Consider the following 57,671-nt stretch of genomic DNA (forward strand, 5'->3'; position numbering starts at 1 on the left):
TTGAGAATGAAATTAGTGGCAGGATTTATAAATTGGCAAGTTAATCGCTAAATTTACATTTTCGAAAGAGGTCTAATATACTTATGCTAAAGATATTTATATTTGCCAGCTGCTATTTTGGCTTTAGTTTACTATTCCTAAAAAATAAGCAAAAAGCAATCTGATCAACGCTGGTTGCAAGTTTGTTATTTATTGGCTTAAGCTTTTATTTTAACTGATTTTTTAGAACAATTGAATCAAGGTGATTTATGAAAATATTACTAATGGCTATTGCAATTTTATCTCTAACCGCTTGTGCAACTCAAAGCGGTTCTGTACCAGCGTATGCGAATGCTCAAACAAAAATGGAGTGTTCTATGATGGCAGCAGGTAGTACATCAGTAAGCATGGCTACAGGTGTTAATGCTGCCAACAACCCAAAATACGGTGCCGTTGAAAATCAAATTCACAGCGTACAAGCATCGCATTGTCGCTAATTTGACGCAAATAGCTGAAATTGAACAAATAAATCACCACAACTCGGGTGATTTATTTGTTCATATTTGGATTAGTGTGCGTGTTTGATACACATTTTTGCATAAGGCACGGCTTCTAGGCGTTTAGGCTCGATTTCTTCGCCACAGGTTTCGCAATGACCAAACTCTTCACTATCGATTTTCATCAAAGCATGATTGACTAGAGCTAAGTTTTCGACTGCCTCTTGCGATAGAGTCATACGAATTTCGTTATGCGATGCGACCAATGCTTGATCATCCCAGTCGTTACTGGCATCATCATCTTGTGGATGGCGAATATGGTCATTAATCTCGTTCAAACGTTGGTTATACTCTGCTTGTAATGCCAACAGACTTTGTTTGGCTTGGGCTTTATCAATCATTACTGTACTCCACTAAAAAAAGTTATCATTTTCAATATGATAAATAAATTATCATACTCCAAAATCCTTCTTTTTCAATTTCATTATGATACAGTTATAGAACAATAGCAAGCCAAAAAAATGTATTTTCAATCTATATTTTTTTGGCTTTTTTTCGTCCTGCTTGCCAGCTTACACCAATCGATGCAACCATAATACAACCGATGGCAATACATTGTATCCATGATAAATATTCTCGTAATAATAGCATACCCATCAGGGTCGCTACTGCAGGCGACAAGCTGGTCAGCGTACCATAATGTAGCTTGCTTAATGATTTTAGGGCATATAAATCCAAAATATACGGAATCGCCGTAGCAAGAACCGCCAAGCCCAAAGCATGCCTCCAATATTGGGTATTGAGTACATGCTCGGCATTATTCCACAGCCCAATCGGAAAAAATATCATCGTTGCCAGTAACAGACCTAAGCTTAGACCGTGCAAGCCTAAATTTTGCTGTACGATACGTTGCCCAAAATAAATATAAATCCCCCAGCACAGCCCTGCACTCAAAGCAAAACATACCCCTAACCAAGAAATATGATGTTCAGCTGACCACGGCATCAAAAATACAATACCCACAATCGCACACAGCACCCATATCGCATCTTTACGCTGCTGGATAGACAGCATTGCCACGCCCAAAGGCCCGATGAACTCTAAACCTACCGCAACCCCTTGTGGTAAGCGATGCAAAGCATGATAAAACGTCAGATTCATCATACCCAGTGCCAATCCATAGCAAAATACATCTCGCCATACAATACTGCCACGCTGTGCAAAGATTCGCCATGAACGTAAAAAAATCACAATCAAAATCGTGGCAAATAGCAATCTTAATGCAGTAATCGATGTCGGGTCTAACTGCACAAAAAGATATTTGGCAAATGATGCACTGGCTTGATAAGACAGCATTGCACCGAGCATACACAGCATTGCGACTTGTTGTGATGGTGTTTTCATGGTTATATTTCTGTTTAATAAAAATGTTAAAAGTTAAGTCGCTTGTTCACTACGTACTTTGGCACGATGCGTGGTATAAGTACAACCAATCGAAGCAATGACCAACACCAAAATCGCCAAAGACTGTGTCCATAACAATTTTTCTTGTAAAAAAATCAAACCTGATAATGCCGCAAAAGCAGGTTCGGTACTACACAAAATACCGAACAATAATGGCGATAAACTTTTTAAAGCCACAATATCCAAGGCAAAAGGAATCGCACTCGCTAATGCTCCCAGTGCCACAAATAAAGCCAAGAAATGCCAATTCAATAATTCTGTTGGAATACCATGCCATAATGCCACAGGCAACACACAACAAAATGCTACTGCCATACCCAAAGTCACAGTATGCATATTGGATACGCCTGTAGGATTTTTACCGACAATCATATAAATCCCCCAACACGTCCCTGCACCCAAAGCAAAGAACACGCCCCATGGATCTAAACCATGTTGTAATTGGTGTAATTCACCTTGTGGAAATAATAAAATCAAGCCAAGTACCGCACAAATCACCCAGACGATATCAATCTTTTGTCGTGCATGAAATAACGCCACCGACAAAGGACCAATAAATTCTAGTGATACCGCAATCCCCAAAGGCAAACGCTTGATTGCCAAATAAAACATTAAATTCATGCCTGCGATTGATGCACCATACATTAAAATCGCACGCCAACGTACCTTTGACCAATCAATTTGCCACGCCCTAAATACCAATGCCAAAAGCAACGCACCAAAGCACAATCGCATCAATGATACGGTGAATTCTGGAAAATGAGCGAATAGTGTTTTTGCCAATGAGCTGCTGCTCTGCATACTGACCACAGATAAAAAGATAAAAATCACTGCCTGTGTGGTACTGACTGTCTTTGTTTGACTTGTATTCGTCATTGATTTTTATCCCCAATCAACTGCTTTTTAAGGCGAAAAGCATAGCATAAATCTATTGATAAGATAGGAATTTTCGTTAAAAATAATCTACAATTTTACAACTGTTACTTAACAGTGCTTTTGGTTATAGTATTACATCTTTTTTTTACTTTTATGATCTAGATATGAATCGCCCTGCAAATAAATCTAAACGCAAAAAAATAATTATCGCTATTGTTGTTTTATTAATCAGCATCTCAGCAGCCGCTTACTGGTATTACAGCTCAACAAAACAGGATAAGACACAGTATATGACTGCACCAGTCACACAGAGCAACATTGAAGATAGTGTAATTGCTGGTGGTACAGTACAAGCACTTGAAATGGTCGATGTCGGTGCACAAGCTACGGGTCAAGTACAACGACTTTATGTACAACTTGGACAAAAAGTCAAAAAAGGCGACTTGATTGCTGAAATTCATGCTACGCAACAACGCAATACCTTAAAAGACGAAGAGACCAATTATCAAAGCTTACTCGCTCAACATGACACGCGTAAAAGCCATCTTGAACAAGCACGCACTGAATTAGCCAGTCAAAAAATTGCCTATGACGGTGGTGTTTTGCCAAAATTAGAATATCAAAAATTTCAAAATGCCGTCACTACAGCCGAAAATGAGCTCAAAGCCAGTAGCTTACAATTACAACAAGCACGACTAAAAATCGATACTGCAAAAACAAACTTGGGTTATGCACGTATCACCGCACCGATTGACGGCGTGGTCGTATCGGTCGTGACCAAACAGGGACAAACCATTAATGCTTTGCAATCTACACCGACCATCGTTCGCTTAGCACAAATTGACACCGTTCAAATCAAGGCCAAATTCTCCGAAGCTGATGTACCAAAACTCAAATTGGGTATGCCTGCTCATTTCACTATTTTGGGCCTACCAAATAAACAATTTGATGCGGTATTAGACAGTTTAGAACTTTCTCCAAATAGCGGCGGCGACGGCAATACGGGTGCAGTATATTATGCAGGGCTGTTAAACGTTGCCAACCCTGAGCACGAATTATTTATCGGTATGACTGCCAATGTCACGGTAATGATCAATCAACAAAAAAATGTCTTATCCATTCCGACCACGGCTTTGGGTGAAGAAAGTGGTGATGGTGTATATAAAGTGCGTGTCTTGACTGAAAAAGATGGCAAGCAAATCCCCGAAGAACGTGAAGTGAAAATCGGCTTAAATAATCGGGTCAATGCTCAAGTGTTATCAGGCTTAAAAGCAGGTGAACAAGTCATCGTGTCGGAATCTGATGGGCAAGTTAAACCGTTGGATGGGGAAGGGTTGTAGATGAATACTATCAAACAAGCTTATTTAGACCATATCCACACGCAGGATAAAGCCGAATTTCATCGTCAGCTTTTTGCAAAAATTTGGCAAGATACCGACGATTTGCCGACACTTTATGCTCAACTCAGTGATTTAAAAGCGTGTTTTGATAGTTTTCGCCCTTTGTCTGCCAATCAAGTTAAGCATATTGCAGGGGTATTTGACCTTGAATATACTTATGAAAGTAACCGTATCGAAGGCAATACGCTGACCTTAAGCGAAACCAATTTGGTGATTAACAAAGGCATGATGCTCAACGGCAAATCCATGCAAGAGCATTTGGAAGCCATCAATCATCAAGAAGCCATTGGCTATATCAAAGACATGACAAGTCAGTCGATAGTGTTTGATAAGCGGTGTTTGATGGATATTCATAGTCTGATTTTGCATGGTATAGACCGTGACAATGCGGGCAAATATCGTCTTGAAGATGTTTATATTTACGGAAGTCAGAGCGTATTGCCGAGTTTTTTACATGTGCCAAATTTGATGGACAGTTATTTTGATTTTTACCAACAAAATCAAAACACGATGCACCCTGTCGAGCTTGCCAGTGAGATGCACGAGCGATTGGTCAGCATTCATCCTTTTGTTGATGGCAATGGTCGCACGGCTCGTTTGGTGATGAATTTATTGTTATTAAAAGCAGGTTATCCGATTACGATTATCAAAAGTGATGATAGGCTTGCTTATTATGATAGTTTGGAAAAAATTCAAACAGGACAAGATGCGGATAAACATGATTTTAAAGTATTTATCGCCCAAAATGTCAAAATATGGTTACTGAAATATTTGGATATGATTGCGGTAGATATGAATCCAGAACGGCAAAATATGGGGGAGTATTTTTATCAAAAAATCCAACCCTATTTATCCACAAAATAGCACCTGATTGTATACGGAGCAAAACAATGACACAAGTTAAGCAAAATCATCTCAGCGGTATTGTTGGTGGTACATGGGTATGCGTGCCAGATGCACCTTACTGGAAGCCAATTCAAGATATTCAAATTGGCGATATGGTATGGGCTTATCCCGAAAATGGCATTGGTGAGGCAGTGCCTAAACGGGTAACCAATACGTTCAAATATGAAAATAAAGAAATCTGGTATCTTGGCTTATCTTCTTTTGAAGATGGGTTGGGCTATATCGGTATGAATATGGCAGTGACACCAAACCATCCGTTTATGGTATATGGCTTTACAGATGATGTGACCGAAGTGGGTGAATTGGCCAATCCAACCATTTATCAAGAGCCACGTTGGACCAGAGTGGATCAACTCAGAGTGGGTGACCTAGTCAAAAGTGCCTTAAATGGTAGATATTATACAGTCATTGCAGTTAAGCCTTTCTATAAAACATTTAACGAAAAACTTGCTTATTTACAAGGCGGTAAACAAATGGTGGGCTGGCAAGGAGCTGAGATGGGTTATAGAGTTTTTCCTAATAAGGTAGATTTTTATGGTCAAATTGCGATAATAGATGAGGAAGAGTGGGCAAACAGTCTTATAGAACCATTAGAGCCAGAGCATAGCCCCGCATATCCTTATTATGACCGTCAGGGCTATACGGGTGCGGAAGCATCAGGCATTGCTTACCCACTCTATACCACAGATGTGTATAATATTGAGGTTGAAGACTATCACACCTATTGTGTAGGTGGTCCTGGCATTATCGTACATAACCAAAACTGTGGTAAATCCGTTGCTACACGGACTGTCCTATGATGCAATCTCAAGCCATGCCTTTGCTTAAACTTCAAGATATCAGCAAATCTTTTAGCTTTGGCGAGAACCAACTGCAAGTTTTGCAAGACATCAATCTTGAGATTTTTGCAGGGGAAATGGTCGCCATCATCGGGCAATCAGGCTCGGGCAAATCAACCTTGATGAATATCATGGCGTGCCTTGATACACCGACATTGGGCGATTATTTGATTGATGGCAAATCCACTTTGGGCATGGATAGCGACGAATTGGCAAGCTTAAGACGGGATAAATTCGGCTTTATTTTCCAACGTTATCAATTACTTACTGCATTAAATACCAGTGAAAATGTAGCCGTACCAGCCGTGTATGCAGGTACAAGCAAAGCCAAACGTGAACAAAAAGCCCGAGAATTACTCGCCAAACTGGGATTATCGGAACGTAGCGAGCATTTCCCGACCCAACTTTCGGGCGGTCAGCAACAGCGTGTTTCTATCGCTCGGGCGTTAATCAATGGTGGTTCGGTGATTTTTGCTGATGAACCGACAGGGGCATTGGACAGCCAAAGTAGTCGTGATGTGATGGCGATTTTGACCGAACTCAATCGTGAAGGACATACCATTATATTGGTCACGCACGACCCAAAAATTGCCAGCTCAGCCAAACGCGTGATTGAAATCAGTGACGGTAAAATTATTGCCGATCAACAAAATGAATTACTGGACAGAGAAAATCATAACAACCAAAACTCAACTCAACACATTGATTTAAGTGAAAGTTCATCTGAAAAAAAGCCATCTCAAAATGATTTATTCAAAACGCTATCTAGTCTGAAAGAAGCCTTTGTCATGGCAATTCTTACCATGACCATGAACAAAATGCGAACGCTTTTGACCATGCTCGGTATCATTATCGGTATTGCATCAGTGGTACTTATCGTGGCATTGGGCAATGGCTCAAAACAAAAAGTGCTGCAAGATATTAATAGCATTGGTGCACCGACGTTATCCATTTCCGCAGGCAGTAGTGATGGGAATCGGCAGGAAAATGCCGTGGACAGCCTGACACTTGATGATATGTATGCCTTAGAGCAACAGCCTTTCGTAGCAGGTGCATCGCCTGATTTGTCTAGTAATATGACTGCACAAGTTGGCAATATTGAGCGTACAGCACAGGTAGATGGTGTAAATATTTTCCATCATCGCTTACAAAATGTTTCTTTTATCGCAGGTGGAATGTTTACTCAAGCAGATTTGCAAAATCTCACACAAAATGTAGTCATCAGCGAACGCACACAACAGACTTTATTTCCAAAATCATCAGCAATTGGACAAATTATTTTTTTGAATGGTATACCATGTCGGGTTATTGGTGTATTCAAATATAGTGGCTATGAAGCCAATTATGATCGTGGTTTGCGTGTGTGGATGCCTTATAGTACTTTTCAAGCACGCTTTGCAGGGCAGTCACCACATCTCTCAGGTTTAACAGTGATGCTCAAACAAGGGCAGTCATCGAGCCTAGCCGTGGAAAGTGTCACGCAAATTCTTACCGTACGACACGGCAAAAAAGACTTCACGATTTTTAATAGTGATAGCTTAACCAAAACCATAGAAAAAACCGCCCAATCTTTAACGCTATTGGTCTCCGCAATTGCGGTGATTTCGCTGTTGGTCGGTGGTATTGGTGTGATGAATATCATGTTGGTATCGGTCACCGAGCGTACCAGTGAAATCGGTGTACGGATGGCGGTCGGAGCGAGATATATTGACATTGTGCAACAGTTTTTGATTGAAGCAATGGTAGTATGTTGTATCGGTGGAGTAATTGGGGTATTGATGGCGTTTGGATTTGGAGCATTATTGCAAGCCTTCAACATACCCATGATGTTTTCGGCAACATCGATTGTTGGGGCGGTGGTATGTGCCAGTTTGATTGGTTTGATTTTTGGTTTTATGCCTGCCCATCGTGCAGCAAAAATGAATCCAATTGATGCATTAAATAAAGTTTAATTTTGAAAACAAAATGATTCTTGAATTAGAATTACTTAAAACATTAAAGGCTAAGCTGAGTTGTACTACGCCACAGGCAATCAGTTTAGCCAGTCTAAATCTATTGATAATGGTATACGTTACACCATTCTAGTTTAGCTAACTATTTTTTATAGTGAGATTGTCTCAGTCTTGAATATGAAATGTCTTGCTAATTTTGCATAGAGCCTATACTATTTAACAAATTTTTTAATATCTAGGGAAAGTATGAATATTCAACGTATTGTTATTTTATTGGCTATTTTTGGTGCATTATATTATGGTTATCCTAAATATTAAGACAAAAAACTAGCCGAACAAATTCGTACCGAACTAAAAAAGCCATTTAGTCAATCCGAATTTATGGGTGCGGCACCACCAGAGGTCGCTGCCCAATTAGATGCCAGTATGGATAACAAATATCCAGTACTTAATTTCGATGTACGATTCAAGCAAATAAAAAAATCTGACTTTACGGAAGATATGATTGGGCAAATGAAAACAGATAGCTTTGTCGGTGCGTGTGAGGGTTTTTATAAAAATGCTGGTAAGCGAGACGAATATTCCCGAAAAATGCTAGCAAAAATCGTCAAAGAGGACCAAGTAAAAATCCATTATCTTGTTAAAGATAGTATAGGACAGGTGATTTTTGAAGACACTAATTCTATCAGCAATTGCTTTGATTTCGAGAAGTTTGAATTCGGAAATATTCCTTATCGCATAAAGATTAATTGATGTGAGTTCTAGATAAGTTAAAGCATAATTATTTGATTTTGTAGAAGAATTTAATTCGCATGTAGGGTGCGTATTACGCACCTTACGTTTTGAAAATACGCTGATAAGAAAACCGCGTGTCTTGATAAACTAGAACTAACTATGATAAGTCTTTCTAAAACGCTGTGGGCGTAGTTTTTGCCATAGACTATATGGAACTGGTGAACTTTCGCCAAGCATTTCTGCCAATAACACTTCTACACAAAGTGGTGCAAATAAGAAGCCTTTTGAACCTAAACCCGTGAGTGCATAAATTTCACCTTGAGCCACTTTACCCACAATCGGGAAGTAATCTGCAGTTTGCGTACGAATTGATGCTCTACCCTGCCATTGCTCAATATCAGGCAATTGTTCAGTAAGCTTTGGCAAAGCTTGTTGTACCAAATCAAAGTTATGTTGATGATCAGCGAACAGTACATCATCATCATCACGATTAGGGTGGAACGACGCACCAAGCACCAATTGATGATCATTCACTTGCGTTAAATAGCCACTATAACTATATGCATGCTTTTGCTCTATCAAACGTACATCACACCAACTTACCTGCCCACGTATGGCTTTGAGTGGCGGAAAAGGTGATACCAAATCGGCTGTTTGCTTGGCAGTACAAAGAATGATTTTATCGTAAGTCAATTGTTCATTGTGATTCAAAATCACCTTACCATCTTGTAATGTTGTGATATTTTCAACATCCAATTGATGATAATCAATCAACGGATGAGCTAAGATTTCTTCTGCCAACATTTTCGGTTCAACGCCACCAGCTTGAGTTAGATTCAGCTGTGGAAAAGTGCTGTTCCATTGTGGATAAATATTTTCATCTGATAATAAATCTTGTGGATATTGCTGAATATAATCAAGCTCATTTTCAGCTTTGAGCTGTAATTGTTGTACAGTCAGCGAGCGAAAAGCTGTAAATTGACGATAATGTCGAACTGCATATTGCCAACTGTTCAGCATTAAATGTTCACTGCTTTGCTCAATCGGACAAAGTTTTGGGTTAAGCAACGCCAAAGGATTGCCCGATGCACCCGAGACAGGTGCATTTTTATCAAATATTTCAACATGATAGCCACGTTGAGCCAAACCCCAAGCACAGCTCAACCCTGCAATGCCTGCGCCAATAATGGCGATTTTTAAATCTTTTCGTTCGTGCTGAGCTTGTCGAAGCACAGGATTTTGGTAAGCTGAACTATTTTTATCTTGATTTAAATCAATATCTTGTGGTTTATCTTGCCAAACCGCTTTAAGCATTTCTCGTTTATGCCCAAAGCCTTTTGGTCTGCTAATCTGGATACCGTATTGTGCCAAACCACGTTTTACCACACCTGCCACAGTAAATGACGCAAAAGTCGTTCCTACGGCTGATAAACGAATAATATGCTTGAGAATATTATCTTGCCAAAAATCAGCATTACATGATGGTGCAAAACCATCTAAAAACCATGCATCCACAGGGTGATTTGTATAAATTTTGGGGAAAATATCCACTGCATCACCCAGCCATAAATCTAGGCTGATGCGTTCTTTGGCAAAATGAATGCGATGACAGCCTGCGATCGGTAGTGGATAGCATTCAATCAATTGTGCTGATAAATCCGCCAATTCCGTCCACACCGCCAAAGCACGTTTTAAATCATCAATATGTAAAGGATATTTTTCTACAGTAATAAAATGCAAATGGCTATGATTATTCGGGCGGACTTGTTGCCATAATTGCCACAGTGCGAGGAAGTTTAAACCTGTGCCAAAGCCTGTTTCACCTATACTAAAATATTCAAAATCATCAAGTTGGCTTAGGCGTTCAGCCAAATCATTACCATTTAAAAATACATGTCGTGTTTCAAGCAATCCATTGGCTTTGGAAAAATACACATCACCAAACTGTTTAGAAATGGGAATATCTACACCATCAACGTGTTGCCATTCTAACTCTGCGGTGTCAATTTTTTGTATATTTTGCATGGTGTTGCCTGATTTTAATGGTCGTACTAATATTTATTCTTGGCCGTGGTACACTTGGGCTTCACGACCAATAAATCATCAATATATCGTCTTAGAAACGACGACGTTGATTGCGTGTAAAAATAAACATGCCGATCAAAAAGCCAACCAATCCACCCACCGCAATGGTTACTGCACCATAGATAAACATTTGCGAGCTACGTTCACTTTGTAAAACCTGGATTTGCACACCCAAATTATCATTTTTAAGCTGCAACGCTTGGTTTTGACTTAAAGCAAGCTGATTGGCTTGTTCTAGTGCAGTCAAGCGTTGTTGTTGTGCATCAAGCTCTTGTTTGTGTTTTGCAATCAGCTGTGCATTACTTAGAACAGGTGCTTTAGCATTGGCATCATGCGGATTCACTGGTACATTCTGTATAAGTGGTGGATTGGCTGAAGGTGCTACTGCGACTGGAGCTGTTGCTGTAGGTGTTGCCGCTGATACGGGTGTCGATGCTGTTTCCGCCCAAGCATGACCCATAAACCATGCACTCATCAGCAAGATACTCATGACTTTTTTGGCATGTGACATATCAACTTACCTGCGGAAAGACTTGAATAAATGGCTTTGCTGTCACACTTTGGTAAACACCTGCCAAAATATACGGCTCTTGCTCTAGCCACTCATCCAAAGCGTGTTGATCGGCAAAGTCTGCTACAATCAGACTGCCATAGAATCCTTTACTGGTATCATTGGCATCTAATGGCATCGGCCCTGCCAAAACCAATCGCCCTGCATCATTTAAGGTATTCAGACGTTCGATATGCTTTGGACGAGCTGCCAAACGTTTTTCTAATACATTTGGATAATCTACGCATTGGATCATAAATAAAGGCATGACTTACTCCCTATCTAAATCAAGATTTAAGATGAAATATCTTTTTTAAAGTATTTACGTACGCTAAACAGCATCAACCCTAAATAACTTAAGCTAAATATAATATCACCAAATGCAGTAAATTCACCCCAGTATTTACCACCTGCTATCACAAAACCAAACAAAATATGCAAAATTGCTAAGATAAGAAACTGTCCGCACCATGCCAAATTCAGCTTGTGCCAGCCTTTTTCATCCATTGATAATAGTGGATCGAACATTTTACGGATAACAGGCTGTTTGTCTTTGGTGAAATAGGCTGAAAATAAAAAAGCACTACCAACCCCAGCATTAATAATTACTGCTTTGAGTTTGATATAGGTTACATCGCTCAATGCCAAAGTAATGCCACCGAAAATGATTGAGCTAATCACAATAAACCACTGCATTTTTTCCAATTTAAATTTTTGGAAAATAAATAAGCAGCCATATACCACGAGCGTTGCAATCAATAACGCTGCGGTTGCCACCAAAATATGGTTTTGATCTGTATTCCCTGCACTACCGATAGTTTGTAAAATCGGATGTTGATTATCTTTAGGGTCTGTAGTTTTATAAAAATAAAAAAAGATAATGATCGGTAGATAATCAAGTAAGGTTTTCATGTTACAGTAGTCAGCCTAGAATCGAGCAAGAGCGTATCATACACCATGTTGGGTATCGACTTACATATGCATAGTCATTTTTCTGATGGGGAATTGTCACCGCAACAATTGGTGGCAATGGCACAACAGCGAAATATCACCATGATGGCATTGACCGACCATGATAGCATAGATGGTAATGTGATTGCTGAAAATTATGCACAGCAAGCAGGCATCCGCTTTATTGATGGCGTGGAAATCTCTGCGGTTTGGTCACGCCCAAGCACTAAAAAAAGCCATAGCGTGCATATCGTGGCGTTAAATATGCAAAATCTTGCCCCGATGCAACAGCTTTTGGCACAACAACAGCAATTGCGTGGCGAGCGAGCCAGATTGATTTGTGAAAAATTACAAAAAATCATTGTGCATGATATTTTGCCCGATGTGCGTGCCTTGGTCGATGGACATGATGACCGCATCACTCGTTCGCATATCGCCAAAGTATTACTGGATAAAAAAATCGTCAGTCGCCAACAGCAAGCCTTTGACCAATATCTCAAAGAAGGCAAACGAGCCTATGTGCCATTTATGGGTGTCACGATGGCAGATGCGATAGATATTATTCATCAATCAAATGGTTTTGCGGTACTGGCTCACCCGACCAAATACGATTTATCGGCGACCAATATTCGCTATATGGTGGAATTATTTGCCCAAAATGGCGGTGATGCCATTGAACTGCCCCCAGCCCAAGAAAATCCCAATACCCGAAAAATGATTGATGATTTGATTGCAAAATATCAGCTCAAAGTATCAGTAGGTAGTGATTTTCATGGTTCGCATATGCAGTGGTTGAGTATGGGCAATGTGGCAAAATTAAAAGATGGTCAGGTGGGTATTTGGCATAGTTTTCTTTAATTTCAATATCTTGGGTGTGATATGTTACTGTCTTTGTTATCCATTGCGATAGGTGCGACTTTAGGGGCGTGGTTACGTTGGGGCATTGGTCTTAAGCTTAATCCTATTTTGACAAATTATCCGCTTGGTACGCTCAGTGTGAATTTATTGGGTGGCTTCATCATTGGTTTTGCAATGGCGTATTTTCAGCAAAATATTCAACAAACACAGCTTAAATTATTGGTGATGACGGGATTTTGTGGTGGATTAACCACATTTTCGACCTTTTCCGTGGAAATTTGGGCATTGATAGATAATCAACAATTGTTTGGAGCGATAATGTTGGTAATTTTGCATGTAGTAGGTTCGCTATTATTTACTGCATTGGGGATTTTTATTTATCGGTCTTTGTTTTTAAATTGATTAAAAAATAATTGAATTTTTATTTATTTCAAATCCACTTTAACTCCCATAATAACTGCCATCATCTTGTCGCCATAATACTGGTGGGGCAACAACATAAAAATATAAATTTACGTCATCATCATGTCTATGAGAAGCATTTTTCGGAAAACCATCTTTTAAATATTGCAATATCGTTTGATTATCAGTTTGCCACAAACCTACTTTATCTGAGTATTCTTCTAAAGGTGGATAATCAAATTTAATAATTTCTTTATCTAGTGCTTCTTCTACCAATACAAAAAACAATGCCTTTTGCTCGTCAAAAGAAATATCGGGATAATAACCTGATATATTTTCAAATAATGCTGAAAGCCATAAATTTTTAGCACTTTCATACATATCTTGCTTAATTTCATCTGATAAATTTATCATTTCTTACTCTATAAACGTCTATGGATTGAATGATTTTTTTAAATTAAATCGTTTGGTTGCGGTAATTCAAAAGGTGGATGATAAGATAATGCGACTAATTTAATTTCATTTTCCAATCGCATATAGTGCAAAATATATTCACTCACTTGGTCGCCATATGAACTGTTTTCATAATGTGGAATGCCTATATGATAATGCCATAAATGATATTTTTGAGCATAACTGACTTTATCACGCCAATTAGGGTCATCGGTGGGTACTTCATGTGATGCTTTATTACGACCAGTCAAACCATCAAAGCCGTATTGCTCTATATGTTGGATAAAAGAAAAAATTTTTTCTCTATCGTTTTTTTTGGAAAATGAACAATTTTACTCGCAAAGCTTCGACTAAAATTAACTTTCATGCAAAATTATCCTTTAACCAAGCGTCAAAACTGGCAAAATCTTTTTTTGCTGACACAGGCATTTCCACAAACCCACTTTCAACCGCTTGTTTTATTTCATCTAAATCGAAATTAAACGCACGTTCTTTTTGAAAATGTTGTTCCAAAATTTGCGTAGTCGCTTGCTGTACACTTACGCCTTGTAGTTCAGCTTGACGCACGACCAATTGTTCAATATGCGGTGGTAAATTAATAATCATCATTTACTCCTTTTTAATATCCCAAACAGTATAGCACAAATTTTACTCCATAAATGGAAAAAAGCACAGCCCGAAGACCATGCTTTTTATCACCAATTATTTGAATAAAATCAATTAGTAATCAAAACTAAAATGTTCCGTAGCCAAATCAGTCAAACCACTTGATGGATTGACCAAAGCTTCGGCATGACCTTCTGCACGTGGTAATAAACGCTCAAAATAGAAGTTTGCCACTTTCATTTTGGCTTTATAGAATGCGATTTCTTCCGCACCATCACCACTACCAATTTTTTCAGATGCGACCGCAGCTTGTTGAGCCCAGAAATACGCCATCATCGCATAACCCGAATACATCATATAATCTACAGATGCACTCGATACGATTTCACGGTCTTTGCGTGCAGACAATACGATACGTGTAGTTAAAATACCCCATTGTGTACAGATTTTGGTTAAATCCCACACAAAACGACGCATATATTTGTTTTTGGCTTGCTGACCACAGAATCTTAAGATTTCCGCAGTATAATTCGCGATTACCTTACCACGTGAACCAAGCAAGATTTTACGACCCAATAAGTCTAATGCTTGTACGCCCGTTGTCCCTTCATAAAGCGTTGCAATACGTGCATCACGCACGATTTGTTCCATGCCCCACTCTTTGATATAACCATGACCGCCATAGATTTGCACGCCCAAGTTTGCCGCTTCACAGCCCAACTCCGTCAAGAAACCTTTTAAAATCGGTGTATAAAAACCTAAACGGTCTTCATATTCATCAAATTTAGCCTTGTCGCCTTGTTCCAAAGCATCATTCATATGATCCGCCAACAATGACGCATAATAAATCATCGAACGACCGCCTTCAGCGATGGCTTTTTGCGTCAACAACATACGGCGGACATCAGCGTGGTGAATGATGGCATCCGCGGGTTTGTTTGGATCTTTTGCACCTGATACCGCACGCATAGACATACGTTCTTTGGCATAAGGCAATGCACCTTGGAATGACAATTCAGCATGTGCTACACCTTGTACTGCCGTACCAAGACGAGCTGTATTCATAAAGGTAAACATGGCGTGTAAACCACGGTTGGCTTCACCAATCAAAAAGCCTGTCGCTTCTTCAAAATTTAATACCGCTGTAGCTGACGCACGGATACCCATTTTGTGTTCAATTGAACCACAATGCACCGCATTACGCTCACCGATTTCACCATTCTCAGCTGGTAAGAATTTTGGCACGATAAATAATGAAATGCCTTTAGTCCCTGCTGGCGCATCTGGCAAACGAGCCAATACGATATGCACGATATTATCGACCAGATCATGCTCACCTGCAGAGATAAAAATCTTTGTCCCTGTGATTTTATACGTACCATCAGCTTGTGGCTCAGCACGGGTTTTCATTTGACCCAAATCTGTACCGCATTGTGGCTCAGTCAAACACATGGTACCCGACCAAGTCCCTTCGACCAATTTTGGCATATAGGTATCTTTTTGCTCAGCTGTACCAAATTGCATGATGGTATTCATACAACCCATGCTCAAGCCTGGATACATGGTAAATGCCCAGTTTGCAGTACTCATCATCTCGGCTTTGATCATGTTCAAAGACATTGGTAAACCTTGACCACCATATTGCTCAGGGTATGACAAGCCTTGCCAACCGCCTTGTACGAATTGGTCATAAGCTTCTTTAAAGCCTTTTGGCGTGGTCACTTCGCCATTGTTAAAATGACAGCCTTCTTCATCGCCTGATTGATAAAGCGGTGCAATCACATTTTCGCAATAATCCGCAGCACCTTCTAAGATCATGTCGATAGTGTCTTTATCGACCAAATCACCGTTTTTTAGAGTTTTGTAGTGGCTTGGATAATCAAATACTTCGTTCATCAAGAAACGAATGTCACGTAGGGGGGCTTTAAATGTTGGCATTGTATCTATCCTTTTTTGAGTGGACAATCATTGATAATCGCTAGTATTCACACTTTTTGCAAAGAAAGCATTGATAATTTTGCAAAGAAATGTTGTCATTTTGGCAAATCAAATTTTATCAAATGATTACAATAGGCTGATATTTATAAAAAATCAGCCAATTTCGGACGTACGCCATGCCATAAATAAAAGGCTTCAATTGCTTGCCCGACCAACATTGAATAGCCATCAGCATATTTTATCCCACGCTGTTCAGCTTGTTGTAAAAAGGTAGACGGCTTGCCATATGCCATTTCATAAGCAAAATCAAAAGTTAAACTTTCGGGCAATTGCAAGGCGTCACCGCTTAAACTGGCAGATGTGGCGTTAATGATCATATCAAAATGTTCTGTTAATTCATTGAGTTGTTCTAAGCTTAAGGCATGAAGTTGCGTATTTGGCGTATGTGTTTGTAAATCGCTTACCAATTGTTCGGCACGGCTTAAAGTACGGTTAGCAATGCTGATTTGTGTCACGCCTGCTTGAGCCAAAGGATAAATCACGCCACGGGTTGCACCGCCTGCACCAAGGATTAAAATTTTTGCCCCTGTTAAATTTTGATTTTCATTTTTAAGGGCATCGACCAAGCCTTGACCATCGGTATTATCGCCATGCAATTCGCCATTTTTGAGATATAACGTATTAATCGCTTGGGCAATTTGTCCACGTGGGCTGATACTTTTGCACAAGGAAAAAGCTTGCTCCTTACACGGTACAGTGACATTCATGCCTTTGCCCCCTTGTGCAAAAAAATCCTGTACAACTTGGGCAAAGTCATCAGGTTCTGCCAAGATTTTTTGATAATTTAAATCAATCTGACACGCTTTGCCAAAGGCGTGGTGCAATTCAGGCGAACGAGAATGGGCAATCGGATTGCCAATCACGGCAAATTGTAAAGTCATGCGATTTACTCAATATGTTTTTGATAAATTAAATAAAAAATGTGATTTTGGCAAGTATCAACAATTTCTTATTTTCAAACTTATTTTTATTATTCGACAATTCTGCTGATGTGTCATTATTTTCAAAGAAATTTCAAGGCTAGCTTCACACTATCACCTTTAATGAAATAGTATTCAAATCAGCCTATCGATAGAACAATAGGCTGATTTTTTAGACGACTTAGAAGTTACTTCGCCCGCCCTGTACTTAACCCTGCTTTACCATTGGCAATCAATACCTGAGCCAAGACTTGCCATGCCGTGAGCTTGGCATTTGGCTTTTTACCACGTCCCATCAAGCCCATTTGCATCATATACCATTCCATTTCTAACACCGAACCAAACATCTTATCGACACGTTGTACACCAGTTTTGATTGGCGGTGTCTGTAAGGTTTGATATTTTCCTTGAGCGATTTGATTTGGTAAATCAGGCATAATTGCCAATGGGCGAGCAATACCGATAAAGTCCAATTCACCGCTATCTAAGGCATCTTTCATCGCTGATTCAGAACGGAAACCACCTGTCACAATCAAAGGCACATCACTCACCGCACGTACTTTTTTGGCATAATCCAAAAAGAATGCTTCACGCTTTTTGGTACTGTCTTTTGCTTGCATCATCGCTGGACTTTCATAATTTCCGCCTGATACTTCGATAAAATCAATGCCCAATTCAGACATTTTAGCGATCACTTGCACTGAGTCATTTTCATCAAAACCGCCTTTTTGGAAATCCGCAGAATTAAGCTTTAAACCAACCAAAAATTGCTTTGATACTTTGGCTTTAATCGCTTGAAAAATTTCTACCAAAAAACGCATACGGTTTTCTAGACTTCCACCCCACTGATCTTCACGACGATTATGATGTGGCGATAAAAATTGACTAATCAAATAACCATGTGCCCCATGAATCTGTACACCGCTAAAACCTGCTTGTTCAGCCAGCTCAGCAGTGGTAGCAAAGTCTTGAATAATTTGTAAAATTTCTGGTTCAGTCAATGCACGTGGCGGATTCATAAAGCTATCCATGCCTTTGAGTGGCACAGCACTTGGCGAAACAGGCTCTTTATTGACTGATTTCGGTGATTGTTTGCCTGCATGGTTAATTTGCATAATCAGTAGCGTATCATTTTGCGTGCCTGCAATCGCCCATGCCTTTGCCATAGCCAAATCAGACGGCTCAAGCACTACGTCTTTTGGTGAGCCTTTGCCTTGTTTTGACACCATGACATTACCAGTCAAAAGCACGCCTGTACCGCCTTTCGCCCACGTATCATACAGCTTAATCAACTCGCCCGAAATACGGTTACGTTGCCCGAGCTGTTCTTCCATGGCTGATTTGAAAAAACGATTTTTGGCAACTGTGCCATTTTTAAAAGTAAAGGTATTAAATAACATACGATGTTCCTATGAAATAAAAGTTAGTGAGATAACAGATTTTGGATTGCGGTAATATCTAGAATATGGTTGCCTTGCTGAAGACGCTGTTCGGCAATTCGCATGGCTTGGGCTAAATCTTGAGTTGGTAAAGGGCGATGTTTTTTCAGCATTTTAAAACGTCCCAATACGCTTAAGGCTTTTTCTGCCACTTGCTCACCCAAACGATTCGTATCAGGACGACTCAACATCGATGGTCGTAAAATAATACAACGCTCAAAATTTAACGCTTGTACGGATTGTTCCAATTCGCCTTTGATACGTGAATAAAAAAATGGTGACTGCGGATCAGCCATCATCGCAGAAACCAAAACATAACTGGCAACAGCATTTTGTTTGGCAATACGAGCAAAATTGTATTGATAATCATAATCGACTTTTCGCTGTGCATCTTTTGAGCCTGCATCTTTGAGTGTTGTACCCAAACATGAAAACAGTACGTCGCCCTGTACCAAATCTTGCCAACTCGCCACATTGTCAAAATCAATAATATGTTGAGTTAATTTGGCGTGTTGAATCGGTAGATTTTTACGCACAAAGACAATCACTTGCGAAAAATGATCGTCATTCAGCAATTGCTCTAACAATGGCTTACCTGTTGCACCACTTGCACCGATAATTAGGGCGGTTTTGTCATTCATATTTTCACCTTTTATTCATTTAAATACCTAAGACATAGATACCATGACTATTTTCCATCGCCAAATTATTTTCCAAAAATTCAATAATATGGCTTAGCCATTTCTGTCTATAATATTTATGTTCTTCATTCAAAAGATAAGTTAATTCATTCATAATCTCTTCTGCATCTTTACGACTGTGAGAATGAAAACCATAATGATAATATATCATTTGCTCAGTAGAATAATTGTGTAATAAACAATTATTTTTAAATATATGTTCAATTTCAAAAAAAAAAGATGATTCCTTAATTAAAATAGAATTACTATAATTTATTTTTTCAAGATTGCGATCAAGATCATGCTGATCAAAGCGTGAAACAAGTTGAATATACAATCCACCTTTTAGCCGATCTATTTTTCTGATATAAAAATTAGATTTTTTAGTCATTTGATTTACCTAATTTCATTAACTCAATTCACTCTAATTTACTGATTGTGAGTTTGGACAATGAATGGCAAATTGCTGTGCCAATAATTGCAATTTTTCTGTCGCATCGTGCATGGCAATGCTATAAAAGCGTTCTTTGCCGATTTGTTCTACACTCACCGTTTGGGCTTGTAGCATGATTTTGAGATGATGCGACACCGCAGGGCGTGACAGGTGCAAATGTTCAGTCAATTGATTGACATTCATTCGCCCACGCTCAAGCAATAATTGCAAAATCAAATGACGATTTTCATCAGACAACACCACAAATAATGGAATATTGTCTTTGAGTAGTTGCATGGTTGCTTTGGGCATAATTCTACCAAAATTGGTTTATATGTTTAAAAACATAAACCTATTTTGGATAAAAGAATTTGTACTGTCAAGTTTACTTTCAATCAATTTTTAACATAAACCATCAAACATCAGAGCTATCAGAGCTATCAGAGCTATCAGAGCTATCAGAGCTATCAGAGCTATATTTATCATAGACCACGAGAATCAAGATAAATAACATAAACCCGATTAAGCTAAATTTTGTGACCATCACCAAAGCATCATAATTGGTGATTGCCATCACGATAACAAATACCATAAAAACAATGAAAAATATGCGAATATAATTTGATAAAAACTCAATCAGTCTATTCATGGATTACCCTATCATTTTCAGTATTTTTCAATTTTTGATGAAGATTAAATATCACAAAACATCGCTATCATAAATTGCAAAAATCAGCATAAAAATCATTAATAGCAATAATCCTATCAACCCAATTAACGTAGCAATTTTAATATTAAACAGAGCAACAATGAATATGAATACTGTAAAAGTAATGAAATAAACACAGTATTCTTGTAATAAAAATTTGCTGAGCTGATAAAAATATTTCACCTAAATATCCAAGTCAATCATTAAATTAAAACACATATTCTCGATTCATATTTGCAACTAATTTCAATTAATACTTTAAAAAAAGACATCTATTGAATTTAATACATTCTGTTACTTTGCCATTTTTGAATGCATCGCTGACAAGCGATACTGCTTACGTTGTTCTGCTTCTTGATAGCGTTGATGTGCAATTTCATCTTCTAGCACCAATGCAGGCACAGCCTTAGGCACACGATTTTCATCCATCGCCACCATAGTAAAATAACAACTATTGGTATGACGTACCGTTCGGGTTTGAATATTTTCAGCTTCGACTCGAATGCCCACTTCCATCGATGTATTACCGACATGATTCACCCGAGCCAAAAAGGTTACTAGCTCACCGACATGGATTGGCTCTTTAAACGTCACCTGATCAACCGAAAGGGTAACCACATACGTTCCTGAATAACGACTAGCACAGGCATAAGCCACTTCATCCAATAGTTTCAGAATCGTACCACCGTGTACATTTCCTGAAAAATTTGCCATATCAGGCGTCATCAAGACCGTCATGACCACATCAGTGATTGGTGCAACATGACAAAAAGGTTGCGACTGTGACATGCGGATACTGCCAAAATTAAAATTGATTATAACGTGTTATAGTTTAAAAACTAAATTATTCTGATGACTATAGATTCAAGCTAAAAATACGTGAGTTCGGCATAACGCTAAATGTATTTTTTTGATTTTATGTAAATTTTTTAATTCAAATGTAGGGTGCGTCTTACGCACCTTTCAGAAAACGGCATTGAAATGGTGCGTCTTGCGAAACAATGTTTCTCACACCCTACTTCTTTAAAATCATATAATTGCAACAAAAACATACCTTTTTAAACCGAACTCACGTTAAAAATACAATCTCAAACATTTTAAAATCAAAAATCAGCCCGAAGACTGATTTTTGATTTATCGATAATGACGCAAATTAGAAACGTTCTACAAATTCCGCATAAGCATTAATAAAGCCTTTTAAAGTATTTTGTGCTGCTTCAGAAACTAATTCGCCTTGCTCATTAAACGCACCTGCAAAAATACCGCCAATATTGGCTGCAAATGGCAACACTGGCATATTAATATGGTTTGCTGATGCAAGCACACGTAAAGCATCTGTTGAGCGTGCGCTACCACTGGCGTTGACGCTCATCAAGCCCAATGGTTTACCAATCCATTTACTCTCACCTGATGGACGAGATACCACGTCGATGGCATTTTTGATCATGGCAGACATACCGCCGTTATGCTCAGGACTTACCCAAATGACTGCGTCTGCCTTTTCTACTGCTTCACGCACACGAGTATATTGTGGAATGTCTTGGCTATCCAAATCACGGTCATACAAAGGCAAATCACCAATTTCAATGACGTTCAATTGTAAAGATGCTGGTGCGATCTTCTGTAAATGCTTAACCGCCAAATGGTTAAATGATGTTTTGCTGGCAGAACCAATCAATACAGCGATTTGTTTAGACATAATATTTCTCACAAATAGGATTATTTGCAATGATTCTAGCAGTTTTTAGTCTAATAAAACCGCAGTTTTTACAACCTTCGTATGTTTTTTTGCAATCATAGTCATTCAAAAAATGAATCATCCACCTAAGGCTTGTTTGATTACAATCCACGCATAGTATTGATTATATTGATTTTCCCAAAAGGATATTTCAGATTGGCGGTAGCTTTCTTGGGCATCGACCACATCTTTATACGCAACCATACCGGCTTTATATCTTATATTCATATAGTCGAGCTGTTTTTTGGCTTGAGTTTGTGATTGACGCAATAATTGTTCTGCTTTTTGACTAGTTTGATAGTGAGATAATTTTACTTCGACATCTGCCAATGCTTTATATAAAGCATCATAATAATTTAATACCGCTTGCTCGCGATTTAGTTCAGCGGTTTGCAAAGTACGATCGATGTCTTTTTTGTTGATACTAGGTAGATTTAATGCCAAGCCCCAGTTTAAAACAGGAACTTTTAACAAATCGATCAATTGGTTGCTCGATGCCCCTGCCCCAGCAGTCAGTACTATATTTGGATATAGACTTTTTTTGCTTAATTCGGGTTGAGCCAAAGCGGATTGCAAACGCGAACTTGCCGCTTGCATATCAGGACGATTGGCAATGACATCAGCAGGCAAAGCCACTGGAATGGCAGGTAAGTTTTTTGCATTGAATTGGCTATCGACTAATTCTGTCGGCAATTCACTGACGCTACGATTAAGCAATATTGCTAGATTATTCAAAGCTTCATTTTTTTGTTGTAATAAATTTAATCGTTGCTGCTGATGTTGATTAATACTTTGTTCAATGCTCAGCATATCTGCTGGGGCGGATAGACCTGCCTTAAGTCGCACTTGCATGAATTTACGTTGCTGTGCATGGTAATTTTCGGTCTCTTTATTATACGCAAGTCTTTGATTAATATGGCTTAATGCCAAATAATTGCGGACAGCAGTTGCGGTCAGATTCATATACACCGCTTGCCGATCTGCTATGGTGGCATCCTTTTCCCAACTTGCCATATCACGTTGTAATTTGAGTTTTCCCCATAAGTCCAATTCCCAATTTGCCCCAAGATTGAGATTAAATTGACTGTTTTGGCTACTTTCGCCAGTTTTCAGTTGATAAGTACCGCCACGATTAGCACCTCCGGTGAGTGATGGATGAGGAAAACGGCTATCTTTTTCTTTTTCAAGGTTTTGTAAGGCTTTTTGCAAGGTAATGGTCGCTGTCGCCAATTCACTATTACGTGCCAACACGTTCTCAACATAGGCATTTAATCGAGAATCGTCAAACTGTGTCCACCACTTTGCTTGGCAGTAATGTTCTAAAGTCGCTTGGCATAATGCCGTAGGTTGTGCTGTATTTGTGGTGTTGTGATTTTGAAAATGCTGGGGAATTTGGTAAGTGATATTGGCATTCGGTCGTTGTGGTAAATGACTTTGGCAAGCGGATAATACACTGGCAATAAATAGCACATTGAATAATCTTGATTTTTTTTGATGTATATTTAACATTTTTTCTACCAGTAAAATAAGGCTACAGCTCTAAAGTTTAAAATATTTTTTCATGCTTTTAAATACGCAAATATGCAAATCATTGCTGACTTGCATATGATGTTTAATTTTACATCAAAATTAACGTACTCTACAGCCTTTAAACTCAATCACGTTGTCAGGACCAGTGATCATCATGCTACTACGACGTGCATTACGTTTGGTGATAGCATCTGCTGATAAAATGTAGCTATTTTCTTCACCAAAAACCGTCATATTACCACCAGAATCACCTAGATTGATTGGCATAGTACGTGTTTTACCGTTTACATTTGCCATCGCATAAGTTGGCAAACCTTGCTTGTTAAAACCATAAGTTACACGAACTTTTTTGCCATTTTGGCAGCTGTAGTTTACCGCCTGTTTAGACGTTGTGCTTGCAAAAGCTTCTTTTACGTCGCCCGCTGCAAGACCTTGTGCCATTGTTGCTGTTGCAGTCATCGCAAGTATTGCGACAGGGATCATTTTAAATAATGTTTTCATGAGAGTACTCCTTCACATGAATTGTTGCTACGGTCAGAACAGGGATATAATGTTTATTTTTATCACATATAGCCATATTCTACAATATCAAAAGTTAACGTGCTTTACATGCTTTATATACGATCTCGTTCGCCTGATCGGTGATCATCATGCTACTGCGACGCACATTTTTGCTTGTGATTGCACTTGCTGATAAGGTAAAGCTATCTTCCTCACCGAAAGAACTCATTGCACCGCCTGACATACCTAGGTTGATCGGCATAGTGCGTGATGCACCATTGATGTCTGCTTCTGCATAGGTCGGTAGACCTTGTTCATTAAAGCCGTATGTTACTGCAATACGCTTGCCACCTTGGCAGCTATAGTTTACGGTCTTTGTATCTACTGTACTTGAAAATGACTCTTGTACATCCGTATCAGTCAAACTATCTGCCATTGCAGATGTTGCAGACATGGCAATAAATAATGCTGGAATAAGTTTCATGAATGCTTTCATGGGATTCTCTCAGAGAAGTAAAATTTAGATATTAGCCTAAAGTCGAATATCTTTAGCTAATGTGCGAATAATATGCCTATTATATAAGCTGCTCTACACGACAAATGTAACAATTTATGTAATATTTTTTGCTAGAATTCGGTTTTAGATACACCCAGATTACAAATGCCGATAAAACTTATCGAATATATAGATAGTATAATGATTTGTAAATGTAATAATAATTACACATCTATATTTTTGATTCTAATCTACTGTATAATAAAAAAGACGCCTATTAAAGCGTCTTTTTGTCACCTCTCGATCTTATTTCAAAATTTGCACGCCGGTCGCAGCTTGTAAAGCATCAAAATCAACACCATCAGCCAATTCAACCAATTTTAAGCCATCTTTGGTCACATCTAAAACCGCCAAGTCAGTAATGATACGATGTACGACTTTTTTGCCCGTCAGTGGTAATTCACATTCAGGCTTGATTTTGAATGCACCACCTTTGGCAGTGTGTTCCATCAATACAATCACACGTTGCACGCCTGCCACCAAATCCATTGCACCACCCATGCCTTTGACCATTTTTCCTGGAATCATCCAGTTGGCAAGGTCGCCTTGTTCAGAGACTTCCATTGCACCCAAAATTGCCAAATTCACTTTGCCACCACGAATCATGGCAAAAGATTGTGAGCTACTAAATAAACTTGCACCACTGGTCATGGTCACAGTTTGTTTACCAGCATTAATCAAGTCTGCATCAAGCTCGTCTTCAGTTGGAAAAGCACCGATACCGAGCAAACCATTTTCAGATTGCAACATTACATTTACGCCTTCAGGAATATAATTGGCAACCAAGGTCGGCAAACCAATACCCAAATTGACATAAAAACCGTCTTGTAATTCTTGTACGGCACGTTGTGCCATCTGTTCACGTGTCCAAGCCATCATCTTATCCTTGTTTCAGTGTACGTTGTTCAATGCGTTTTTCAGGATTGGCATTCACAATAATGCGATGCACATAAATGCCTGGTAAATGGATTTGATCTGGATCTAAAGTACCTGTTTCCACCAATTCCTCGACTTCAACGATGGTCACACGCCCTGCGGTTGCTACATCGGGATTGAAGTTACGCGCAGTTTTACGGAAAATGAGATTACCTGCTTTATCGGCTTTCCACGCTTTGACCAATGCCACATCAGCAGTCAATGAACGCTCAAGCACATATTCTTCGCCATCAAATTCACGGATTTCTTTGCCTTCAGCGACTTTGGTGCCGACACCTGTCTTAGTGAAAAAAGCTGGAATACCTGCCCCACCTGCACGGAATTTTTCTGCGAGTGTGCCTTGTGGGGTCAATTCGACTTCAAGCTCGCCTGATAAAAATTGGCGTTCAAATTCTTTATTTTCACCCACATAAGATGAAATCATTTTTTTGATTTGACGCGTTTCTAATAATAAGCCCAAGCCAAAACCATCTACACCAGCATTATTACTGATACACGTTAAATCTTTGACACCGCTATCACGCAAAGCGGCGATTAATGCTTCTGGAATACCACACAAGCCAAAGCCACCTACTGCAAGCGTTTGACCATCTGCAATCACGCCATCTAAAGCGGCAGTTGCATTCGGATAAAGTTTGTTCATATAAGTTCCTTTATTAAACTGCGTCAATTTGATTTTCGGGTGCTGCGGCTTGGAATGCAGGGAGTTTTGTACATTCCGCATCGATGCGTACAATGGTTGGGTAAGCACTTAAATCACAATTAAAACGACGTGCGTTATACACTTGTGGAACCAAACACGCATCAGCCAAGCTTGGCATATCACCATGACAGAAGCGACCTGTTTCAGGTGATTGTAATAATTGCTCTAAGGCAGCAAAGCTTTCATGAATCCAATGTTTGTACCACTGGTTTTTTGCGTCGTCATCTACCTTGAAATTATTTTGCAAATACTGCAAAACACGCAAATTGTTTAATGGATGCGTATCACAAGCAATCAGCTGAGCGATCGCACGAACTCTGGCACGCCCAACAGCATCTTGTGGCAATAATGGTGTTTCTGAATATGTTTCATCCAAATACTCCATGATTGCCAAAGACTGAGTAATTATCTGCCCTTGATCATCAAGACTAGGTACCAATTTTTGTGGATTAATCGCAGTATAAGCAGGCAGTTTCTGCTCGCCCCCTTGATTGACCAAATGAACTGGTATAGTTTCATAAGATAGTTGTTTTAGATTTAACGCAATACGCACGCGATAGGCTGCTGAACTGCGAAAATAAGAATAGAGTTTCATGGTCATATCACATGCTTATCATGTTTTGGAGAAGTGAAGTATGCTTTAAACACATCCATATTTGGACAAATGATTTAAAACATACCTCACTTACTATCTATATCCAACGACAGTCAATAATAAAATCAATACTTTGTATTTACACGATTGATGATGGTACCAAAGATATTGTTACCCTCTTTGTCCAACATCTCCACTTCCACAACATCACCGTGTTGCATAAACTCAGTCTGTGGCTTGCCTGTTTCGATGGTTTCGTACATACGTACTTCTGCCAAACAACAATACCCTACACCACCGTGCTCAACCGATGAACCCCACAAGTTACCTTGTTTGTTTGATACTGTACCTGAGCCGATCATTGTTCCTGCACAGACATCACGGGTTTTGGTGACATGAGCCACCAATTGACCAAAGTCAAAAGTCATGTCTTGACCAGCGTTTGGACAACCAAATAATTTGTCATTCAACGTCACACGCAAAGGTAAATGCACTTTGCTGTCTTGCCAAGCATCGCCTAACTCGTCTGGTGTCACTGCAACTGGACTAAATGCACTGGCAGGTTTACTTTGGAAGAAACCAAAACCTTTTGCCAATTCAGCAGGGATCAGATTACGCAAAGAGACGTCATTCACCAACATGATCAAACGAATCGCTTTCGCCGCTTCTTCTGGTGTTGCACCTTGTTTTAAGTCATCACTCACCACAACCACTTCTGCCTCGAAGTCAATGCCCCATTCTGGACGAGCCAAAACTTCATCACGAGGACCAATAAAGCTGTCTGAGCCACCTTGATACATCAATGGATCGTCATAGAATGATTCAGGTACTTCTGAATTACGTGCCTTACGTACCAATTCAACGTGATTGAGATAAGCAGAACCATCCGCCCATTGATATGAACGTGGCAATGGAGAATGACATTTTTCAGGGTCAAATGCGTCGCCTTTGCTTGGGTTGGCATTTAAGTCATCATATACTGCTTTGAGCTGTGGCTCAGCAGTTGCCCAATCATCTAAGGCATTTTGTAAAGTTAAAATGTCAGGTAGTACATAGCGTGTTAAATCACGACTGACTACAGCTAAACGACCATCACGACTGCCTTGTTTTAGTGTTGCTAATTTCATTTCTACTATCCTTTATCACATGTGTTTTGAGGTATCTCAGTGAGATGTAAAGTATAAACACCTCACTAAGATCATATCAGGTTAAGATATTATCTGGTTAATTTTTCAACTCAACAACCAATTCAGGTGGCTCGGTACCATCATGTACCCAACGTGCGTGCTGTGGTGCTTTTTTGGTTTCTGCCCATTCATTGAGCATATCCCATTTTACACTATCCAATGCACGTGCCATTCTATCAGTGGTTACATCATAAGCAAATTCAAGACGATGACCATTTGGATCAAAGCAATAAATAGAATGGAATAAAGTATGATTAGTTGGACCAATCACATCAATCCCTTGCGAGATAAGGCGTTCTTTTAGTTGAAGTAATGCTTCCATACTTTCCACTCTCATCGCCAAATGCTGTGTCCACAATGGCGTATTTTCATCACGCCCCATGGCTGGTCGAGTAGGCAGTTCAAAGAATGCCAAAATATTATCATTACCCATGTCTAGGAAAATATGCATATACGGATCATCTTCACCTGTAGATGGCACTTTGTCTTCAGCGATCGCCAAAACAAACTTCATATCAAGATGTTTTTGATACCATTCAACGGTCTCTTTAGCATCTTTACAACGGTAAGCGACATGATGTACGCCTTGTGTGAGTGTAGTCATAAGCTTTACGCTCCTAAAATCACCCCAAAGGGTATGGTAAGTAAATGATGTGGTCTAACTAAGACAGCTAATTTGCCTTAGCCAACCCCATAGATTTTTGAATAAATAAGAACACAACAATAACGATAGACGGAATGGCAACGATATAGAACAATTGCTGCAAATCATGCGGTGTTGGTGCTGCACCACCTGCCTGTGAAGTCAATAACCAACCGCCTAGTGTTGGCCCAATCACAGAACCAATACGCCCGATACCCAAGCTCCAACCTACACCGGTTGTGCGATACTCAGTTGGATAATAGTTGGCAGCCATGGCATTAATTGCAGGTTGTCCACCAATCACTGCAAAACCGATAATGAAGATAAGTACAAAGAACATTGGCAAAGAACTCACCACATTACCCAATATCGCAATGGTTGCCGCTGCAACAACAAAGCACGGAACTAAAATCTTATGGAAACCCTGTTTATCGATCAGCCGTCCCATGATAATCGTACCGACAGTACCACCGAACTGTAAGGTTGCCCCGAGCAAAATTGCTTTTTCCATCGGAATGCTGGTTAATTTTGCCAAAGTCGGCATCCAGCTTGAGAGAAAATACAAAGCAATCATATTCATCAAGCTGATCACCCAGATGGTGATGGTGAATTTATGACGTCCTTTTTCGAATAATGCTTTGACTGGCATACCACCTTGTGGCTTAGTCACTTGAAACTGTGCTGGCAATGTCTCGCTTGGATAAAACTGGGTCAGTGTTTGGCGTACTTTTGGATCATCTGGATTGCGTAATGCTTGGTATTGTAAAGACTCAGGCATATACTTATACATAACGATTAACAATAAAGCAGGCAGAATACCACCAACAATAAATACTGAATGCCAACCCCATCTTGGAATCATAAATGCAGCGATAAAACCACCTAGCATCGCACCAACAGTAAAACCGCAGGCAATAAACATCATCACCGAGATGCGTTGTTTTTTAGGGGTAATTTCACCGCACAATGCCATGGCATTCGGCATAATCGCACCCAAACCCAAACCAGTGATAAAACGCAAGGCAATCAGTTGCTCAACATTTTGTACAAAAGCGGTCACAAGCATACATACTGCAAAAAATAATGTTGCCCAAAGAAGAATCGGACGACGACCAAATTTGTCAGAGAAATAACTAAATACCAATGAGCCAACCAACAAGCCAAATAAGCCCGAGCCGAATACATGTCCAAGCTCACCTTTGTCAATTTGCCAATCTTGCAAAATAGCTGGTGCAGCATAACTTACCGATTGCACATCAAAACCATCAAGCACCATCAAAATGCCACAGATAATCAGAATCATATATTGACGTTTTCCGAGTGGACGCTCGTCAATAATGTCAGTAAGATGAGGTTTGCTCATACATGTCTCCTTGGCTGCCGAATAGTTGCCCAAACATAAAAAATGTATCAAAATAAATACATCAGCGAGTGAATCTCTATCGAATCACTATCCATGTTGAAAAAAATACCAAATAACGGTGTTTTTCTATCATACATAGCTTATAATTTGTAAGACAATCAGTTTTTTACAATCTATTTATTGGATAAACTCATGAATATTACTTTACGTCAGTTGAGAGCTTTTGTTGCTGTTGCCGATAGTGGCAGCTTCACGCGTGCCGCAGAAAACTTGCATCTCAGCCAATCTGCACTAAGTGGTTTAATCAAAGAATTAGAACAAAATCTAGATGTAAAGCTGTTTGATCGCACAACTCGACAGTTATGCTTGTCGGCAGGCGGCGTACATTTATTACCTCAAGCACGTCGTATTCTGATGGAAACGCAAGCCTTGGCAAGCGAGTTACATCATTTGACCAACCATCAACAAGGTAAAGTACGTTTGGCTGTGTCACAACAACTGGCTGCGTCTGCCATGCCTGCGATATTGGCTGCCTTTGCAAAGCAATATCCTGATATTTATATTAATTTGATTGATTGCAATGTAGAGCAAGTCTTGCAACGTGTACAAAACAATGAAGCCGACTTCGGTATTGGCCCAGAACGTCCTTATGGTAATGATGTCGATTCAGATTTATTATTCACTTCACCATTCTATTTGGTTATGCCACAAAATCATCCTTTGAGTCAAAAAAACATTGTGACTTGGCAAGATTTACGTCAATCACCGCTAATCACGCTGACAGGCTCTTTTACCGATCATTTGGCTGCTGATTTACCTGAACAAGATGCTGAATATTTGATGCATTCTGCTTATCGTGTCAATTTTTTATCTACTGCTTTGGGCATGGCTAAAGTCGGTCTAGGACTGACCTTTTGTTTGCCTTATGCTGCTGAATGGGTGCAACAGCACGGCTTGGTGATGCGTCCACTGGAGCAACCTAAAGTATCTCGCTGTTTTTATATTTATCAGCAAAGACACCGCTCTCTTTCTCCAGCAGCCACAACCCTCAAAGCATTTTTAAAAGGTGAAGAAGCACAGCGTTATTTCAATCAAATCTCGTTTTGATTTACCCAACACTTTTTCATTGGTAAAAAAGATAAAACTGAGCAGTATTTTTGATTTTACAGCATATCATTCGTTGCTATGATAGCTGTAATATCACCACAGCATTGAATGATTAAACGCTACATTTTAAGGAAAAAACATATGTCTCAAGATATCGTTATTGTTGCCGCCAAACGTACTGCTGTCGGTAGTTTTTTAGGTGGTTTATCGTCATTACGTGCACCCGAACTCGGTGCGGCAGTGATTAAAGCATTGCTAGCAGAAACAGGCGTACCAGCCGAGCAAATCAGTGAAGTGATTTTGGGTAATGTTCTCACGACTGGCGTAGGACAAAACCCCGCACGTCAAGCTGCTATTTTGGCTGGTTTACCCGTCGCTGTACCTGCCACAACAGTAAATGTAGTATGTGGCTCAGGTTTGAAATCATTACACTTGGCAGCACAAGCGATTGCTTGTGGTGATGCTGATATCATCATTGCTGGCGGTCAAGAGTCGATGTCACAAAGCCCTCATTTTTTGCATATGCGTACTGGCACAAAAATGGGCAATGCTACACTCACCGATAGCATGGTCTATGATGGACTAACTGATGCTTATGAAGGCTATCATATGGGTATCACTGCTGAAAATATCGCAGAGAAGCTGTCTATTTCTCGTCAAGCCCAAGATGAGTTTGCTTTACAATCACAACAGAAAGCAGCCGATGCACAAGCAGCAGGTTATTTTGAGCAAGAAATTGTTGCAGTGAGCGTACCACAAGGCAAAAAACCACCCGTCATCATGGATAAAGATGAATATATCAAAGCAGATACAACATTAGAAAAACTTGCAGGTTTACGTAGTGCATTTAAAAAAGAAGGCACTGTGACTGCGGGTAATGCATCTGGCATCAATGACGGTGCAGCAGCAGCGATGATGATGCGTGCTGAACAAGCCAAGCAGCTTGGCTTACCTATTCTCGCAACGATTCGTGCGTACGCAAGTACGGGGATTGAACCTAATATCATGGGGTTGGGTCCTGTTGCCGCAATTCAAAAAACCTTAGAAAAAGCCAATTGGCAATTGGATGAAGTCGATTTATTTGAAGCCAATGAAGCCTTTGCCGCACAAGCTTTAGGCGTCACACAAGAACTTGGTTTATCTAGCGAAAAGGTCAATGTGAATGGTGGTGCGATTGCAATTGGTCATCCTATTGGGGCATCAGGTTGTCGTATTCTCGTGACTTTATTACATGAGATGCAACGTCGTGATGTCAAAAAAGGCATTGCCGCATTATGTATCGGTGGTGGTATGGGTGTGGCGATCGCTGTAGAACGTTAAACCATGAATCACAACATCAGTTATCACTGATAAAAATCATTAAGCAGGCGATTGTCCTGCTTAATTTTTTTTATCTTTTCAATGTGGTTGAGCTTAGCCAAATTATTCTCTTTTTTAATTGGTACTGCTTTTTTGACTTTTATTCATCTCTTTCATTAAACACAGATAATTAGGCTTTTTTAAAATTAAAGCTATGCTAGAATGCTTGGGTAATTAAACTTTGTAAGTGTTATGTGACACCTGTTTAATCAAAAGGACTTAGCGATGTGACTGTATACATCGTGATTAATATTATCATTAGGGGCATTTGCTATGATGAACAAAAAACTGCTTGCGATTTTGGTCGCATCTACAACACTCGTGGGCTTAACTGCATGTCAAAAAGCGGACAACGCAGCAGGTGCAACCGCATCTGGCGGAAAAGCATCTGGCGATGTCATCCGTATTGCGACAGGTAGTCCGTTATCTGGTGGTCAAGCAGCAGCAGGTCAAGATTTTTTAAATGGTGCAAAATTGGCTGCTGATGAGTTAAATGCTCAGGGCGGTATCGATGTTGGCGGTAAAAAATACAAAATCGAAATCGTTGCAGAAGATGATGCTGGCGATCCAAAAACTGGGGCAACAGTGGCACAAAAAACAGCAGATGACAAATCAATCGTTGCTGTTGTGGGTCACTACAACTCTGGCGTGACCATGGTTGCCAACCCAATCTATGCACGTGCAGGCATTCCATCGCTCACCGTATCAACCAATCCAGACGTGACCGTAAAAGCACCTAAATTAGAAGGTGGTTTGGCATCTATCTACCGTGTGAGTGCACACGATGGTATGCAAGGTCCAGCACTTGCGACATTCGCCCAAGAAAAAGGCGTGAAAAAATTTGCGATTCTAGATGATGCTACAGCTTATGGTAAAGGTATCGCAGATCAAGTCGATAAAAAAGCAAAAGAATTAGGCGTAGAAGTCACTGTACGTGAGTCAGCAACAGATAAAACCACTGATTTTAAAGCAGTTTTGACTAAGATCAAAGCGGCTGGTGCAGATGGTATCTTGTGGGGCGGTTATGATGATACAGCTGCGTCACTTGCAAAACAAGCACGTGAATTAGGCATCACAGCATTTGTATTTTTACCTGATGCAGCATGTACACCAAACTATTTGAAACTTGCTGGTGCTGCTGGTGAAGGTTCATTGTGCTCATCTACCGTTGCACCTGTAGAAAGTATGCAAGGTGGTGCGGACTTTGTGAAAAAATACGAAGCTGCATTCAAAGGTCAGACTGTACAAGCCTTTGCACCATTGACCTATGATGCGGTCATGGTTTTGGCAGATACCATCAAGAAAGCTGGTACAGTTGATGCCAAAAAGATTGCTGAGACCTTACCAACAATTACCCACTCAGGTATGACTGGTAATATGGCGTTTTTGGCTGACGGCGAACGTAAAGATGCTGAAGTTGCAATTATGGAAGCGAAAGGCGGTCACTTTGCACTCAGTAAAATGGTAAAATAAGCCAATTACTTAACGTTGTTTATATTTATTTATCAGATCATCTCAATATAATGTTGGGATGATTTTTTTACATTGAAGACAGGTTTATTTATGCGTTATTGGTATTTTTTATTCGAAGGACGATTGAATCAGCCACCACAACAGAAGAAGCTCTTTGCTTCAGTATTATTACCTGTTGCAAAAGAACAAGATGCTGTACAAGCATTAATAGAGAATTTGGCACAACAAAATATTGAATTGGTCAATATCGAAGATGATTTTGCATTTTATGAATACCAATATGATCGTGATGATCCCGATAATGCAGTGTGGTTCAACTGGCTTGCTGAGGTAAAAAAGCAAAATCAGGCTGTATTTACACCTTGGCAATTTTTTGATTAATTTCATAAAAATTGCTCAACTTTAGCACTATGCAAAGTTTTGTTAATGCTTTAGCATTTTGCATAAGTTTTTGTTATGATTGAGCATAATTGTAACTAAAACAGGTTTTTTTTGTGAATAAAAAACATCTTCGTCTTGCTTTAGTGCTGGTACCTGCTGCGATTTTGGCAGCTTGCACTGCTCAGCAAGCTACAGCACCAAACGTTGGTGTGGTTGAACACCCAATGCCACAGCCATTACCGCCAATCACTTCAGGTCAAGTACAAACACCATCGACTACACCTGTACAATTTTCTAATTTTGATGAATGGAAACAAAGCTTTATCCAACGTGCGATTGCAACTGGACATTCAGCTAGCCAAGTGCAATTTATGATGGCGAATGCACAATATATCGGTAATGTGGTATCACTCGACCGTCGCCAGCCAGAATTTAGCCAAATGCCATGGAGCTATGCGGATTCTGCAACATCAAGTAGTCGTGTCAGTGGTGGACGCAATGGTTATCAAAACCAACAAGCATTATTGGATCGTTTAGAGAGCCAGTATGGTGTACCTGCATCGATTATTACTGCGATTTGGGGTATGGAATCAGGTTATGGTCATGCTTGGGGCAGTACTGATTTGGTCAGTGCCTTATCGACTTTGGCTTACGACGGTCGTCGCCGTGAATTTGCTGAACAACAATTGATTGCGATGCTGACTTTGGTTGAACGTGGCGATGTCACTTGGGATAATCTCAAAGGCTCGTGGGCAGGCGGTATGGGTCATACCCAATTCATTCCAACCACATGGATTGAACACGGTGTAGATGGCAATAACGATGGACATAAAAACCCATGGAATGTCACCGATGCATTGTCTTCAACCGCAAGTTATTTGGGACGTTCGGGTTGGGTACGCGGTTTACAACCTTATTATGAAGTGCAACTGCCAAATGGTTTTGATTATCGTCAGTCTGCTACCAAAAAGACTTTGGCTGAATGGCAAGCGTTAGGTGTACGTTTTAATCAAGCTACGCCATCTGGCGACACCATTTTAGAATTATGGCTACCTGCTGGATATCAAGGTCCTGCTCTACTGACCAGCCGTAATTTTGAAGTGATTCGTGTTTATAACAACTCATCAAGCTATGCTCTAGGTGTAAGTATGCTTGGTCGTGCTATTATTGGTGCACCAACTTTACAAGCTTCATGGCCACGTCAAGAGCAGGGGCTATCGTCTAGTCAAGCAATGTTATTACAACAACGTTTGACTGCATTAGGCTTTGATACCAAAGGTGCTGATGGTGTGATTGGGAACAATACACGTGCCGCATTCCAACGTTGGCAAGCCGCGAATGGTCAAATTGCTGATGGTTTTATTAGCCAAAACAGTGCGCGTAGTTTGTTATATTGATTTAAAAATCATCGTCTAATTTTTTTTAAATGAATGAAAATTGCCTTTATCTGTGTTATGTTTAGATAAAGGTTTTTTTTGAGTAAAAATTAAAAAACGACCCACTTTACAGTAAGTCGTTTTTCGTAATGATATAGAAATCAAATTATTAGAACAATAGACGCACGCGTATCGTACCTTCGACTTGATTTAACATATCTAATGCTTCATTTGACGCAGATGCATCAACATCCATCACCAAATAACCCACATCGCCTTTAGTCATCAAACTCTGACCAGAAATGTTGATATTTTGTTCAGCAAATAATGTGTTGATTTTTGACAATACACCTGGAATATTCTTGTGGATATGCAATAGACGATGTTTGCCTTCGGTCAATGGTAATGCGATTTCTGGGAAATTCACCGCAGACAAAGTCATACCTTTATCTGAATATGCAACAAATTTTTCAGCCACTTCCAAACCAATATTGGCTTGAGCTTCCATCGTCGAGCCACCCACGTGTGGTGTCAAAATTACGTTATTTAGACCACGCAAAGGCGAGATAAATTCTTCGCCATTGGCTTTTGGCTCTTTTGGAAATACATCGACCGCTGCACCAGCCAAGTGACCTGATTTTAATGCTTCTGCCAAATCGTCAATCACTACACAAGTGCCACGTGCTGCATTCAAGAATATTGAGCCTTTTTTCATTTTAGCGAATTGGGCTTTGGTAAAGAAATTGCGAGTAGATGGTACATCTGGTACATGCAAAGTTACTACGTCTGCTTGCTCAAGCAATTCATCCAAGCTACCGACTTGACGTGCATTACCCAATGGTAATTTGGTCACGGCATCAAAGTAGATTACTTTCATGCCCATGCCTTCAGCCAATACAGATAACTGTGAGCCAATTGAACCATAGCCGATAATACCAAGTGTTTTACCACGTGTTTCGAATGAGCCTACAGCTGATTTATCCCAACCACCTTCATGACAAGCTGTTGATTTTTCAGGAATACGACGTAATAGCAAAATGCTTTCTGCCAACACCAATTCTGCAACAGAACGCGTATTTGAATACGGTGCGTTAAATACTGGAATACCACGTGTCATCGCTACATCTAAATCGACTTGGTTCGTCCCAATACAGAAACAACCCACCGCAATCAGTTTATTTGCTTCAGCAAAAATCTCTTCTGTTAATTGCGTACGTGAACGAATACCAATGAAATGAGCATCTTTTACTGCTTGCTTGAGTGCATCGCCTTCTAATGCAGTTTTATGATATTCAATGTTGCTATAACCCGCAGCATTCAAGGTATCAATGGCATTTTGATGCACACCTTCTAACAATAAAAAGCGGATCTTGTCCTTTGGAAGTGATAAATTTTGGCTCATGATGCTATCCTATACAATGTATTTCAACATACAATAAAACATGACAGCCATCATAACATAAAATGCAATCTCATTTTGAATAAATTACTAAAATAGAATGAGTAAATGGACGTTATATAAAACACTTTTATGATTATTTCCGATAATATTTAGTGCGTATTGACATGATAAAGACAAGAACTGCAACGACTCAAAAATTTTAATATTAACCTAATCTATGCAATACAAAAAAAGCCCCCTAAACCGAGGAAGTCTAGGGGGTTAGAGAAAAGCATTGGCAAGCTATAATCTCTAATTTGCAAACAATAGTGTTCGTTGCATCTCATCAATTCTTCACGATAAAGTGATAAATTAAATTTTATCAGCAGTATCTAAACTGATAGAAAGATGTTATCCGTAGGGTTAATCTAACACAATTTGTATTTTTTGCTGTCTTAAATCTGCAAGCGAATGCTATCAAGTTGTTAAATTTGTTAAACTTTAGTAAAAATTTTTCTTTTTAGTACATATACTGCAACATAAGATATGCTAATATAAATCACACCATTTGCTACATTGAATCAAACATAAATCGTAGCAACCACAAATGGTACAGCATTATTTTATTCCCTCCTACGACATCAAACCTGCTCTGAGAGATGCTATGACTAGCGTACAAGCCACACTGAATGATGAAATCTTAACTCAACTTCGCCAAATTGTTGGCAATGACCGTGTAAAAACCGACAGCGATAGCCTACAGCACTGGGGCAAAGACTATACTAAACATTTTGAGCCAAATCCAAGTGTAATCGTTTTCCCATCTAGCACCGAACAAGTGCAAGCCATTGTACAATTGGCAAATCAACATCATATCGTGATTACGCCATCAGGTGGTCGTACAGGTTTATCTGCTGGTGCAGTAGCGAGCCAAGGTGAAATCGTGGTGAGCATGGATAAGATGAATCAAATCTTAGATTTTTATCCAGCCGATCGTATGGTACGTGTGCAAGCAGGTGTAATTACTGAGCAATTACAGAACTATGCTACAGAACAAGGCTTGTACTATCCAGTTGATTTTGCATCAGCAGGCTCTAGTCAAATTGGTGGCAATATTGGTACTAATGCAGGTGGGATCAAAGTCATCAAATATGGCATGACACGCAACTGGGTACTTGGCTTGACTGTCGTTACAGGCAAAGGCGATATTTTACATCTCAATAAAGGCATGATTAAAAATGCTACGGGTTATGCCCTACAGCATTTATTTATCGGTGGTGAAGGTACATTAGGCTTAATCACTGAAGCCGAAATCAAACTAGACCGTCAGCCAAAAGATTTGCAAGTCATGGTACTTGGTGTGCCAAATTTTGAAGCGGTGATGCCGATTTTACATGCGTTCCAAAATCAAATCGATTTAACTGCATTTGAATTCTTTGATGCGGTCGCCATGCAAAAAGTTTTGGATCATGGTCATGTACAACGTCCATTTGCCACAGATTGTCCATTATACGTTTTGCTTGAATTTGAAGCACCGTATGAGCCAATCATGGACAATGCCATAGCATTATTTGAGCATTGTATGGAACAAGGTTGGGTTTTAGATGGGGTGCTCAGCCAAAGCTTGGAACAAGTACAAAATCTATGGCGTTTGCGTGAAGATATTTCCGAATCGATTGTGCCGTATATTCCATACAAAAATGATATTTCGGTACTGATTACGCATGTGCCTGCATTTATTGCCGATATTGAAAAAATCGTTGCGGATAATTATCCTGATTTTGAAATTTGTTGGTTTGGACATATTGGCGATGGTAATTTACATTTAAATATTTTAAAGCCTGCTGATTTAAGCAAAGATGACTTTTTTGCCAAATGTCAAATCGTCAATAAATATGTGTTTGATACGGTGAAACAATACAATGGTTCAATCTCAGCCGAACACGGCGTAGGCATGACCAAAAAGCCATATTTAGATTATACCCGTACGCCAACTGAAATCGAATATATGAAAGCTTTAAAAGCGGTATTTGATCCAAATGGGATTATGAATAAAGGCAAATTGTTTGATTAATTTGATTTTTAAAATCAATTAAAGTAAAAGGACGTATCATACGTCCTTTTATTATTTTCTAAATCAAAAACCTTTTATTCTTCCGCCCAAAACTCTTCCATATCAATGGTTTGTTTTGGAAAAGCCAAAGCCTGATTAATATATAAATTAATTAATTTTTTGCGTGAGCCAATCGAGCGTTGGTAATAACTGGAATTCAGTAATAAACATGCCCCAAAAGTAATCGACCAAACATAAGATGAATAGTCACGGATGGAGATTTCAAAATTCATCGCATTGGCGTGTTTTTCTACCATTTCACGAATATCTGCCAAACGCTGTTGGCGTATACGATACAATTCATCAAATGCCAAACTTGACTGCGACACAGTCATAGTGAGCTGTTCTTCAATATGATGAAGCGTAATGGTTTTTTTGGGGTCTAATAAATGATACAACATATAACGCGGAATATATTGTTTTAAATCATCACCATACTGTTTAGAAATATCCAAAACTTGATATTCATTATCAATCACCAGTCGCATTAATAATTCATTTTTACTCGAAAAATGCTTATATAACGTACCTTTTGCTAAGTTCAGCTCTTTGGCAATTTCATCTAGGGTAAAATTTTGATTATCTAATAATAGATTTTCTGCAACGGCAATAATCTGTTGCTCACGTTCTTTATAAAGCTCTTGACGCTGATGCTTCATGAGATAGTCCACTCATTACAAATGATTACCGATTGATTATCGACAATGCGGTGTCTTAAAAATGCTATTTTTAACACGTTATGGCAAATTTTGCAATTCAGTTTAAAAATAGTTTTTATAAAAATCATTGATAAGGCATTGATATTTAGCTAAAAGTTTGCCAAGTCAAACGCCCAATCAACACCAATAATAATAGTAAAAACAACTTACGGATAAATGCTGTGCCATATTTAAATGCCATTCGCACGCCCACGATTGAGCCGCAAATGTTCGCCACCGCCATACATAGGCCCAATTGGAAAATGATATGTCCTGCTGGGATAAAAAAGCTTAATGCTGCGATATTGGTCATCAAATTAGCGACTTTTGCCAGTGCCGAGGCATGTAAAAAATCGAACTGTAAATAACGAATAAAAAAGAAAATAAAAAAACTACCCGTGCCTGGTCCAAATATTCCATCATAAAAACCAATCGCCGATGCACCAACAATTGCCAACAACATCGTTTTTTTTGACCAGATAAAATCTTGCTGTGCCAAGCCAAACTGCTTTTGTTTAAAGGTATAGATTACAATTAAAATCAATAGTAGCAGCACGATTGGACGCAAAATATGTTGTGGGATTAAGCTAACACTATGTGCTCCAAAATAAGAAAAAATGCCTGCACTCATCGCAACGCAAGCAATCAAACGATAATCGAATTTTACCCGACGGATATAATTTAATGTCGCCGATGCTGTACCAAATACCGATGCCAATTTATTCGTCCCAAATAATGTCGCAACAGGTGTATTGGGATAAAAATTCAATAATGCAGGCGTCTGAATCAAACCACCCCCACCGACAGCAGCATCAATGAGACCTGCCGTAAAAGCAAAAGCGATCAAATAAACAAGCGGAAAAAGTTCCATTTTTTACCTATATTTCAAGACAGTATGATTATTCTGGCAAATTTAAAATCCGTTTTGGAATCAGTCGTCCATGCTCATTCACACTTGCCAAACCCAATAAGCGTGCCCCTGAAAATACCAATACATCTTCAGTTTCAAGATAATCAATACTGCTTTCTTGCCCATTACAGAAATATTTGATGCGTTCATCAGCCAATTGATATTGTGGAAAATCTTGCACAGGACTATGTACAGGCAATAATAATTGCTCACGTTCAGCCATCGTCAAGCTTTCTAAATATTCAATGGTATAAGTTGGATTGAGCAATAAATGCCCCGTTTGCAGACGGTGTAGCATGGTCAAATGACCGCAAGTGCCTAAAGCTTTGGCAATATCTTCGCCCAAGACACGGATATATGTGCCTTTAGAACAGGTAATATCTAAGGTAATAGATTGCTCATCGAACGAAAGTAAATCAATTTTTTCAATCAAAATATCACGACTTTCTCGTTCTATTTCAATACCTTGTCTTGCCAATTCGTATAACGGTCGTCCGTCTCTTTTTAGTGCCGAATACATCGGTGGGATTTGTTTTTGTTCACTGTGAAAATCTTGCAAGACTTGTAAAACTTTTTCTTCTGTCAATGCTGGAATCGGCTGTTGTAAAATCACTTCACCTTCCACATCACCCGTACTGGTCTGACTCCCCAATTGAATAGTAGTCTGATAGCGTTTGGTTGCATCTAATAAATAATGTGAAAATTTAGTCGCTTCACCTAGACAAATCGGCAGCAACCCAGTCGCCAAAGGATCTAAAGCACCCGTATGCCCTGCTTTATCCGCATTAAATAAATAGCGTACTTTTTGCAAAGCTTGATTTGAGCTAATAGACAACGGTTTATTGAGTAAAAATACCCCATGAATGGCACGGCGATTAGATTTTTTTTGTGGTGAACGGCGATTTGACATAATAAAAAATCATTGCAAAATAGCTCATTATTATAATCGAAAGTATTACTTTTTAAATGTCTTTTCAGAAATAAAAAATGCACCCCGAAAGGTGCATCTTTTGCAAAAGATAATTTATCGTACGATGACCATAAATTAAGCTTGAGCTTTACGTGCAGGTAACTTTTCACGGATACGTGCAGATTTACCAGAACGCTCACGAAGATAGTAAAGTTTCGCACGACGTACATCACCACGACGTTTCACTTCAATTTTCGCAACGATTGGAGAGTGAGTTTGGAACACACGCTCTACACCGATACCGCTAGAGATTTTACGTACTGTGAAAGCTGAGTTCAAACCACGATTTTTCTTCGCAATTACTACACCTTCAAACGCCTGTAAACGCTCACGGTCGCCTTCTTTTACTTTTACTTGCACAATAACTGTGTCACCCGGTGCAAACGCAGGGATGTCAGATTTTAATTGTGCATTTTCAATATGTTGAACTAAAGGATGCTTGCCACTCATGTGGGTATACTCCAATATGTGTTGCGAATAAAACATCAACAACACTGGGGACAGAGGCTAAAACGCGTATCGACCCGTTTATATTTACTATAAATTGAGTATTTTCAATTTACAGAACCAGTAAAACTCAAAAAGAGTGCGATATTCTAGCAAAATTATCGCCCAGTTTCAAACCATCTATACGATTAATTTGAGTGATTATTTATCTAAAGTGAGTTCCGTTTAAAATAGCATTCTTTTATTTTAATCATATGATTTTTGAAGCGTAGGGTGCGTTTTACGCACCTTTCAGAAAACGACATTAAATTGGTGCGTGGGACGCACCCTACAAATCAATTAATTTTTTAAAATCAAATAATTAAATTTCAACCTATCCTGAACTTACATTATCTAATTCTTTTAACCATTTTTGCTGCTGCTTACTTAGCACAACATGCTGTAATAATTCAGGACGGCGTGCTTGGGTGCGTTGGTAACGCTGTAAAAAACGCCACTTTTCAATATTAGCATGATGTCCAGATTTCAGCACATCAGGCACAGCCAAACCTTCAAACTCGTCAGGCTTGGTATATTGTGGGCAGTCTAACATCCCATCTACAAAAGAATCTTGCTCAGCAGATTGTGCGTCACTCATACTATCAGGCAGACGACGAATTAAACTATCCAACAATACCATGGCAGGCAACTCACCACCTGTTAGCACATAATCACCTATCGAATATTCTGCATCGACATAGCGTTGAATCAGACGCTCATCTACACCTTCATAGCGACCACATAAAATAATCAATCCACCTGTATGTGGCAAACTTTGTTTTAGTTCACAGACAGCCTGTTCGTTAAGCGTTTTACCTTGTGGCGACATATAAATTACAGGCACATCTTGTCCAATTTCTTGCTGTGCCAGTTGCTTGGCGTATTGAATGGCTTTTGACAATGGCTCTGCCATCATCACCATACCTGGTCCACCACCAAAAGGACGTTCATCGACACGGCGATAATTACCTACAGCAAAATCTCTTGGGTTAATACTATGAAATTTAACTAATCCACGTTGTATCGCACGTGCAGTGATGCCATGTTGTGTGATCGCATTAAACATTTCGGGAAATAAACTAATGACTGCACACCACATTTTTGCTCGCCTAAAATGAATAGTAAATAGAAATTTTTGAAAAAAAGAAATTGAATCGTTAAATATTATTATTTTAAGATAGTATGATTAATAGTCCACACCCCAAGCCAAATAAATTTCGCCTTGTTCTAAATCAACTTTTTGTACTACGTCACGATGCCAAGGAATCATACGTTCTTCATCATCGACACTATCCGCTGTTGGGCGTACTACCATCACATCATTGGCACCCGTTTCAAATAATTCATGAATTTTACCCAAAATCACGTTTTCTTCATTTGAATCATGACCGATTACAGTCAGACCTTTTAGGTCATTCCAGTAATATTCGTCGCTTGCAGCTTGTGGCAATTGACTCTTGCTAATCCAAATCTCACTACCAACCAGTTGTTCAGCAACAGTACGGTCAGCAACATCTTTCAATGCAACCACTAGACCTTTACCTTGCGGTTTCCAACGCTTGACACTGACTTGCGTCCAGCCATTTTTGGTTTGGATATACCAAGGCAAATAATCAAAAAGGTTGGTCATGGGATCTGTATTTGAATACACCCAAAACCAACCGTTTAGACCATAAGGCGAACGTAACTGACCGATTTGGATACGATCTTGTGGCAATTCGCCTTCGGTGATGATCTTCATATTAATGATACAAAAATCAAATTATGCTTGAGCAGCTTTAGCTTGTTGCTTAGCGATAGACGCAACACGCTCAGAAGGTTGAGCACCTTGTGCAACCCAGTGTGCAAAACGGTCTGCATCTAAACGAACTTTTTCTGCTTGACCTTGTGCTGTAGGGTTGAAGAAACCAATACGTTCGATGAAACGACCGTCACGCGCATTACGGCTGTCAGTTACAACGATTTGATAAAAAGGACGCTTTTTCGCACCACCGCGCGCTAAACGAATTACTACCATGATAAGAAACCTTATAATTCTTACGGATTATTCATATTATCGACCACCGACAATATTGCAAACCCCTTTCAAAAGAACCAATATTTTACCGGATTTTTAAATAAAATAAAAGCATTAAAAAAATAAAAACAGGGCAATCGCGCTATAGTCTCAAATTAAGACTAATAGGTCTCTCTTAAAACTAAACTGTATATTTTAAAACCGATTTATTTTACAGGAAGCTGTTAGAACAACTCATTTATCTAAACAGCAACCGATAAAAATTTCATTTTGATTAAAATACAGTCTAAATTTGCATTAAGATTTTCCTATTAATTGTATTTTGCTTAGCAGAATTACTCATCTTTTGTAGCGCGATTGCCCTGAAATAAAAAGCATACCGAGGTATGCTTTTTATTGTAGAGCTTACTTAGACTAAGTGATTAACGTCCGTCCCAACCACCTGCCTTATCGAACTCACATTTGTCAGCTTTCTCTTTCCAAAACTTCTTACCATCACTATTCAAGCAAATGATCCCGTTGTCTTTTTGGCTTGTCCCAGCTATTGGTGTCGCGGTAAGTTGCCAAGTTGCAATATTTGCACCATTAGCATTTAACTTTTTTCCATCTTTATCGGTCAGAGCTAGATTATAAAGTGCCGTGCCTGTAGAAGGATAAGTAGCTGGAGCAATATTACTACCCGCACCTAAAGTTGCATCTTTAAACGTCCTGTTTGCAACTTGGTAACGTTGCAACTCTTGTGCAATACGCATCATCTCTGTTTGCATATCTACACGCTTGGTACGTACCTGATAACCCGAATATGCTGGAATAGCAATCGCTGCTAAAATAGCAATGATTGCGACCACCACCATCAATTCCATGAGGGTAAAACCTTGCTGTTTATTCATCAAAAACTCTCCGAGCCTGTATCTTTTGTACCACAGCTTGTCCAAGTAATCACGCTGTAAGATTTGTTTTTGCAACGCTCACCTGCGCTATTTATTAGAAAACTATAGTTTTTTGCATCAGATGCTTCTGCTTTCAACCCCCAACCTAAGCCAGAACCTTCATGCATCTCCACCAAATTATCCTCTGTACTTGAGCTATCAGCTAATAAAAAGTCATAATTGTCTGGTGCAGTACAGCCGGATTTCTCTATATGAAAATCCTTATAACTAAAGTTCCGAGCTTTATAACGATCTAATTCCATGGCTACACAAGATGCATACTGCTGAGCAACAGAAAAGTCTTGTTTGCGCATATAATGCTGATACCCTGGTATGGCGATCGCTGCGAAAATCGCAATGATCGCCACAGTAATCACCAATTCAATCAAAGTAAAACCCCGATGTTTTGTGATCATAATGTTTTACTCCTATTTAGATTCAAACCAGCGTAAATTTTGTACTTTACCACCTAGCTTACTAGATTGACATAATGGATCCATCTTACCTGCTGGAGAAGCACAATTAGTCGCTGTCTGTGGTTGAATACCTGTAACATTTCCTCGATCTAAAGATGTACCACCTCGAGTAGTCCTTACTATACCTGCACCTAGCGTTTGACTACTTATAATAGGACCTCTCTCAGAATTTCCACCACTGAAACCATGCGCTTGTTGATTACATTTACCTGAAGGTAAGCAGAATTGTTGTACATAGCTGTTACCGCGCACACCACCACCGCAATCACCACTAATACCCGCACCATCTTTATCATAAAGATTTACAAACAATAGATTCAAGGAAGCATATGGCTCGCCAGTCGATTTATAACGACCAGCACTGCCAGTTTGTAAATATTTCCAACCACGATTGTAGCCGGTGTTTGTTTTCTGTGGTACACCATTGGCAAAATCGGCTAATGCTAAGTTTGTTGAAGATAGTGTCGTTGCAATAAAATCACTCGCAAATAAATTATTCTTTGCAATGTCATTATCATAGTATATAAATACCCCATCTTGGGCAGTTGGATTATTCACAAGCTGTCCTGTACTAGTAATATAGGTACCTGCAGAAAATGGAGAACTCATATCACCGGACGAGAACGCAACTACACCAAAGCGTTTCTCATCACCGCCATTGACCGCTAATTCAGAATGTGGAGAAAAACTTGGCATTTCATAGAAACGTGGGCTAGTACCATCCGCTTTATTTTCATTAAATAAGCGTACTACACGTTTACCAAAGCTTGATGTACTCGTTGCTGTATTATCTAAATCCACACGGAATGCCTGACCACCCAAATCACCAAAGTATAAGTTATCAATCAAACCATCACCATCACGATCAATGGTGTTGATACGACTGACTACACTGTATTGTATATCTGGAGCACTGGTAAATTGTACGCCTGCAGACGATGTTCCTGCATTTTGTGCAGAAGTCCACCATAATAAATCTCCCGTATTAGCATCAAACATATATACACCTGCACCCTGCTTATTAGTTTGTTTATAGTTTGATGTTTCATAACCCTTACCATCAGTACCGCCTGTAGCGTCATAACCACCACCAACAAACATAACTAATTTTTTCAACGGCTTACCATTAATCTCACCCCAATTAACGTAACCTAAAGTCGGTTTAGACCAACTTTGCCCCATATTCGCAAGCTCTGCGACGTTTTTGGAAGTAGTACCATTATAAATTTTACTGTTTGCAGGATCTATTTGAAATTTTAGTTTAGGATTACTTATATCGGAAAGATCTAGAGCATAATAGCTTTTCCCCCCCATACGCAAGCCACCATAAGCCCACTGTAAACCTTTGATTGCTAAACCTCCTGTAGCATTGCTATCTTCAGTTCGGCCTGAATCACCTACCGTTAAACTACTAGAGCCATCACCATTCGTTTTTTCAACATACTGAGTATAAACTGTCCAAGGTGCATCAACACCATAAAACAAATTATTTCTACCTGCATTACCTGTCAATTCTTCACTCAAGAATGCTTTAGGATTTCGCTCCATCATTTCATTTGGTAAAAATGCAAATTTTTCCTCACCCGTTTCATTATTAATCACATGCAACATGCCATCAGTACTGCCAAATAACATATAGTCATCACGACCAGTTACCGTGGTACCATTTGTTGGCGCAAATGTTACTGATTGAGTTAATAAAATTGGGGAAGAATGCATCGTTGCCGCTAGCTGACGCATAGTTCCCTGTTTATTTAGATCGGCGCGTGTTATTGTTGCATTTTCTGGAACCTTATAGCCCAAAACATTTAACCAATAATTCTTTTTAGGATCATTAGAAAACGTTGCTGTAGCACCTGTTCCATACAATGAATCCAATGAGACTTCTTTTAACGTGGCTGTATTTTGTGCAACAAAAGTATTCTGTTGACTAACAATACTACGGTTGGTCAGTAGCTTACGTGCAAATTGATTAGTACCTGTTAGCATTCTCAATGGAATCTTATCTTTAACACCAATTTGACTACCTGCCGACCACATACCATGAACATCTGGATTTATTTTACCATTATTATCAATCAAACTTAAACCATTATTGCCGACTAAACCACGATTTTGAATACGATATTTATCCACATTACCTATCCACAGTTGTTGAACTGCATCAGGTTTTGGTGTAAAGCTTGCGTAGTAAGCATACGGTAAATAGTTCTGAGGATTAGTTGAGTCAATAGGTACTGTAGGCGCACCAGTTAATATAGTTGGTATATTAACACCAGCACCGTCAACCACTGCAAGAATACTATTTACAACATCATCACTATTTTTTGCATAGAAGAAACCGCCTTCACCATATCCGCCTACATTTGACAAACTAGCATTCGTCTTTTCACCCCAGTTACATGCATTACGAATATCTACGTTTTGAATCGCAGCACAGTTATAATAGGTTCTGTCCTTACCGTTCTCATCAGGAAGTACATGTTTATTACGCTCAGCCTCCTCAAAATCTGTACCAAATCCTACTACTGCTGTCTTAATAGATACACCTTTAGGATTTTGGTCTGAAATTCTCAATCGTTTAGCAAACTCACCCACCTGTAGCATACCACCATTAGAACCATTATCTAATAGACCAGTGTATGAGGTTGTTAATGGAAAGGTTGAACTCATACTACCCAAAGCTTGACGCATTACATGTTGCGGGAAAGGCGAATTATTGGGTGCACCATCTGTAAGAAAGTAAATTGCTTGACCACTACATTCTTTTTGTCCAGTTGTAGGAAGTGGGCTAATATAATTACTACCATTTTTTGAAACCGACGTAGAATTTGAAAAACCACTATAGCTAGAATAACGACTATCGGTCATCGTAGTATTGGTACCTAGCATATAAGCACCGACTTCAGCATAAGCATTGGCTGAAGGGGTCTGACCACTTGCATCCAATTTATCTGCCACATAAGTCTTGATGTCCAAGCGTTGTGCTGCAGTGAGTGGTTTTGCTGGAATGTCAATTTTGCCTGTAGAGTTATTCCTAGCACCAGGACCTGCAATAAAGTGACCAATGCCTATCAATACACTATCATCCAATGCAGTACTATTCATCACAGTGAATATGGCTTCTTTAAGTCGTGTAATACGGTCATAATGCATTACGCCATTTATCAAACACCCACGACGAGTCCATTCGATACCACTAGAATCTATAGCTTTATTTGATGCATTATATGAACTACCATCTTGACTATAAGGCATGTATGCACCGCCAAACCCAGGTACAGTATCACAATACATCATACTACCTGACGTATCCAACATCATCATTACCGTTTTTTGTGTTTTATCTGGTAGTTTATAAATTTCTATGTCAGTGGCATGTGTTGCAGGTATACTTACAGCAATGCTTAAGGTCATCAAAGACGAGACTGAAGCCACTAAAGCTTTAGGATTTAACTTAATCATTATATAGATTCCTCAATAGCGAATAGGGAAAGACCTTATGGGTTAACGAGCTTCTGATACTTCAATCTTAAACTCTGAAGACTGCACATTTAAAGGAATGTTTAAAGCAGTAAAACAATCCTGCACTGTATCGCCTGTACTATTTCTAAAACAGGATTGGATCTGTGCATCTGTTGCACTAGCAAAAGCCGGTAATACTGAAATCGTTGTCACAGACATTGTACGTGGGGAAATTTGGGCAGTTTCTGTAGCACCCCCACTTGTACCCAAAGTCATATTGGTTAAAGGTGCTTGCCCAGACTTACTTTTGACATATACTTGCGTAAGAATTGCTGAACGACCAGAAGAGAACCAGTTTCTTTGACAATATCCACCAACACCTAATTTGGTAGAACCAGTAACGCTGGCATTTGCTAAACTAAAAAATCTCGAATTGCTTGCACGATAACAGAAAGTGAGTTCATCTTGAGCATTTGCTGGGTTATTGAAATATCCATAAACCTGATTAGAAACTAAGTTTTGTGATAACTTATTTTCATCTTTCAATTCAAATAACACTGCATCATTATTTTGCAACAATAAATTGTTAATTTGATTACTTGTGGCAAGGCTCAAACCTAAAATACTTGAGCGCACTGCAATTGCACCGATAATCGTGACGAGTAGCAATACAATGAGAACAATAATCAATGTATTACCTTTTTGATCTTGTTTTAACATTAGACTACTCCTGCTGTATTACGAAACACAACCAACTGACTATAGCCATTACGCAAATACTTATTGGCTGTTTTTTGCTCTTTTCGAAGCGTAACTTGGCCGTAAGAATCAGCTTTGCTATCACCGTTATTGAACAAATCAAACGTTTGATCATTATTAAATTTTGAATCTGGACCAACAGGGCTAGATGAGCGAACTAATACACCTAAATTAACAGAAACCACATCACCTGACGCCGCACTAGCATAAGTGCTAATAGGCATATACGTCATGGTATCACCTGCAGCTTTCACACCTAATTTCACTTTAAAAGCATCAACATCTGGCATGATAAGTTGACCGTTCTCATTATTGCTACTTGGAGTAAGTGCCGCACGACTCGAGTCGCTATATGAGTAGGCCTTGCAATAAAGTCCAAAACGTTTTGGCGTGTACTCAGATCCATTCGACTGCAGCATTTGTGCAACATGGTATTTCTGTACATACATAACAGTGCTATCCTTAGCACTTAAGTTTTGCCCTTCGCAGTTACTCATTGATCTACCTGGACGGAACTGAATCGTCAATCGATCACTATTCTGATTCGTTGCAGTCTCTGTTGCTTCAGCCTGACTGAATAAATTTGCAGTCTGAGACATATTTTGTGGTAAATTTGTGGTAGCAAAAACAATACCTGACCCTTCCACTGTTGGATTAATTCGCATTTCCTGATTACCGTTCAAGTTCGCGTGACGTATATCATGTGTTACCAAAGCCAAACCAAAAATCGTATTCTGTTGTAGCTCACCCATGCCATTTTGCAACATCAAAGAACGATGTCCACTAAGATAGATTGATAAACCAGCAGCAATCACCAATAAACCCAATACAATAGAAATCATCAGTTCAATTAGAGTAAAACCCTGCTGTGTTTTATTTTGAGTAATCATTGATTATATGTCTCCATCATTATGCATTTAGAACCAGTGACGTAACTAGCAGTAGCATTGACGCAATGTGGTTTACTATCACCAACTGTTGGTGATGTTTCATCCCAAGCAACCAAAATACACTTACGTGATAAAGTCGAACGTGGACATGTAACGATGTTCATACTCATGCCTGCTGCAGTCGCTTTGCGTCCTACTTGTGCATAATCGAACGTAGCTATATCAGCAGGGGTACAAGGAGTAGAATTACAGTCTGTCTTTGGAGATGCTGGTGGCTTATCTATGTAGTTTTTAAAACCAGCACGATTAGCACGCATACGCTCACCTAAGTCTCGTGCTAATGTCGTTGCTTGCACATTATTCGCTGATTCAATACTTGCAGTGACTGCACGAAGTTGCATTGCAGTAAATCCAAGCACGGCCACTGCCAAAAGCACTAACGAAACAAGTACTTCAACTAAGCCTACACCTTTTTGGTATCTATACATTATACACCTCTCATTACGAACAGCTGGTTTTGTTTCTAGGCACAGATATCGATCCATTAGGGCTGAGCAGTATAGCTCTTGCAACGGTCTTATCGGATTTATGCTTCAATAAAAAACATTTATCACTTGTCGTGCCTGTAACGAAACCCATATAATTAAACTCAACGTTTGGTTTTTTTTGCGAATCCCATTCCACAAAATTTGTAGTCTTATAATATACAACCTGCTTGGTTGCAGGTGATGGCGTGCATGAGTCTGAGCTACATGGCTCGACAAAAACTGATTGCTTTTTCAAAAGTGCTGCAACACGCGCTTTGGTCAAACTTTCCGTTACTCCTTGAACTTCTTGATTAACCTGATTTTGACGAATTGTCTTAGAAAAAGAAGGCATAGCCATACTCGCCAATATCCCCAGTAACACAATGGTGATTAACAATTCAATTAATGTAAAACCTTTTTGATGTCTTTTCATATGGTATATACCCAATACAATCTAGATTAATGGTAAACAGTTCACAAAAAAAATCCCACTCATTTTGGATGAGTGGAATAATTTATACGACAAATAACAATATTTAACAATTTATGCCTCTACTACAGCAATTCGAAGCTCTTTTGGTAAGCTAAATGTAATATTTTCCTCTTGTCCATACAACTCTTGTGGTGCTGTTGCGCCCCAACTTTGCAGTCGCTCAAGTACTTGTTTAATGAGAATTTCTGGTGCAGATGCGCCAGCAGTCACACCAACATTTTGACAATAGGTAAACCAGTCTTGTTGTAATTCATCGGCATTATCAATCAAATAGGCTTTTTTACCCATACGCTCTGCCAATTCACGCAAGCGATTAGAATTAGATGAATTTGGCGAACCGACCACCAACACCACATCACAACTTTGTGCCAAATCTCGTACCGCATCTTGGCGATTTTGCGTAGCATAGCAAATATCATCTTTACGAGGGCCCTGAATATGAGGAAATTTTTCTCGCAAAGCTTCGATAACCTTTGCAGTATCGTCAATAGACAAAGTAGTTTGGGTAACAAAAGCCAATTGATTTGGATTTATAACTTGCAGATTCATCACATCCTGCTCATCTTCAACCAGATAAATTTTGCCACCATTTTTATCATCATATTGCCCCATTGTTCCTTCAACTTCAGGATGCCCATGATGCCCAATCAAAATTGCTTCTGTGCCTTCACGTGAGTACTTTGTTACTTCAAAGTGGACTTTGGTCACCAAGGGACACGTCGCATCAAATACTTTTAATTTACGGCGTTCAGCCTCATCTTGCACAGCTTTAGATACACCATGTGCACTAAAAATCACAATTGCATCGTCTGGCACTTGATGTAATTCTTCAACAAAAATTGCCCCTTTTTGCTTTAAATCATTGACCACAAATTTATTATGCACCACCTCGTGACGCACATAAATCGGTGCACCAAAATATTCTAAGGCACGATTAACGATTGCAATCGCACGATCGACACCAGCACAAAAACCACGTGGATTGGCAAGTAAAATTTGCATAATTTTTTACCTTAATTTATTCAAACTCGGTTGCAATGACTGATGAAGTTGCAATTTCATTCAGTTAAACTATTTTAGCACAATCCATGCTCGAATAGCTTGTTTTGCCACATTGAGCCGTTTACAATATTGAAACATCTATACTTTCACAATCATACAGGATTTTTGCGATGACGGGTTTACTATTTGTGGTTTCCGCAGCCTCTGGCACAGGCAAAACTTCTTTGGTCAAAGCCTTACTTGAGCGTACCACCAACTTACACGTTTCCGTATCGCATACCACGCGTCCACGCCGCCACACCGAGCTTGATGGTATTCATTATCATTTTATTGAACAAGAACAATTCATTGAACAAATCAATCAAGGTGGTTTTATTGAGTATGCTGAAGTTTTTGGCAATTACTATGGCACATCACAAGCTACTGTCGAAGCACAGCTAAATCTAGGTCGTGATGTATTGTTAGAAATTGATTGGCAAGGTGCACAACAAGTACGCAAGCTATTTCCTCATGCAATTGAAATATTTATCTTACCACCAACGCAGTTTGACCTAAAACAACGTTTATCTAATCGTGGTACAGACACAGTAGAAGTGATTGACCGTCGCCTAAGTCATGCGATTGAAGATATGCAACAATATGTCAATTTTGACTACATTATCATCAATGATTCTTTTGAGCGTGCAGTCCGTGAACTTGAATCAATCGTGACAGCACACCGCCTCACCACAGCACAACAGTCAGCACGTCATGCCAAACTCATTGAAGCACTGTTAGATCCAAAAGTTGTAGGTCTATAGGTGCAATATGGTTTAATCGAAAAACCATATTGAATAAATCATGTTTTTTTGCTAGAATCACTGGCTAATTTTAATTTGTTCTGAGATAGTCACTATGGCACGTGTTACAGTAGAAGATTGCTTAACTCATTTAGACAACCGTTTTGAATTGGTTTTGGTTGCGAGCAAACGTGCACGTCAATTGGCACGTCACGGTATTGAACCAGCAATTGACTGGGACAATGACAAGCCAACTGTAGTTGCATTGCGTGAAATCGCTGATGGTTATGTGACACGTGATATTTTACGTCAGCGTGATCCGGAACCACAGTCTAAGGCTGACGCCGCATTGATGAGCATCCAGCTTGACAACTTTACTTACTAATTGATTTGTTGATTTATATCATTAATTAAACAAATCAAATTTTAATCGCTAGATCTAGCCTACTGCGAGTGCAGTAGGCTTTTTTATATTTTTTTATTGACAAAATATAAAATATATATTATTCATAGTAATAGCTCAAATTTCCCAATTTGCCCGCACTAAGACGTTTTACTATAAAAAAGTAAAAGTAGTTCAGTGTATATACTGAATGCTCATGGCGCAGTAGGCAGAGAATTTAGCCGAAGTTTTAAATTTTTTAGATTAGCTATACTGAATTTATTGAGTTTGATTATGACTGCACAAGCCATCAGCCAAGCCAAGCAGCAGCTCAAGTCGATCCTGACCTACCTATCACCAGAACAAATACATCAAGTGATGGAAGCCAGTGATTTTGCTGACTTTGCACATACTGGCGTCACCCGAAAGAGTGGCGAACCTTATATCCTGCATCCAATTGCTGTAGCAATGATTTTGGCAAACTTACGTTTGGATGATCAGACTCTGATTGCCGCATTGCTACATGATGTGATTGAAGATACTGACATCAGCAAAGAAGAAATTATTGAACGTTTTGGGCTTACCGTAGCTCAATTGGTAGATGGCGTAACCAAACTAACCTCCTCAGGCGATAAACATTTTAATAAAGTCAGCTCATTTCGGAAGTTTTTACGCTCGGTTTTAAATGACCCTCGTGTAGTCGTGGTTAAATTGGCGGATCGCTATCATAATATGAGCACACTTGGTGCATTACGTTTGGACAAACGCCAACGTATCGCCCAAGAAACTGCCGATGTTTATGTTCCAATGGCACGCCTACTCGGTATGAATGAGATGGCAGATTTATTAGAAAACCTCTGCTATGAAAACCTAGATCCCGATTTATACCAAACAGCCACAGAGGCTTTGGCTGAACATGAAGCTGAACGCATTGAATATCAAGGCATTTGGCAAGTGCGACTACAAGACGCACTCAATACTTTGGGAATCTGGGGTGAGATTGAGACGAAAGACAATACCACTGATTTATTACGATTATTTTTTAAAAATCAAATTTCTTTGCATCGACTGAGTCATAGTCACGCTTGTCATGTGAGTGTACATAGCGTGCAAGATTGCGAAAATATGGTAGAAACGCTACGAAAACGCTTTACTATCCTGAATTATGAAAATTATATTCGCAATCCATTACCAGGCGGCAAGCAAGCCATTATTTTAGAACTACAAGGCCCAAAAACATTTTTATCCCTGATTATTCAAACTGAATTAATGTACAAAACCGAGCGTTTCGGTGTCTTACTCGGTGACAATATCACTCAAGTTTCTCGTTCCGCCATTCAAGCCTCTCTACACAACCTTAGCAATCTTATCGACGATGATTGTGCAAAAACGACTTTTGATGATTTACTCAATTATCTACATCGTGATAAATATACATTCTATACCCCAAAAGGCGATATGCATGAGTTGCCACGTGGTGCAAGTGCATTAGATTTTGCTTATGCCGCCAGCACTGAATTAGGCAATATGGCAGTTGCCTGTAAAATTGATGGCAAAGAGATGCCAATTTGTACTATCTTAGAAAATAGACAAACTGTTGAAATTCTCATTAAACAAGGTGCAAAACCTAACCCTGAATGGCTCAGCTGTATTGCTACACCCAAAGCACGCCGTGGAATTTTATCGCAACTGCGTGTACAGACTTTTGCTGAAAAAGTAGATATCGGTAGACAAGCATTAAACCGTGCCTTAGGCTTTTTCTCATCATCTTTAGATGAGCTAAACGAGCAACATTGGCGAGACTTGTTGGCGTGGCGTAAACTATCTAATCAAGATGAACTCTTTGCCCAAATTGCTACAGGCGATCTATTGCCACAGTTGGTTGCCAACAAATTATTCAACCATAGCAGCAATCAATCGATCTCCCCTATTGCAGGCACAGAAGGTGTGGATATCAAATATGCACCATGTTGCCATCCCGTCAAAGGGGATGTCATCGTTGGACATAGCACTAAGCGTGGCTTGGTCATTCATCGTTTTAAATGTAGAAATGTCCAACAAGAACAAAAACTGCATCCACAAACTGTGGTACCATTACATTGGCAAGATGATATCGCACAAGATATGCGTTTTAATGCATATCTAAAAATCGATACTTTACTTGATGATGAACTGACTTCTAAAGCAATTTACGTAGTGCGTAGTGCAGAAGCAGGGGTTAATGCAGTACAAACTGATCACGACTCAAGCTATCTTAGCATTGTAGTGCGTGACCGCAATCACGTTGCACAAGTTATGCGTGATTTGCGTATTTTATTAGATTTCCCTAAAATCAAGCGTCTTTATGAACTACCAGCGTGGTTCAAAACTGCGACAAATTAAATCTCGCCTTAAAATATTTTGGAGTAATTATGGCAAAGCAAGTTATTCATACCGAACATGCCCCTGCGGCAATCGGTACTTATTCACAAGCTATTTTGGTGAACGATACTTTATATTTATCAGGGCAGATTGGCTTAGATCCTTATAGCATGGAAATGGTAGATGGCATAGAAGCACAAATCCGTCGCGTGTTTGACAACCTAAAAGCTGTGTGCGAAGCCGCTAATAGCTCTTTGGCTGACTTTGCCAAACTCAATATTTTCTTAACCGATCTTGGTCATTTTCAATTGGTCAATCAAATCATGGGAGAATATTTCGCACAGCCTTATCCAGCTCGTGCCGCAATCGAAGTGAAAGGTTTGCCACGTGGTGCTTTGGTTGAAATGGATGGTGTGGTCTGTATTAATCGTTAATCGTATAAGCAGAAATAAAGCTTTAAAAACGCCCTATTTGGGCGTTTTTTTATTTTCTAAAATTAAATATAAAAATCAGATAGATACGTGATATAAAATAAATCCATATATCAAAAAGCAATCATATTTAAATTTTAATCTATTTTTCCAATTAAAATAATCATGACACTTAGTGATTTTCATTGACGATTGATAATAATTATCAATAATATAATGTATCTTATCTAGCTCTATTTTGGGGTTAAATTCATGTATGTATGTTTATGCCGCGGTATCACTGATCAAGATATCAAAGATGCAATCGCACAAGGTGCATCAAGCTTCCGTGAAATCCGTGAGCAGCTTGACTTAGGTACTTGCTGCGGACGCTGTGCACCAGAAGCAAAAAGTATCATTTCGGAAGAATTAGCAGAAATTGC

Annotated in this window: 62 protein-coding genes (1 of these 62 running past the window's edge); 19 read left to right on the forward strand and 43 right to left on the reverse strand. The window is 39.3% G+C overall.

Annotated elements, in window-relative coordinates; genetic code table 11:
* Window positions 1-248 precede the first annotated feature (248 nt).
* Window positions 249-476, forward strand: a complete 228-nt coding sequence (locus ACEYX7_RS00360) for a hypothetical protein (protein WP_374803801.1) — start codon at window positions 249-251, stop codon at window positions 474-476.
* 71 nt (window positions 477-547) lie between these two features.
* Here the strand turns inward: ACEYX7_RS00360 and ACEYX7_RS00365 are convergent, their stop codons facing one another.
* From ACEYX7_RS00365 to ACEYX7_RS00375, 3 genes are all read right to left on the reverse strand, one after another.
* The gene (locus tag ACEYX7_RS00365) at window positions 548-877 is read right to left on the reverse strand and encodes a TraR/DksA family transcriptional regulator (RefSeq protein WP_374803799.1); all 330 of its coding nucleotides are present in this window, start codon (window positions 875-877) and stop codon (window positions 548-550) included.
* A 133-nt stretch (window positions 878-1,010) separates the two neighbouring features.
* On the reverse strand, window positions 1,011-1,880 hold the full coding sequence (locus tag ACEYX7_RS00370; RefSeq protein WP_374803797.1) for an EamA family transporter: 870 nt from the start codon (window positions 1,878-1,880) through the stop codon (window positions 1,011-1,013).
* A gap of 33 nt (window positions 1,881-1,913) precedes the next feature.
* Window positions 1,914-2,816, reverse strand: coding sequence for an EamA family transporter (locus ACEYX7_RS00375; RefSeq protein WP_374803795.1), 903 nt, complete (start codon window positions 2,814-2,816; stop codon window positions 1,914-1,916).
* Window positions 2,817-2,980: 164 nt separating this feature from the next.
* On the opposite strand from ACEYX7_RS00375, the gene ACEYX7_RS00380 reads away from it, so the two are divergent.
* The 5 genes from ACEYX7_RS00380 to ACEYX7_RS00400 all read left to right on the forward strand — a co-directional run bounded on the left by ACEYX7_RS00380 (window position 2,981) and on the right by ACEYX7_RS00400 (window position 8,666).
* On the forward strand, window positions 2,981-4,156 hold the full coding sequence (locus ACEYX7_RS00380; protein ID WP_374803793.1) for an efflux RND transporter periplasmic adaptor subunit: 1,176 nt from the start codon (window positions 2,981-2,983) through the stop codon (window positions 4,154-4,156).
* Window positions 4,157-5,080, forward strand: coding sequence for a Fic family protein (locus ACEYX7_RS00385; RefSeq protein ID WP_374803791.1), 924 nt, complete (start codon window positions 4,157-4,159; stop codon window positions 5,078-5,080). It begins immediately after the preceding gene.
* A gap of 26 nt (window positions 5,081-5,106) precedes the next feature.
* Window positions 5,107-5,922, forward strand: coding sequence for a hypothetical protein (locus ACEYX7_RS00390; protein WP_374803790.1), 816 nt, complete (start codon window positions 5,107-5,109; stop codon window positions 5,920-5,922).
* The gene (locus ACEYX7_RS00395) at window positions 5,919-7,913 is read left to right on the forward strand and encodes a MacB family efflux pump subunit (protein WP_374803788.1); all 1,995 of its coding nucleotides are present in this window, start codon (window positions 5,919-5,921) and stop codon (window positions 7,911-7,913) included. The genes ACEYX7_RS00390 and ACEYX7_RS00395 overlap by 4 nt, the downstream gene beginning before the upstream one ends.
* Window positions 7,914-8,294: 381 nt before the next feature.
* The gene (locus ACEYX7_RS00400; RefSeq protein WP_374803786.1) at window positions 8,295-8,666 is read left to right on the forward strand and encodes a hypothetical protein; all 372 of its coding nucleotides are present in this window, start codon (window positions 8,295-8,297) and stop codon (window positions 8,664-8,666) included.
* 135 nt (window positions 8,667-8,801) lie between these two features.
* Here the strand turns inward: ACEYX7_RS00400 and mnmC are convergent, their stop codons facing one another.
* The 4 genes from mnmC to ACEYX7_RS00420 all read right to left on the reverse strand — a co-directional run bounded on the left by mnmC (window position 8,802) and on the right by ACEYX7_RS00420 (window position 12,195).
* Window positions 8,802-10,673: a bifunctional tRNA (5-methylaminomethyl-2-thiouridine)(34)-methyltransferase MnmC2/FAD-dependent 5-carboxymethylaminomethyl-2-thiouridine(34) oxidoreductase MnmC1 gene (mnmC, locus tag ACEYX7_RS00405; RefSeq protein WP_374803784.1), complete on the reverse strand. Its 1,872-nt coding sequence runs from the start codon at window positions 10,671-10,673 to the stop codon at window positions 8,802-8,804.
* 91 nt (window positions 10,674-10,764) lie between these two features.
* Window positions 10,765-11,244 (reverse strand): SH3 domain-containing protein, encoded by a 480-nt coding sequence (locus tag ACEYX7_RS00410; RefSeq protein ID WP_374803782.1) that lies wholly within the window; start codon window positions 11,242-11,244, stop codon window positions 10,765-10,767.
* 1 nt (window position 11,245) lies between these two features.
* Window positions 11,246-11,551 carry a YciI family protein gene (locus ACEYX7_RS00415; protein WP_374803780.1) on the reverse strand — a complete coding sequence of 102 codons (306 nt, stop codon included), beginning with the start codon at window positions 11,549-11,551 and terminating at the stop codon, window positions 11,246-11,248.
* A gap of 26 nt (window positions 11,552-11,577) precedes the next feature.
* Window positions 11,578-12,195: a septation protein IspZ gene (locus ACEYX7_RS00420; protein WP_374803778.1), complete on the reverse strand. Its 618-nt coding sequence runs from the start codon at window positions 12,193-12,195 to the stop codon at window positions 11,578-11,580.
* A gap of 45 nt (window positions 12,196-12,240) precedes the next feature.
* Between ACEYX7_RS00420 and ACEYX7_RS00425 the strand changes: the two genes are divergently transcribed.
* Together ACEYX7_RS00425 and crcB are read left to right on the forward strand one after the other, a co-directional pair.
* Window positions 12,241-13,092 (forward strand): PHP domain-containing protein, encoded by an 852-nt coding sequence (locus tag ACEYX7_RS00425; RefSeq protein WP_374803776.1) that lies wholly within the window; start codon window positions 12,241-12,243, stop codon window positions 13,090-13,092.
* Between the two features lie 21 nt (window positions 13,093-13,113).
* Window positions 13,114-13,494 (forward strand): fluoride efflux transporter CrcB, encoded by a 381-nt coding sequence (crcB, locus tag ACEYX7_RS00430; protein ID WP_374803774.1) that lies wholly within the window; start codon window positions 13,114-13,116, stop codon window positions 13,492-13,494.
* Between the two features lie 39 nt (window positions 13,495-13,533).
* Here the strand turns inward: crcB and ACEYX7_RS00435 are convergent, their stop codons facing one another.
* The 20 genes from ACEYX7_RS00435 to ACEYX7_RS00530 form a co-directional block, all read right to left on the reverse strand.
* Entirely contained in the window at window positions 13,534-13,908 is a 375-nt protein-coding gene (locus tag ACEYX7_RS00435) for a hypothetical protein (RefSeq protein ID WP_374803772.1), read from the reverse strand.
* A gap of 38 nt (window positions 13,909-13,946) precedes the next feature.
* On the reverse strand, window positions 13,947-14,198 hold the full coding sequence (locus tag ACEYX7_RS00440) for a hypothetical protein (protein WP_374803770.1): 252 nt from the start codon (window positions 14,196-14,198) through the stop codon (window positions 13,947-13,949).
* Between the two features lie 112 nt (window positions 14,199-14,310).
* Complete coding sequence (locus tag ACEYX7_RS00445; protein WP_374803768.1) at window positions 14,311-14,553, reverse strand: hypothetical protein; 243 nt, start codon at window positions 14,551-14,553, stop codon at window positions 14,311-14,313.
* Window positions 14,554-14,667: 114 nt separating this feature from the next.
* Window positions 14,668-16,491: an acyl-CoA dehydrogenase C-terminal domain-containing protein gene (locus ACEYX7_RS00450; protein ID WP_374803766.1), complete on the reverse strand. Its 1,824-nt coding sequence runs from the start codon at window positions 16,489-16,491 to the stop codon at window positions 14,668-14,670.
* 143 nt (window positions 16,492-16,634) lie between these two features.
* The gene (aroE, locus tag ACEYX7_RS00455; protein WP_374803764.1) at window positions 16,635-17,432 is read right to left on the reverse strand and encodes a shikimate dehydrogenase; all 798 of its coding nucleotides are present in this window, start codon (window positions 17,430-17,432) and stop codon (window positions 16,635-16,637) included.
* A 227-nt stretch (window positions 17,433-17,659) separates the two neighbouring features.
* Window positions 17,660-18,871, reverse strand: a complete 1,212-nt coding sequence (locus tag ACEYX7_RS00460) for an NADH:flavin oxidoreductase/NADH oxidase family protein (RefSeq protein WP_374803762.1) — start codon at window positions 18,869-18,871, stop codon at window positions 17,660-17,662.
* 23 nt (window positions 18,872-18,894) lie between these two features.
* The gene (locus ACEYX7_RS00465) at window positions 18,895-19,551 is read right to left on the reverse strand and encodes an NAD(P)H-binding protein (RefSeq protein ID WP_374803760.1); all 657 of its coding nucleotides are present in this window, start codon (window positions 19,549-19,551) and stop codon (window positions 18,895-18,897) included.
* A 19-nt stretch (window positions 19,552-19,570) separates the two neighbouring features.
* Window positions 19,571-19,981, reverse strand: coding sequence for a hypothetical protein (locus ACEYX7_RS00470; RefSeq protein ID WP_374803758.1), 411 nt, complete (start codon window positions 19,979-19,981; stop codon window positions 19,571-19,573).
* Window positions 19,982-20,014: 33 nt separating this feature from the next.
* Entirely contained in the window at window positions 20,015-20,335 is a 321-nt protein-coding gene (locus tag ACEYX7_RS00475) for an ArsR/SmtB family transcription factor (RefSeq protein ID WP_374803756.1), read from the reverse strand.
* 691 nt (window positions 20,336-21,026) lie between these two features.
* Window positions 21,027-21,521, reverse strand: a complete 495-nt coding sequence (locus ACEYX7_RS00480; RefSeq protein WP_374803754.1) for an acyl-CoA thioesterase — start codon at window positions 21,519-21,521, stop codon at window positions 21,027-21,029.
* Between the two features lie 364 nt (window positions 21,522-21,885).
* Window positions 21,886-22,431, reverse strand: a complete 546-nt coding sequence (locus ACEYX7_RS00485; protein WP_374803752.1) for an NADPH-dependent FMN reductase — start codon at window positions 22,429-22,431, stop codon at window positions 21,886-21,888.
* Window positions 22,432-22,548: 117 nt separating this feature from the next.
* Window positions 22,549-23,979, reverse strand: coding sequence for an efflux transporter outer membrane subunit (locus ACEYX7_RS00490; RefSeq protein WP_374900082.1), 1,431 nt, complete (start codon window positions 23,977-23,979; stop codon window positions 22,549-22,551).
* 120 nt (window positions 23,980-24,099) lie between these two features.
* Window positions 24,100-24,501 carry an ACP-like domain-containing protein gene (locus ACEYX7_RS00495; RefSeq protein WP_374803748.1) on the reverse strand — a complete coding sequence of 134 codons (402 nt, stop codon included), beginning with the start codon at window positions 24,499-24,501 and terminating at the stop codon, window positions 24,100-24,102.
* Window positions 24,502-24,595: 94 nt separating this feature from the next.
* The gene (locus ACEYX7_RS00500) at window positions 24,596-24,997 is read right to left on the reverse strand and encodes an ACP-like domain-containing protein (protein ID WP_374803746.1); all 402 of its coding nucleotides are present in this window, start codon (window positions 24,995-24,997) and stop codon (window positions 24,596-24,598) included.
* 306 nt (window positions 24,998-25,303) lie between these two features.
* Window positions 25,304-25,933: a 3-oxoacid CoA-transferase subunit B gene (locus tag ACEYX7_RS00505; protein ID WP_374806553.1), complete on the reverse strand. Its 630-nt coding sequence runs from the start codon at window positions 25,931-25,933 to the stop codon at window positions 25,304-25,306.
* 4 nt (window positions 25,934-25,937) lie between these two features.
* Window positions 25,938-26,636: a CoA transferase subunit A gene (locus ACEYX7_RS00510; protein WP_374802807.1), complete on the reverse strand. Its 699-nt coding sequence runs from the start codon at window positions 26,634-26,636 to the stop codon at window positions 25,938-25,940.
* A 13-nt stretch (window positions 26,637-26,649) separates the two neighbouring features.
* On the reverse strand, window positions 26,650-27,291 hold the full coding sequence (maiA, locus tag ACEYX7_RS00515) for a maleylacetoacetate isomerase (RefSeq protein ID WP_374802809.1): 642 nt from the start codon (window positions 27,289-27,291) through the stop codon (window positions 26,650-26,652).
* A 125-nt stretch (window positions 27,292-27,416) separates the two neighbouring features.
* On the reverse strand, window positions 27,417-28,418 hold the full coding sequence (locus ACEYX7_RS00520; protein WP_374802811.1) for a fumarylacetoacetate hydrolase family protein: 1,002 nt from the start codon (window positions 28,416-28,418) through the stop codon (window positions 27,417-27,419).
* Window positions 28,419-28,515: 97 nt separating this feature from the next.
* Entirely contained in the window at window positions 28,516-29,082 is a 567-nt protein-coding gene (locus ACEYX7_RS00525) for a VOC family protein (RefSeq protein ID WP_374802813.1), read from the reverse strand.
* A gap of 67 nt (window positions 29,083-29,149) precedes the next feature.
* Window positions 29,150-30,484 carry an MFS transporter gene (locus tag ACEYX7_RS00530; RefSeq protein ID WP_374802815.1) on the reverse strand — a complete coding sequence of 445 codons (1,335 nt, stop codon included), beginning with the start codon at window positions 30,482-30,484 and terminating at the stop codon, window positions 29,150-29,152.
* A 192-nt stretch (window positions 30,485-30,676) separates the two neighbouring features.
* Here ACEYX7_RS00530 and ACEYX7_RS00535 point away from each other — a divergent pair, with 192 nt between their 5' ends.
* The 5 genes from ACEYX7_RS00535 to ACEYX7_RS00555 all read left to right on the forward strand — a co-directional run bounded on the left by ACEYX7_RS00535 (window position 30,677) and on the right by ACEYX7_RS00555 (window position 36,201).
* Window positions 30,677-31,591: a LysR family transcriptional regulator gene (locus tag ACEYX7_RS00535; protein ID WP_374802817.1), complete on the forward strand. Its 915-nt coding sequence runs from the start codon at window positions 30,677-30,679 to the stop codon at window positions 31,589-31,591.
* Window positions 31,592-31,732: 141 nt separating this feature from the next.
* A complete protein-coding gene (locus ACEYX7_RS00540) occupies window positions 31,733-32,911 on the forward strand; it encodes an acetyl-CoA C-acetyltransferase (protein WP_374802819.1) in 1,179 nt (392 codons plus the stop codon).
* A 312-nt stretch (window positions 32,912-33,223) separates the two neighbouring features.
* Window positions 33,224-34,423: a branched-chain amino acid ABC transporter substrate-binding protein gene (locus tag ACEYX7_RS00545; protein WP_374802821.1), complete on the forward strand. Its 1,200-nt coding sequence runs from the start codon at window positions 33,224-33,226 to the stop codon at window positions 34,421-34,423.
* Window positions 34,424-34,513: 90 nt separating this feature from the next.
* The gene (locus tag ACEYX7_RS00550) at window positions 34,514-34,804 is read left to right on the forward strand and encodes a hypothetical protein (protein WP_374802823.1); all 291 of its coding nucleotides are present in this window, start codon (window positions 34,514-34,516) and stop codon (window positions 34,802-34,804) included.
* Window positions 34,805-34,917: 113 nt separating this feature from the next.
* On the forward strand, window positions 34,918-36,201 hold the full coding sequence (locus tag ACEYX7_RS00555) for a lytic murein transglycosylase (protein WP_374802825.1): 1,284 nt from the start codon (window positions 34,918-34,920) through the stop codon (window positions 36,199-36,201).
* 148 nt (window positions 36,202-36,349) lie between these two features.
* On the opposite strand, the gene serA is transcribed toward ACEYX7_RS00555, so the two are convergent.
* A complete protein-coding gene (gene serA / locus ACEYX7_RS00560; protein WP_374900083.1) occupies window positions 36,350-37,582 on the reverse strand; it encodes a phosphoglycerate dehydrogenase in 1,233 nt (410 codons plus the stop codon).
* Window positions 37,583-38,225: 643 nt separating this feature from the next.
* Here serA and ACEYX7_RS00565 point away from each other — a divergent pair.
* Window positions 38,226-39,635 (forward strand): FAD-binding oxidoreductase, encoded by a 1,410-nt coding sequence (locus ACEYX7_RS00565; protein ID WP_374900090.1) that lies wholly within the window; start codon window positions 38,226-38,228, stop codon window positions 39,633-39,635.
* A gap of 74 nt (window positions 39,636-39,709) precedes the next feature.
* Here the strand turns inward: ACEYX7_RS00565 and ACEYX7_RS00570 are convergent, their stop codons facing one another.
* From ACEYX7_RS00570 to ispH, 15 genes are all read right to left on the reverse strand, one after another.
* Window positions 39,710-40,333, reverse strand: a complete 624-nt coding sequence (locus tag ACEYX7_RS00570) for a TetR/AcrR family transcriptional regulator (protein ID WP_374806557.1) — start codon at window positions 40,331-40,333, stop codon at window positions 39,710-39,712.
* A 145-nt stretch (window positions 40,334-40,478) separates the two neighbouring features.
* Window positions 40,479-41,243: a sulfite exporter TauE/SafE family protein gene (locus ACEYX7_RS00575; RefSeq protein ID WP_374802833.1), complete on the reverse strand. Its 765-nt coding sequence runs from the start codon at window positions 41,241-41,243 to the stop codon at window positions 40,479-40,481.
* Between the two features lie 28 nt (window positions 41,244-41,271).
* Window positions 41,272-42,192 carry a tRNA pseudouridine(55) synthase TruB gene (truB, locus tag ACEYX7_RS00580; protein ID WP_374802835.1) on the reverse strand — a complete coding sequence of 307 codons (921 nt, stop codon included), beginning with the start codon at window positions 42,190-42,192 and terminating at the stop codon, window positions 41,272-41,274.
* A gap of 135 nt (window positions 42,193-42,327) precedes the next feature.
* Window positions 42,328-42,702, reverse strand: a complete 375-nt coding sequence (gene rplS, locus ACEYX7_RS00585; RefSeq protein ID WP_374802837.1) for a 50S ribosomal protein L19 — start codon at window positions 42,700-42,702, stop codon at window positions 42,328-42,330.
* Window positions 42,703-43,072: 370 nt separating this feature from the next.
* Window positions 43,073-43,837 carry a tRNA (guanosine(37)-N1)-methyltransferase TrmD gene (trmD, locus tag ACEYX7_RS00590; RefSeq protein WP_374802839.1) on the reverse strand — a complete coding sequence of 255 codons (765 nt, stop codon included), beginning with the start codon at window positions 43,835-43,837 and terminating at the stop codon, window positions 43,073-43,075.
* Window positions 43,838-43,924: 87 nt separating this feature from the next.
* Window positions 43,925-44,479 (reverse strand): ribosome maturation factor RimM, encoded by a 555-nt coding sequence (gene rimM / locus ACEYX7_RS00595; protein ID WP_374806558.1) that lies wholly within the window; start codon window positions 44,477-44,479, stop codon window positions 43,925-43,927.
* A 21-nt stretch (window positions 44,480-44,500) separates the two neighbouring features.
* Entirely contained in the window at window positions 44,501-44,755 is a 255-nt protein-coding gene (gene rpsP / locus ACEYX7_RS00600; RefSeq protein ID WP_374802843.1) for a 30S ribosomal protein S16, read from the reverse strand.
* A gap of 422 nt (window positions 44,756-45,177) precedes the next feature.
* The gene (locus ACEYX7_RS00605; protein ID WP_374900085.1) at window positions 45,178-45,645 is read right to left on the reverse strand and encodes a type IV pilin protein; all 468 of its coding nucleotides are present in this window, start codon (window positions 45,643-45,645) and stop codon (window positions 45,178-45,180) included.
* The gene (locus ACEYX7_RS00610; RefSeq protein ID WP_374802847.1) at window positions 45,645-46,100 is read right to left on the reverse strand and encodes a type IV pilin protein; all 456 of its coding nucleotides are present in this window, start codon (window positions 46,098-46,100) and stop codon (window positions 45,645-45,647) included. Before ACEYX7_RS00610 ends, ACEYX7_RS00605 begins: the two co-directional genes overlap by 1 nt.
* A 12-nt stretch (window positions 46,101-46,112) precedes the next feature.
* Window positions 46,113-49,481 (reverse strand): pilus assembly protein, encoded by a 3,369-nt coding sequence (locus tag ACEYX7_RS00615; RefSeq protein WP_374900087.1) that lies wholly within the window; start codon window positions 49,479-49,481, stop codon window positions 46,113-46,115.
* 186 nt (window positions 49,482-49,667) lie between these two features.
* Window positions 49,668-50,345, reverse strand: a complete 678-nt coding sequence (locus ACEYX7_RS00620) for a pilus assembly protein PilX (RefSeq protein WP_374806560.1) — start codon at window positions 50,343-50,345, stop codon at window positions 49,668-49,670.
* A complete protein-coding gene (locus ACEYX7_RS00625) occupies window positions 50,345-51,274 on the reverse strand; it encodes a PilW family protein (RefSeq protein WP_374802853.1) in 930 nt (309 codons plus the stop codon). The genes ACEYX7_RS00620 and ACEYX7_RS00625 overlap by 1 nt, the downstream gene beginning before the upstream one ends.
* Window positions 51,271-51,762 (reverse strand): type IV pilus modification protein PilV, encoded by a 492-nt coding sequence (gene pilV, locus ACEYX7_RS00630; protein ID WP_374802855.1) that lies wholly within the window; start codon window positions 51,760-51,762, stop codon window positions 51,271-51,273. The genes ACEYX7_RS00625 and pilV overlap by 4 nt, the downstream gene beginning before the upstream one ends.
* Before the next feature lie 13 nt (window positions 51,763-51,775).
* Window positions 51,776-52,234: a pilus assembly FimT family protein gene (locus ACEYX7_RS00635; RefSeq protein WP_374802857.1), complete on the reverse strand. Its 459-nt coding sequence runs from the start codon at window positions 52,232-52,234 to the stop codon at window positions 51,776-51,778.
* Window positions 52,235-52,345: 111 nt separating this feature from the next.
* A complete protein-coding gene (gene ispH, locus ACEYX7_RS00640; protein ID WP_374802859.1) occupies window positions 52,346-53,296 on the reverse strand; it encodes a 4-hydroxy-3-methylbut-2-enyl diphosphate reductase in 951 nt (316 codons plus the stop codon).
* A 170-nt stretch (window positions 53,297-53,466) separates the two neighbouring features.
* Between ispH and gmk the strand changes: the two genes are divergently transcribed.
* From gmk to ACEYX7_RS00665, 5 genes are all read left to right on the forward strand, one after another.
* Complete coding sequence (gene gmk / locus ACEYX7_RS00645) at window positions 53,467-54,096, forward strand: guanylate kinase (protein WP_374802861.1); 630 nt, start codon at window positions 53,467-53,469, stop codon at window positions 54,094-54,096.
* A 94-nt stretch (window positions 54,097-54,190) separates the two neighbouring features.
* A complete protein-coding gene (rpoZ, locus tag ACEYX7_RS00650; protein WP_374802863.1) occupies window positions 54,191-54,460 on the forward strand; it encodes a DNA-directed RNA polymerase subunit omega in 270 nt (89 codons plus the stop codon).
* Between the two features lie 291 nt (window positions 54,461-54,751).
* Entirely contained in the window at window positions 54,752-56,839 is a 2,088-nt protein-coding gene (locus tag ACEYX7_RS00655) for a RelA/SpoT family protein (protein WP_374802865.1), read from the forward strand.
* Window positions 56,840-56,868: 29 nt separating this feature from the next.
* Window positions 56,869-57,252 carry a RidA family protein gene (locus ACEYX7_RS00660; protein WP_374802867.1) on the forward strand — a complete coding sequence of 128 codons (384 nt, stop codon included), beginning with the start codon at window positions 56,869-56,871 and terminating at the stop codon, window positions 57,250-57,252.
* Window positions 57,253-57,501: 249 nt separating this feature from the next.
* On the forward strand, window positions 57,502-57,671 hold the 5' portion of the coding sequence (locus tag ACEYX7_RS00665; protein ID WP_374802869.1) for a bacterioferritin-associated ferredoxin. Its footprint extends 25 nt past the window's final position; the window shows 170 of its 195 coding nt (coding positions 1-170); the start codon lies at window positions 57,502-57,504; its stop codon lies beyond the right edge, outside the window.

This window comes from Hubeiibacter jixunmingi, from assembly GCF_041928215.1.
Classification (GTDB): Bacteria; Pseudomonadota; Gammaproteobacteria; order Pseudomonadales; family Moraxellaceae; genus Acinetobacter.

Coding starts and splice junctions, on each gene's coding strand:
- ACEYX7_RS00620 (WP_374806560.1), bottom strand. CDS start 50,345: ATGTTAAAACAAGATCAAAAAGGTAATACATTGATTATTGTTCTCATT.
- rplS (WP_374802837.1), bottom strand. CDS start 42,702: ATGAGTGGCAAGCATCCTTTAGTTCAACATATTGAAAATGCACAATTA.
- ACEYX7_RS00365 (WP_374803799.1), bottom strand. CDS start 877: ATGATTGATAAAGCCCAAGCCAAACAAAGTCTGTTGGCATTACAAGCA.
- ACEYX7_RS00480 (WP_374803754.1), bottom strand. CDS start 21,521: ATGTCACAGTCGCAACCTTTTTGTCATGTTGCACCAATCACTGATGTG.
- ACEYX7_RS00390 (WP_374803790.1), top strand. CDS start 5,107: ATGACACAAGTTAAGCAAAATCATCTCAGCGGTATTGTTGGTGGTACA.
- ACEYX7_RS00475 (WP_374803756.1), bottom strand. CDS start 20,335: ATGCCCAAAGCAACCATGCAACTACTCAAAGACAATATTCCATTATTT.
- ACEYX7_RS00415 (WP_374803780.1), bottom strand. CDS start 11,551: ATGCCTTTATTTATGATCCAATGCGTAGATTATCCAAATGTATTAGAA.
- maiA (WP_374802809.1), bottom strand. CDS start 27,291: ATGAAACTCTATTCTTATTTTCGCAGTTCAGCAGCCTATCGCGTGCGT.
- ACEYX7_RS00610 (WP_374802847.1), bottom strand. CDS start 46,100: ATGATCACAAAACATCGGGGTTTTACTTTGATTGAATTGGTGATTACT.
- trmD (WP_374802839.1), bottom strand. CDS start 43,837: ATGTGGTGTGCAGTCATTAGTTTATTTCCCGAAATGTTTAATGCGATC.
- ACEYX7_RS00375 (WP_374803795.1), bottom strand. CDS start 2,816: ATGACGAATACAAGTCAAACAAAGACAGTCAGTACCACACAGGCAGTG.
- ACEYX7_RS00540 (WP_374802819.1), top strand. CDS start 31,733: ATGTCTCAAGATATCGTTATTGTTGCCGCCAAACGTACTGCTGTCGGT.
- ACEYX7_RS00625 (WP_374802853.1), bottom strand. CDS start 51,274: ATGATTACTCAAAATAAAACACAGCAGGGTTTTACTCTAATTGAACTG.
- ACEYX7_RS00410 (WP_374803782.1), bottom strand. CDS start 11,244: ATGTCACATGCCAAAAAAGTCATGAGTATCTTGCTGATGAGTGCATGG.
- ACEYX7_RS00510 (WP_374802807.1), bottom strand. CDS start 26,636: ATGAACAAACTTTATCCGAATGCAACTGCCGCTTTAGATGGCGTGATT.
- ACEYX7_RS00660 (WP_374802867.1), top strand. CDS start 56,869: ATGGCAAAGCAAGTTATTCATACCGAACATGCCCCTGCGGCAATCGGT.
- truB (WP_374802835.1), bottom strand. CDS start 42,192: ATGTCAAATCGCCGTTCACCACAAAAAAAATCTAATCGCCGTGCCATT.
- ACEYX7_RS00655 (WP_374802865.1), top strand. CDS start 54,752: ATGACTGCACAAGCCATCAGCCAAGCCAAGCAGCAGCTCAAGTCGATC.
- ACEYX7_RS00400 (WP_374803786.1), top strand. CDS start 8,295: ATGGGTGCGGCACCACCAGAGGTCGCTGCCCAATTAGATGCCAGTATG.
- ACEYX7_RS00565 (WP_374900090.1), top strand. CDS start 38,226: ATGACTAGCGTACAAGCCACACTGAATGATGAAATCTTAACTCAACTT.
- ACEYX7_RS00525 (WP_374802813.1), bottom strand. CDS start 29,082: ATGACTACACTCACACAAGGCGTACATCATGTCGCTTACCGTTGTAAA.
- ACEYX7_RS00615 (WP_374900087.1), bottom strand. CDS start 49,481: ATGTTGGATACGTCAGGTAGTATGATGTATTGTGATACTGTACCTGGG.
- gmk (WP_374802861.1), top strand. CDS start 53,467: ATGACGGGTTTACTATTTGTGGTTTCCGCAGCCTCTGGCACAGGCAAA.
- rpsP (WP_374802843.1), bottom strand. CDS start 44,755: ATGGTAGTAATTCGTTTAGCGCGCGGTGGTGCGAAAAAGCGTCCTTTT.
- pilV (WP_374802855.1), bottom strand. CDS start 51,762: ATGTATAGATACCAAAAAGGTGTAGGCTTAGTTGAAGTACTTGTTTCG.
- ACEYX7_RS00535 (WP_374802817.1), top strand. CDS start 30,677: ATGAATATTACTTTACGTCAGTTGAGAGCTTTTGTTGCTGTTGCCGAT.
- ACEYX7_RS00570 (WP_374806557.1), bottom strand. CDS start 40,333: ATGAAGCATCAGCGTCAAGAGCTTTATAAAGAACGTGAGCAACAGATT.
- crcB (WP_374803774.1), top strand. CDS start 13,114: ATGTTACTGTCTTTGTTATCCATTGCGATAGGTGCGACTTTAGGGGCG.
- ACEYX7_RS00395 (WP_374803788.1), top strand. CDS start 5,919: ATGATGCAATCTCAAGCCATGCCTTTGCTTAAACTTCAAGATATCAGC.
- ACEYX7_RS00495 (WP_374803748.1), bottom strand. CDS start 24,501: ATGAAAACATTATTTAAAATGATCCCTGTCGCAATACTTGCGATGACT.
- ACEYX7_RS00380 (WP_374803793.1), top strand. CDS start 2,981: ATGAATCGCCCTGCAAATAAATCTAAACGCAAAAAAATAATTATCGCT.
- ispH (WP_374802859.1), bottom strand. CDS start 53,296: ATGCAAATTTTACTTGCCAATCCACGTGGTTTTTGTGCTGGTGTCGAT.
- ACEYX7_RS00520 (WP_374802811.1), bottom strand. CDS start 28,418: ATGAAATTAGCAACACTAAAACAAGGCAGTCGTGATGGTCGTTTAGCT.
- ACEYX7_RS00385 (WP_374803791.1), top strand. CDS start 4,157: ATGAATACTATCAAACAAGCTTATTTAGACCATATCCACACGCAGGAT.
- ACEYX7_RS00545 (WP_374802821.1), top strand. CDS start 33,224: ATGATGAACAAAAAACTGCTTGCGATTTTGGTCGCATCTACAACACTC.
- ACEYX7_RS00420 (WP_374803778.1), bottom strand. CDS start 12,195: ATGAAAACCTTACTTGATTATCTACCGATCATTATCTTTTTTTATTTT.
- ACEYX7_RS00470 (WP_374803758.1), bottom strand. CDS start 19,981: ATGACTAAAAAATCTAATTTTTATATCAGAAAAATAGATCGGCTAAAA.
- ACEYX7_RS00550 (WP_374802823.1), top strand. CDS start 34,514: ATGCGTTATTGGTATTTTTTATTCGAAGGACGATTGAATCAGCCACCA.
- rimM (WP_374806558.1), bottom strand. CDS start 44,479: ATGAAGATCATCACCGAAGGCGAATTGCCACAAGATCGTATCCAAATC.
- ACEYX7_RS00460 (WP_374803762.1), bottom strand. CDS start 18,871: ATGTTATTTAATACCTTTACTTTTAAAAATGGCACAGTTGCCAAAAAT.
- ACEYX7_RS00490 (WP_374900082.1), bottom strand. CDS start 23,979: ATGTTAAATATACATCAAAAAAAATCAAGATTATTCAATGTGCTATTT.
- ACEYX7_RS00605 (WP_374900085.1), bottom strand. CDS start 45,645: ATGAATAAACAGCAAGGTTTTACCCTCATGGAATTGATGGTGGTGGTC.
- ACEYX7_RS00435 (WP_374803772.1), bottom strand. CDS start 13,908: ATGATAAATTTATCAGATGAAATTAAGCAAGATATGTATGAAAGTGCT.
- ACEYX7_RS00485 (WP_374803752.1), bottom strand. CDS start 22,431: ATGTCTAAACAAATCGCTGTATTGATTGGTTCTGCCAGCAAAACATCA.
- serA (WP_374900083.1), bottom strand. CDS start 37,582: ATGAGCCAAAATTTATCACTTCCAAAGGACAAGATCCGCTTTTTATTG.
- ACEYX7_RS00530 (WP_374802815.1), bottom strand. CDS start 30,484: ATGAGCAAACCTCATCTTACTGACATTATTGACGAGCGTCCACTCGGA.
- rpoZ (WP_374802863.1), top strand. CDS start 54,191: ATGGCACGTGTTACAGTAGAAGATTGCTTAACTCATTTAGACAACCGT.
- ACEYX7_RS00445 (WP_374803768.1), bottom strand. CDS start 14,553: ATGATTATTAATTTACCACCGCATATTGAACAATTGGTCGTGCGTCAA.
- ACEYX7_RS00505 (WP_374806553.1), bottom strand. CDS start 25,933: ATGGCTTGGACACGTGAACAGATGGCACAACGTGCCGTACAAGAATTA.
- ACEYX7_RS00465 (WP_374803760.1), bottom strand. CDS start 19,551: ATGAATGACAAAACCGCCCTAATTATCGGTGCAAGTGGTGCAACAGGT.
- ACEYX7_RS00575 (WP_374802833.1), bottom strand. CDS start 41,243: ATGGAACTTTTTCCGCTTGTTTATTTGATCGCTTTTGCTTTTACGGCA.
- ACEYX7_RS00450 (WP_374803766.1), bottom strand. CDS start 16,491: ATGCCAACATTTAAAGCCCCCCTACGTGACATTCGTTTCTTGATGAAC.
- ACEYX7_RS00360 (WP_374803801.1), top strand. CDS start 249: ATGAAAATATTACTAATGGCTATTGCAATTTTATCTCTAACCGCTTGT.
- mnmC (WP_374803784.1), bottom strand. CDS start 10,673: ATGCAAAATATACAAAAAATTGACACCGCAGAGTTAGAATGGCAACAC.
- ACEYX7_RS00635 (WP_374802857.1), bottom strand. CDS start 52,234: ATGAAAAGACATCAAAAAGGTTTTACATTAATTGAATTGTTAATCACC.
- ACEYX7_RS00425 (WP_374803776.1), top strand. CDS start 12,241: ATGTTGGGTATCGACTTACATATGCATAGTCATTTTTCTGATGGGGAA.
- ACEYX7_RS00370 (WP_374803797.1), bottom strand. CDS start 1,880: ATGAAAACACCATCACAACAAGTCGCAATGCTGTGTATGCTCGGTGCA.
- ACEYX7_RS00500 (WP_374803746.1), bottom strand. CDS start 24,997: ATGAAAGCATTCATGAAACTTATTCCAGCATTATTTATTGCCATGTCT.
- aroE (WP_374803764.1), bottom strand. CDS start 17,432: ATGACTTTACAATTTGCCGTGATTGGCAATCCGATTGCCCATTCTCGT.